The 55,429-nt window shown below is 44.9% G+C and carries 61 protein-coding genes (2 of these 61 only partly in view); 23 read left to right on the top strand and 38 right to left on the bottom strand.

Annotated elements, in window-relative coordinates:
* From R7M72_RS13175 to ompV, 4 genes are all read left to right on the top strand, one after another.
* Positions 1–349, top strand: partial view of an ABC transporter permease gene (locus R7M72_RS13175; protein ID WP_005373926.1) — the 3' portion only. The gene continues 551 nt to the left of window position 1, outside the view; 349 of the gene's 900 nt are visible here — the last part of the coding sequence; its start codon lies beyond the left edge, outside the window; the stop codon is at positions 347–349.
* Complete coding sequence (locus tag R7M72_RS13170) at positions 342–1,571, top strand: glycine betaine/L-proline ABC transporter ATP-binding protein (protein WP_005373928.1); 1,230 nt, start codon at positions 342–344, stop codon at positions 1,569–1,571. Before R7M72_RS13175 ends, R7M72_RS13170 begins: the two co-directional genes overlap by 8 nt.
* 261 nt (positions 1,572–1,832) lie before the next feature.
* Complete coding sequence (locus tag R7M72_RS13165; protein ID WP_005373930.1) at positions 1,833–2,366, top strand: copper resistance protein NlpE; 534 nt, start codon at positions 1,833–1,835, stop codon at positions 2,364–2,366.
* Between the two features lie 222 nt (positions 2,367–2,588).
* Positions 2,589–3,365, top strand: coding sequence for an outer membrane protein OmpV (gene ompV / locus R7M72_RS13160; protein ID WP_017635134.1), 777 nt, complete (start codon positions 2,589–2,591; stop codon positions 3,363–3,365).
* A 75-nt stretch (positions 3,366–3,440) separates the two neighbouring features.
* Here ompV and R7M72_RS13155 read toward each other — a convergent pair whose 3' ends face one another.
* The 3 genes from R7M72_RS13155 to R7M72_RS13145 form a co-directional block, all read right to left on the bottom strand.
* Positions 3,441–5,108: an ABC transporter substrate-binding protein gene (locus tag R7M72_RS13155; RefSeq protein ID WP_005387219.1), complete on the bottom strand. Its 1,668-nt coding sequence runs from the start codon at positions 5,106–5,108 to the stop codon at positions 3,441–3,443.
* Between the two features lie 161 nt (positions 5,109–5,269).
* Positions 5,270–5,884, bottom strand: a complete 615-nt coding sequence (locus R7M72_RS13150; protein ID WP_005373936.1) for an outer membrane beta-barrel protein — start codon at positions 5,882–5,884, stop codon at positions 5,270–5,272.
* 180 nt (positions 5,885–6,064) lie between these two features.
* Entirely contained in the window at positions 6,065–6,949 is an 885-nt protein-coding gene (locus tag R7M72_RS13145) for a LysR family transcriptional regulator (protein ID WP_005387224.1), read from the bottom strand.
* A gap of 93 nt (positions 6,950–7,042) precedes the next feature.
* Here R7M72_RS13145 and R7M72_RS13140 point away from each other — a divergent pair, with 93 nt between their 5' ends.
* Entirely contained in the window at positions 7,043–7,924 is an 882-nt protein-coding gene (locus R7M72_RS13140; protein ID WP_005373940.1) for a DMT family transporter, read from the top strand.
* 62 nt (positions 7,925–7,986) lie between these two features.
* On the opposite strand, the gene R7M72_RS13135 is transcribed toward R7M72_RS13140, so the two are convergent.
* The 4 genes from R7M72_RS13135 to pncB form a co-directional block, all read right to left on the bottom strand.
* A complete protein-coding gene (locus tag R7M72_RS13135; protein ID WP_017819786.1) occupies positions 7,987–8,766 on the bottom strand; it encodes a methyltransferase domain-containing protein in 780 nt (259 codons plus the stop codon).
* Between the two features lie 170 nt (positions 8,767–8,936).
* Positions 8,937–9,455: a glycine zipper 2TM domain-containing protein gene (locus R7M72_RS13130; protein WP_054576165.1), complete on the bottom strand. Its 519-nt coding sequence runs from the start codon at positions 9,453–9,455 to the stop codon at positions 8,937–8,939.
* Between the two features lie 214 nt (positions 9,456–9,669).
* Positions 9,670–10,029, bottom strand: a complete 360-nt coding sequence (locus R7M72_RS13125; RefSeq protein ID WP_005373947.1) for a hypothetical protein — start codon at positions 10,027–10,029, stop codon at positions 9,670–9,672.
* Between the two features lie 320 nt (positions 10,030–10,349).
* A complete protein-coding gene (gene pncB, locus R7M72_RS13120) occupies positions 10,350–11,660 on the bottom strand; it encodes a nicotinate phosphoribosyltransferase (RefSeq protein WP_042523435.1) in 1,311 nt (436 codons plus the stop codon).
* A 298-nt stretch (positions 11,661–11,958) separates the two neighbouring features.
* Here pncB and R7M72_RS13115 point away from each other — a divergent pair, with 298 nt between their 5' ends.
* The 4 genes from R7M72_RS13115 (at position 11,959) to R7M72_RS13100 (ending at position 14,804) form a co-directional block, all read left to right on the top strand.
* Positions 11,959–12,684 carry an NUDIX domain-containing protein gene (locus R7M72_RS13115; protein WP_005373953.1) on the top strand — a complete coding sequence of 242 codons (726 nt, stop codon included), beginning with the start codon at positions 11,959–11,961 and terminating at the stop codon, positions 12,682–12,684.
* Positions 12,685–12,716: 32 nt separating this feature from the next.
* On the top strand, positions 12,717–13,370 hold the full coding sequence (locus tag R7M72_RS13110) for an isochorismatase family protein (RefSeq protein WP_053307171.1): 654 nt from the start codon (positions 12,717–12,719) through the stop codon (positions 13,368–13,370).
* Between the two features lie 29 nt (positions 13,371–13,399).
* Complete coding sequence (locus R7M72_RS13105; protein WP_042523322.1) at positions 13,400–13,756, top strand: VOC family protein; 357 nt, start codon at positions 13,400–13,402, stop codon at positions 13,754–13,756.
* A 154-nt stretch (positions 13,757–13,910) separates the two neighbouring features.
* Positions 13,911–14,804, top strand: coding sequence for a DMT family transporter (locus R7M72_RS13100; protein WP_064354514.1), 894 nt, complete (start codon positions 13,911–13,913; stop codon positions 14,802–14,804).
* On the opposite strand, the gene R7M72_RS13095 is transcribed toward R7M72_RS13100, so the two are convergent.
* Positions 14,805–15,545, bottom strand: a complete 741-nt coding sequence (locus R7M72_RS13095) for a DNA-binding transcriptional regulator YciT (RefSeq protein ID WP_054865466.1) — start codon at positions 15,543–15,545, stop codon at positions 14,805–14,807.
* A gap of 217 nt (positions 15,546–15,762) precedes the next feature.
* Between R7M72_RS13095 and R7M72_RS13090 the strand changes: the two genes are divergently transcribed.
* A complete protein-coding gene (locus R7M72_RS13090) occupies positions 15,763–16,242 on the top strand; it encodes a peptide-methionine (S)-S-oxide reductase (protein WP_017635126.1) in 480 nt (159 codons plus the stop codon).
* A gap of 38 nt (positions 16,243–16,280) precedes the next feature.
* Here the strand turns inward: R7M72_RS13090 and R7M72_RS13085 are convergent, their stop codons facing one another.
* The 4 genes from R7M72_RS13085 to R7M72_RS13070 all read right to left on the bottom strand — a co-directional run bounded on the left by R7M72_RS13085 (position 16,281) and on the right by R7M72_RS13070 (position 21,228).
* A complete protein-coding gene (locus R7M72_RS13085) occupies positions 16,281–17,336 on the bottom strand; it encodes an NAD(P)H-dependent flavin oxidoreductase (RefSeq protein WP_170893082.1) in 1,056 nt (351 codons plus the stop codon).
* Between the two features lie 187 nt (positions 17,337–17,523).
* On the bottom strand, positions 17,524–18,927 hold the full coding sequence (gene eat / locus R7M72_RS13080) for an ethanolamine permease (RefSeq protein ID WP_005373969.1): 1,404 nt from the start codon (positions 18,925–18,927) through the stop codon (positions 17,524–17,526).
* An 11-nt stretch (positions 18,928–18,938) separates the two neighbouring features.
* Positions 18,939–19,823 (bottom strand): ethanolamine ammonia-lyase subunit EutC, encoded by an 885-nt coding sequence (gene eutC, locus R7M72_RS13075; protein ID WP_170893081.1) that lies wholly within the window; start codon positions 19,821–19,823, stop codon positions 18,939–18,941.
* Positions 19,816–21,228, bottom strand: coding sequence for an ethanolamine ammonia-lyase subunit EutB (locus R7M72_RS13070; RefSeq protein WP_005388715.1), 1,413 nt, complete (start codon positions 21,226–21,228; stop codon positions 19,816–19,818). Before R7M72_RS13070 ends, eutC begins: the two co-directional genes overlap by 8 nt.
* A 184-nt stretch (positions 21,229–21,412) precedes the next feature.
* Here R7M72_RS13070 and R7M72_RS13065 point away from each other — a divergent pair, with 184 nt between their 5' ends.
* Complete coding sequence (locus R7M72_RS13065) at positions 21,413–22,363, top strand: helix-turn-helix domain-containing protein (protein ID WP_033906296.1); 951 nt, start codon at positions 21,413–21,415, stop codon at positions 22,361–22,363.
* Positions 22,364–22,407: 44 nt separating this feature from the next.
* Here the strand turns inward: R7M72_RS13065 and R7M72_RS13060 are convergent, their stop codons facing one another.
* Complete coding sequence (locus R7M72_RS13060; protein WP_033906295.1) at positions 22,408–22,935, bottom strand: TetR/AcrR family transcriptional regulator; 528 nt, start codon at positions 22,933–22,935, stop codon at positions 22,408–22,410.
* 122 nt (positions 22,936–23,057) lie between these two features.
* Here R7M72_RS13060 and R7M72_RS13055 point away from each other — a divergent pair, with 122 nt between their 5' ends.
* Positions 23,058–23,279 (top strand): hypothetical protein, encoded by a 222-nt coding sequence (locus R7M72_RS13055; RefSeq protein ID WP_017635120.1) that lies wholly within the window; start codon positions 23,058–23,060, stop codon positions 23,277–23,279.
* A 98-nt stretch (positions 23,280–23,377) separates the two neighbouring features.
* Here R7M72_RS13055 and R7M72_RS13050 read toward each other — a convergent pair whose 3' ends face one another.
* Together R7M72_RS13050 and R7M72_RS13045 are read right to left on the bottom strand one after the other, a co-directional pair.
* Positions 23,378–23,749: a VOC family protein gene (locus R7M72_RS13050; protein WP_005373979.1), complete on the bottom strand. Its 372-nt coding sequence runs from the start codon at positions 23,747–23,749 to the stop codon at positions 23,378–23,380.
* A gap of 59 nt (positions 23,750–23,808) precedes the next feature.
* Complete coding sequence (locus R7M72_RS13045; protein ID WP_318056214.1) at positions 23,809–24,693, bottom strand: LysR family transcriptional regulator; 885 nt, start codon at positions 24,691–24,693, stop codon at positions 23,809–23,811.
* Between the two features lie 109 nt (positions 24,694–24,802).
* Here R7M72_RS13045 and R7M72_RS13040 point away from each other — a divergent pair, with 109 nt between their 5' ends.
* Positions 24,803–25,414: a LysE family translocator gene (locus R7M72_RS13040; RefSeq protein ID WP_017635118.1), complete on the top strand. Its 612-nt coding sequence runs from the start codon at positions 24,803–24,805 to the stop codon at positions 25,412–25,414.
* Positions 25,415–25,543: 129 nt separating this feature from the next.
* Here the strand turns inward: R7M72_RS13040 and R7M72_RS13035 are convergent, their stop codons facing one another.
* From R7M72_RS13035 to R7M72_RS13025, 3 genes are all read right to left on the bottom strand, one after another.
* On the bottom strand, positions 25,544–25,753 hold the full coding sequence (locus R7M72_RS13035) for a hypothetical protein (RefSeq protein WP_005373984.1): 210 nt from the start codon (positions 25,751–25,753) through the stop codon (positions 25,544–25,546).
* Positions 25,754–25,858: 105 nt separating this feature from the next.
* Positions 25,859–27,457, bottom strand: coding sequence for a chaperonin GroEL (gene groL, locus R7M72_RS13030; protein ID WP_213891554.1), 1,599 nt, complete (start codon positions 27,455–27,457; stop codon positions 25,859–25,861).
* 33 nt (positions 27,458–27,490) lie between these two features.
* Complete coding sequence (locus R7M72_RS13025) at positions 27,491–27,781, bottom strand: co-chaperone GroES (protein WP_005373989.1); 291 nt, start codon at positions 27,779–27,781, stop codon at positions 27,491–27,493.
* A gap of 267 nt (positions 27,782–28,048) precedes the next feature.
* Between R7M72_RS13025 and R7M72_RS13020 the strand changes: the two genes are divergently transcribed.
* Entirely contained in the window at positions 28,049–28,399 is a 351-nt protein-coding gene (locus tag R7M72_RS13020; protein WP_025768015.1) for a rhodanese-like domain-containing protein, read from the top strand.
* Positions 28,400–28,495: 96 nt separating this feature from the next.
* On the opposite strand, the gene R7M72_RS13015 is transcribed toward R7M72_RS13020, so the two are convergent.
* From R7M72_RS13015 to R7M72_RS13000, 4 genes are all read right to left on the bottom strand, one after another.
* Complete coding sequence (locus R7M72_RS13015) at positions 28,496–28,894, bottom strand: GFA family protein (RefSeq protein WP_005373991.1); 399 nt, start codon at positions 28,892–28,894, stop codon at positions 28,496–28,498.
* A gap of 251 nt (positions 28,895–29,145) precedes the next feature.
* Positions 29,146–29,409: a DUF3012 domain-containing protein gene (locus R7M72_RS13010; protein ID WP_005373992.1), complete on the bottom strand. Its 264-nt coding sequence runs from the start codon at positions 29,407–29,409 to the stop codon at positions 29,146–29,148.
* A 194-nt stretch (positions 29,410–29,603) separates the two neighbouring features.
* Positions 29,604–30,623, bottom strand: a complete 1,020-nt coding sequence (gene fni, locus R7M72_RS13005) for a type 2 isopentenyl-diphosphate Delta-isomerase (RefSeq protein ID WP_005373993.1) — start codon at positions 30,621–30,623, stop codon at positions 29,604–29,606.
* 238 nt (positions 30,624–30,861) lie between these two features.
* On the bottom strand, positions 30,862–32,661 hold the full coding sequence (locus R7M72_RS13000) for a cation:proton antiporter (protein WP_005373994.1): 1,800 nt from the start codon (positions 32,659–32,661) through the stop codon (positions 30,862–30,864).
* Positions 32,662–33,101: 440 nt separating this feature from the next.
* On the opposite strand from R7M72_RS13000, the gene R7M72_RS12995 reads away from it, so the two are divergent.
* Positions 33,102–35,765, top strand: a complete 2,664-nt coding sequence (locus R7M72_RS12995; RefSeq protein WP_373921431.1) for a DUF2339 domain-containing protein — start codon at positions 33,102–33,104, stop codon at positions 35,763–35,765.
* Positions 35,766–35,853: 88 nt separating this feature from the next.
* Here the strand turns inward: R7M72_RS12995 and R7M72_RS12990 are convergent, their stop codons facing one another.
* From R7M72_RS12990 to flgB, 12 genes are read right to left on the bottom strand one after another with little or no spacing between them, the layout of a single operon-like run.
* On the bottom strand, positions 35,854–36,894 hold the full coding sequence (locus tag R7M72_RS12990; RefSeq protein ID WP_005373996.1) for a flagellin: 1,041 nt from the start codon (positions 36,892–36,894) through the stop codon (positions 35,854–35,856).
* A gap of 18 nt (positions 36,895–36,912) precedes the next feature.
* Positions 36,913–37,812, bottom strand: coding sequence for a flagellar hook-associated protein FlgL (gene flgL / locus R7M72_RS12985; RefSeq protein ID WP_005373998.1), 900 nt, complete (start codon positions 37,810–37,812; stop codon positions 36,913–36,915).
* 13 nt (positions 37,813–37,825) lie between these two features.
* The gene (gene flgK / locus R7M72_RS12980) at positions 37,826–39,199 is read right to left on the bottom strand and encodes a flagellar hook-associated protein FlgK (RefSeq protein WP_005374000.1); all 1,374 of its coding nucleotides are present in this window, start codon (positions 39,197–39,199) and stop codon (positions 37,826–37,828) included.
* Positions 39,200–39,748: a rod-binding protein gene (locus tag R7M72_RS12975; protein ID WP_005374002.1), complete on the bottom strand. Its 549-nt coding sequence runs from the start codon at positions 39,746–39,748 to the stop codon at positions 39,200–39,202.
* A gap of 10 nt (positions 39,749–39,758) precedes the next feature.
* Entirely contained in the window at positions 39,759–40,895 is a 1,137-nt protein-coding gene (locus R7M72_RS12970; RefSeq protein WP_086026720.1) for a flagellar basal body P-ring protein FlgI, read from the bottom strand.
* Positions 40,880–41,551 carry a flagellar basal body L-ring protein FlgH gene (flgH, locus tag R7M72_RS12965; protein WP_017635111.1) on the bottom strand — a complete coding sequence of 224 codons (672 nt, stop codon included), beginning with the start codon at positions 41,549–41,551 and terminating at the stop codon, positions 40,880–40,882. Before flgH ends, R7M72_RS12970 begins: the two co-directional genes overlap by 16 nt.
* A gap of 32 nt (positions 41,552–41,583) precedes the next feature.
* Positions 41,584–42,369 (bottom strand): flagellar basal-body rod protein FlgG, encoded by a 786-nt coding sequence (flgG, locus tag R7M72_RS12960; RefSeq protein ID WP_005374008.1) that lies wholly within the window; start codon positions 42,367–42,369, stop codon positions 41,584–41,586.
* A 24-nt stretch (positions 42,370–42,393) separates the two neighbouring features.
* Positions 42,394–43,125, bottom strand: coding sequence for a flagellar basal-body rod protein FlgF (gene flgF / locus R7M72_RS12955; protein ID WP_005374009.1), 732 nt, complete (start codon positions 43,123–43,125; stop codon positions 42,394–42,396).
* Between the two features lie 12 nt (positions 43,126–43,137).
* Positions 43,138–44,334 carry a flagellar hook protein FlgE gene (flgE, locus tag R7M72_RS12950; protein ID WP_017635110.1) on the bottom strand — a complete coding sequence of 399 codons (1,197 nt, stop codon included), beginning with the start codon at positions 44,332–44,334 and terminating at the stop codon, positions 43,138–43,140.
* Between the two features lie 27 nt (positions 44,335–44,361).
* Positions 44,362–45,045, bottom strand: a complete 684-nt coding sequence (gene flgD, locus R7M72_RS12945) for a flagellar hook assembly protein FlgD (protein WP_005384410.1) — start codon at positions 45,043–45,045, stop codon at positions 44,362–44,364.
* Positions 45,045–45,479 carry a flagellar basal body rod protein FlgC gene (flgC, locus tag R7M72_RS12940; protein ID WP_005374012.1) on the bottom strand — a complete coding sequence of 145 codons (435 nt, stop codon included), beginning with the start codon at positions 45,477–45,479 and terminating at the stop codon, positions 45,045–45,047. Before flgC ends, flgD begins: the two co-directional genes overlap by 1 nt.
* Before the next feature lie 2 nt (positions 45,480–45,481).
* Positions 45,482–45,844: a flagellar basal body rod protein FlgB gene (gene flgB, locus R7M72_RS12935; protein ID WP_005374013.1), complete on the bottom strand. Its 363-nt coding sequence runs from the start codon at positions 45,842–45,844 to the stop codon at positions 45,482–45,484.
* Between the two features lie 77 nt (positions 45,845–45,921).
* On the opposite strand from flgB, the gene flgA reads away from it, so the two are divergent.
* The 4 genes from flgA (at position 45,922) to R7M72_RS12915 (ending at position 48,322) form a co-directional block, all read left to right on the top strand.
* Positions 45,922–46,719, top strand: coding sequence for a flagellar basal body P-ring formation chaperone FlgA (gene flgA / locus R7M72_RS12930; protein WP_005384406.1), 798 nt, complete (start codon positions 45,922–45,924; stop codon positions 46,717–46,719).
* Positions 46,720–46,855: 136 nt separating this feature from the next.
* Positions 46,856–47,137, top strand: coding sequence for a flagellar biosynthesis anti-sigma factor FlgM (gene flgM, locus R7M72_RS12925; RefSeq protein ID WP_017635108.1), 282 nt, complete (start codon positions 46,856–46,858; stop codon positions 47,135–47,137).
* A gap of 20 nt (positions 47,138–47,157) precedes the next feature.
* Positions 47,158–47,595 carry a flagellar export chaperone FlgN gene (gene flgN / locus R7M72_RS12920; protein ID WP_005374018.1) on the top strand — a complete coding sequence of 146 codons (438 nt, stop codon included), beginning with the start codon at positions 47,158–47,160 and terminating at the stop codon, positions 47,593–47,595.
* On the top strand, positions 47,576–48,322 hold the full coding sequence (locus R7M72_RS12915; protein WP_025768021.1) for a lytic transglycosylase domain-containing protein: 747 nt from the start codon (positions 47,576–47,578) through the stop codon (positions 48,320–48,322). The genes flgN and R7M72_RS12915 overlap by 20 nt, the downstream gene beginning before the upstream one ends.
* 435 nt (positions 48,323–48,757) lie before the next feature.
* Here the strand turns inward: R7M72_RS12915 and R7M72_RS12910 are convergent, their stop codons facing one another.
* Positions 48,758–49,276 carry an NUDIX hydrolase gene (locus R7M72_RS12910; RefSeq protein ID WP_017635106.1) on the bottom strand — a complete coding sequence of 173 codons (519 nt, stop codon included), beginning with the start codon at positions 49,274–49,276 and terminating at the stop codon, positions 48,758–48,760.
* A 277-nt stretch (positions 49,277–49,553) separates the two neighbouring features.
* On the opposite strand from R7M72_RS12910, the gene R7M72_RS12905 reads away from it, so the two are divergent.
* Together R7M72_RS12905 and R7M72_RS12900 are read left to right on the top strand one after the other, a co-directional pair.
* Positions 49,554–49,820, top strand: a complete 267-nt coding sequence (locus tag R7M72_RS12905; RefSeq protein ID WP_005374023.1) for a DUF333 domain-containing protein — start codon at positions 49,554–49,556, stop codon at positions 49,818–49,820.
* Between the two features lie 249 nt (positions 49,821–50,069).
* Positions 50,070–50,726, top strand: a complete 657-nt coding sequence (locus R7M72_RS12900; RefSeq protein WP_005374025.1) for a hypothetical protein — start codon at positions 50,070–50,072, stop codon at positions 50,724–50,726.
* Here the strand turns inward: R7M72_RS12900 and R7M72_RS12895 are convergent.
* Positions 50,716–51,558, bottom strand: a complete 843-nt coding sequence (locus R7M72_RS12895; RefSeq protein ID WP_017635105.1) for a YdcF family protein — start codon at positions 51,556–51,558, stop codon at positions 50,716–50,718. The two genes, R7M72_RS12900 and R7M72_RS12895, sit on opposite strands and share 11 nt — an antisense overlap.
* Positions 51,559–51,689: 131 nt before the next feature.
* Between R7M72_RS12895 and R7M72_RS12890 the strand changes: the two genes are divergently transcribed.
* Complete coding sequence (locus tag R7M72_RS12890; protein WP_005374028.1) at positions 51,690–53,060, top strand: L-serine ammonia-lyase; 1,371 nt, start codon at positions 51,690–51,692, stop codon at positions 53,058–53,060.
* A 121-nt stretch (positions 53,061–53,181) separates the two neighbouring features.
* Here R7M72_RS12890 and R7M72_RS12885 read toward each other — a convergent pair whose 3' ends face one another.
* Positions 53,182–53,418 (bottom strand): hypothetical protein, encoded by a 237-nt coding sequence (locus R7M72_RS12885; RefSeq protein WP_005374030.1) that lies wholly within the window; start codon positions 53,416–53,418, stop codon positions 53,182–53,184.
* Between the two features lie 248 nt (positions 53,419–53,666).
* Between R7M72_RS12885 and R7M72_RS12880 the strand changes: the two genes are divergently transcribed.
* Positions 53,667–54,542 carry a LysR family transcriptional regulator gene (locus R7M72_RS12880; protein ID WP_025998654.1) on the top strand — a complete coding sequence of 292 codons (876 nt, stop codon included), beginning with the start codon at positions 53,667–53,669 and terminating at the stop codon, positions 54,540–54,542.
* 68 nt (positions 54,543–54,610) lie between these two features.
* Here R7M72_RS12880 and R7M72_RS12875 read toward each other — a convergent pair whose 3' ends face one another.
* Positions 54,611–55,429 carry the 3' portion of a LysR substrate-binding domain-containing protein gene (locus tag R7M72_RS12875; protein ID WP_054576175.1) on the bottom strand. It continues 51 nt past the right edge of the window, so the window shows 819 of its 870 coding nt (coding positions 52–870); the start codon falls outside the window, past its right edge; it ends in the stop codon at positions 54,611–54,613.

Below are 55,429 nucleotides of genomic sequence, written 5' to 3'. Positions count from 1 at the left end.
CAATTTGGGCATTCGTCTAGTTGATAAAGAAGTATTGGAAGCCGCAACCGCATTTGGTGCCAGCACTCGGCAACGGCTTTTTGGGGTTCAGCTTCCGCTTGCAATGCCAACCATCATGGCGGGAATTAACCAAACGATCATGATGGCACTGTCAATGGTGGTCATCGCATCAATGATTGGGGTAAAAGGTTTAGGTCAGCCTGTTCTAAAGTCTATTACCAATCAATATTTCACTCTTGGTCTTCTCAATGGTTTAGCAATTGTCGCCCTAGCAATCCTTTTTGATCGTGCTTCACAAGCGTATGCGAAACGCACTCAAGCTCATTTAGGAGACTCAAAACATGACTAGTCCACTTATCGAAATCAGCGGTCTGTATAAAATCTTCGGCCCCAAGCCCAATAGCGTGATTGAGCGCGTTAAGTTGGGACATAGTAAAGAGCAGGTTTTAACGGAAACGGGCCACACGGTCGGACTAAAAGACATCAACCTGCAAATTCAAAAGGGTGAAATTTTTGTCATTATGGGATTATCCGGTTCTGGAAAATCCACCATGATTCGCCACTTCAACCGATTAATCGATCCAACCATGGGGCAGATTTTGGTAGAAGGGGTGGATGTCATGCAACTTTCGAACAAAGAGCTTGAACAGTTTCGCCGTCACAAGATGTCTATGGTGTTCCAGCGCTTTGGTTTGCTGCCTCATCGCACTGTTATCGACAACATCGCATATGGTTTGGAAGTTCAGGGAATGAATAAAGAGGCGCGCTTAGAAAAAGCAAATGAATGGTTAGAAACCGTTGGACTGACGGGTTATAAGCACCAGTATCCTGCTCAACTATCGGGTGGACAGCAACAGCGTGTGGGCCTTGCACGGGCACTGGCTACCGACGCCGAAATACTGTTGATGGACGAGGCTTTTTCAGCATTGGACCCTCTGATTCGGAGCGAAATGCAAGATCAGCTGGTAGAGCTGCAACAGAAGCTGCACAAAACCATTATTTTCATTACTCATGATTTAGATGAAGCGCTTCGACTTGGCGATCGCATCGCGATTCTTAAAGACGGTGAACTTGTCCAACAAGGTTCACCAGACGAAATTTTACTGCATCCTGCCGATGAGTACGTTGAAGCCTTTGTAAAAGACGTCAATAGAGCGCGAGCACTGACAGTCGAAACGCTGATGCAGCCACCTTCGTACTGTGTTCGCGCTGAAACCATTGAAGATGCACTAAGTGAAATGAAACGTGTTAAACGTGATTATGCCTACCATGAGACCAATGCAGGCTATCAAGGCGTGATAACACAGCAAGGATTGCTAAACGCAGCGAAGTTAACTCATATATCAGATTGGCGTGATGATATCTATGAAGAGGTGCCTATCATCTCTCCACATTTAGCCATTGAGCAAGTGCTGACTGAAGTCATGTCGTGTGAACATTCACTGCCCGTCATCGATGAGCACGGCCATTTGAAAGGCGAATTAAATCGTCAGGTTATTGCGGAGCTGTTTTCTGATCAACGAAGCACAAAACGAGGCACTTCACGCTCAAGCTTCAATAACGTTTCTTAGATGATGTTGATAATACAGCTCACAACAATGTGGGCTGTTATCAATTAACTCACTCCCACTCCCCTTTTTAGATATTTATCTGTGGGCTCAAGCTTGATACCCCAAGCAACATTTACATTGTTCTGATTTTCCTGACAATTTCATGCTCATATCCGGTTTTATTGACATAGTTAGATCATTCTATTGCTTTTTGATGACGCAAATCCTCGATAAATGTCTACTATTACTCTCATACAAAATCTTGATTTAAAGAGGGATAAAATGAAAAAGACAATGTTGGCACTAACAGGCGCGGTAATCATTCTTGCAGGCTGTCAAGATGAGAAACCTGCCGAAACAAGCGCAGTTGAAGTACCTCAGGCAACGGAAACTGAAGTCACCACCAGTGCAGACGTTACGACTGAGACAATTGACACGTTACCAGTAGAAGAAGAACAGGTAATTACTGAAGAGACATTTGTAGACTCTGAACACAACGCACAAAGTGCTCTGGACTGGAACGGCACCTACAAAGGAACACTACCTTGCGCGGATTGTGCTGGTATCGATATGACCATCACACTAAATCAAGATGGCACTTACGTACTTGAAGAAAGCTACCAAGACAAAGAAGACGGTCAATCAAAATCTGAAGGTCAATTCACTTGGGACGCAAATGGCAGCATCGTAACGTTGACAAATGAAGATGCACCAAACCAATACTTTGTTGGTGAAAACGTACTTATGAAGCTAGACATGAATGGCGAAAAAGTAACGGGTGACCTAGCACCACTATACAACTTAACGAAACAGTAAGAAGTTAGTATCAATACCTGATAAATACCCCAAATCCGAGCCACCCCAGCTCGGATTTTTTCGCTGTTTTAACGAAAGCTATTCCAGCAACCTTTCTATTCTGAAGCAACATTCTGCTTCTTACCCTGATTGTTCATTACATTTCCATACGCTTTGCCGATAGATGCTTACAACGTCATTTTGTACAGTGTTCAAAACAAAACAGAACAACTCGGAAAAATGATGAAAAAAACATTAATTGCACTACTTACTCTGACAGCTGCTGGCTCAGCTTTCGCTGGCGATACTTACATTCGTAACGGTAACATCTACAACAACGAAGGCGGTTGGAACGTAGAAGCTGGTGTGGCTCAAGGCAGCGATCTTTTCAAAGATCAAAAGCATAATACAGCACCAATTCTCAACGGTGGTTACCATGGTGACGACTTTAATGCCGACCTAAGTGGCATTAACTACCGCTTCTTCGGTAACACCAATGAGTTAATCAACATGAGTGCCTACCTTGTAGGTAGTGGTGTAATGCGCGACGGTGATACAGCGAAAAGCCTGAAAGGCACAGATAAACGCCGTTTCGCCGTCGATCTAGGTTTAAACGCAGACTTTACACTGGATCAAAACAACGTCATTTCTACATACCTTCAGCACGATATCAGCGGTGCTTACAAAGGTTACTTGGCGGGCGCGACTTACTTCCACATCATGAAATTCGGTAGTGTTGATTTTGTTCCTTTTGCTAACCTAACTTATCAAAGTGAAGACTACGTAGATTACTACTTTGGTGTGAAACAACGCGAAGCAAACGCAAACCGCAAAGCATACAAAGGTGATTCAACGGTAAGCTATGGTGTGGGCTACAAACTTGTTATGCCAATCAACGACAACTGGCAAGTAAGCCAAATGACACAATACACGCGCCTAGGCAGCGGTATCAGCGACTCTTCTATCGTTGATAGCGCAAACCAATGGGTTGTTGGCGCAAGTGTGTCGTACAACTTCTAATCCGATACGCCCTTATAAAGCCATCATTTCGATGGCTTTATGCGTTGGACATTTGCATAATCTTGAACACCGACTCTAGTGTGAATGAGCAATCCATAACCTATGTAAATCGCTATAGCCTGTATTCTTCACCTGCACACCTCGCACTTGCTGTGTTTTTGTCACTTCTTCGTAGCCAACAAACAAAGGCAAATATAGGTACTGATCGCGCAGCGCTTTCTCTAGGTTTAATAAAGACTGTAGCGAGTGATCATCTGCCATCGCCCTGCGAACCTTTTCTCTATGGCTTAACATCTGGCTTTGATCAAAACTAAAACGCAGTCCAGTTGCTATCGACAGCCATTCGAAGATGCCATATTCAAATGGTGCTTCCATGACTTCCTCAATGAAGAGCAAATCTGCTTGGTGAGACACTACCTCAGGAAAACTAATGTCATCAATAACAATGATCTCTAACTCTAATCCCGTTGCACGAATCACACTGTGCAACCATTCGGAATGACGAATTAAACTCGGAATCGTCCAGACAGGTTCAGCTAATACCACTTTACCTTTCAGTTTAGGTATCACAACACCATCTGTTATTGATAAATCTTGCTCGTGAGTCTCTAACTGAATGCTGTCAACGGCACTTGGCGCATCATAAATTCGCTTTTGCACATGGATGTAATCAGCGAGTTGATACCAAGTCTCTTTTGTGAGTTGGGATTCCACGCGTTCGCGGTAGGTCAAATATGAAAATGCGCTAATTTTTTCCACTTCAACGTGATCGGAGCTTTGGTTAAAGCTCAACATATTTAAGGTTTTAACATCACCATGAGACAGCGTTATTTGATCTAACAATGCGCGTGCTGAAAAATACTCTTTGTGCGCTTCAAGAGTCATACTCTCCTGGTTCCAGCCGCTGATTTTAAATGGCCCAGTCCCTATGTGGTAGGAATAACTAGAACCGAAAGAGACGACATCTCGACACAGAATAGACGCATGAGGAGTTGCTAGCATGTATGGAAACAACTTGTTCGGATGCTTCAATATGATTTTTAAGCAGTTAGATGTTTCTGCAACCACGCTATCAATGCATTGCCAGAGCTCGTGAACTGGTCCTTTTATCTCCCTAAGTCTTTCTATACTCCAAACCACATCCTGTATGTTAAGGGGTTCGCCATCATGGCGATATATGCCTGGCCGCAACCATAACGTCATTACCTTGCCTTCCATTTTCCATTCGTGTGCTAACGATGGCTCGATACCACCATTGGAATTTTGGGTCAGCAATACGTCATAAACGCTTTTCGCGACGTGTAATTCAGTGTGACGGTAAGTATTCGCAGGGTCGATTTTGGATACCCAAGGGTAAGAAGAAATCAAAATAGCGTTATTTGATTCATTCAATCGATTCACTTTTTCAGATGCGATAGTTAGTGCTCTAACCGCGGTTTGACCGAACCAATCAATAAGTTTCGTTATTGAGTTCATTCTTCCTCTGCCAAGCTCCTCAACCAAAAACTCGGTCATCGCTTGTTGGAGGGAAATATTAATACTGAGACGGCTAGCGTTACTTCGGCCAATCGCAGGTTGCCAATCGACCCAATCGTAAGTGGCAAGCTTTTTCATCACAATAGAAACATTGCGCCTCGACGTGCAAATCACCGCTTCTAGCTCAGAAAGCGTAACAAGGTGATACTGGTGAGGTTCAAAGTGCTTTAACAGTAGATCCAGATACCTAAGATTGACATCGTTCACAAAGATTCCTAAGAGTTATTCCAAAGCAAAAAAAATAGCACAGGACGCTTAGCAACTAAACTTCCTGTGCTATATCTAAACAAATTCAAAGCTTGGACTCAGCTCGACCAACAGAAGTCAAAAACGTTTACTAAGCCAAGAGGTAACTTGAATAAGTATTCTTAGAAACGGTAGCTCATACCTACAGAGAACACATTGATGTCTGCATCAACCGTTACTTTTTCATTGCCAAATTTCGCAATGTCTAGCTCAGGCATCATGTATTCCCATTCAACTTGTAGAGCAAAGTTTTCAGTAATAGCGAACTCTGCGCCTAAACCGTACATGCCTGTTACAGTGCTGTCAGAAATGGTGGTATGGCCTGCGCTACCGTCAATCACAGAGTTGCTAATTTTGAATTCAGCATTGAAGTAAGAAAGACCAGCTTTAGCAAAAAGGTTGAAACGATCGCCAATCGGTAGAGTCGCTTTTGGCTGAATCGATAGATACTTCATGTCACCAACAGTAACAACTTTGCCGTCTAAAGCATCGTAGCCACCAATGGCTGCTTCTAGAGAAATGTATTCGTTGAATTTGTAACCACCGAATACTTTGCCTGAAAGGCTTGAGTCATCTTCAAGTTTAAGTTTAGTGCTAGCGTTAGTACCACCACCATTGATAGAGCCATTAACATCACCAAACGATGCTTGACCTACAGATGCACCAACGTAAGGAGCTGCGTTTGCAACAGAACATGTTGCTAGAAGGGCTGTCATTAGCCATGTTTTTTTAAACATTGTATTTCACTGCCTGTTAATTATTGAGGTTGTGTTTTGCCCATCCTTAAGCATGCCATGCTGTCCATTTCACTTGGTTTCAAAACCAAGTGGATGTTAATGAATAAAAACTCAATAAAACATGAAATATTTAGACACAACTTTGCCACTTTCTTTCTTAATTTTGACAATTTAGTCATTTCACAAGCATTGCTGCTTCAACCAGTTAGTGAGCTTGATGATTTCCGCTTGCTTGGCTCGACTCTTTTTATGAATAAAATAAAAGCTGTCTCCGGTTTCCAATCCATGAGAAGGGATGTACACCAAATCGTGCGCTTTATCTCTTTCATTGAGCATAAAATCATTCGCAAATGCGATGCCTTGGTCATAACGCGCCGCCTCTATTGCCAACAACATATGACTAAAATGTTGAACATCGACATCTTTCGGCAAGGTGTAACCGCCCGCTCTGCACCACTCAGCCCAGTCTTTTCCTCTCTCACGATAAATTGAGTCTGTCGACAAAATAGGGTATCGCCAAAGCGCTTCTGGAATCGGTTGATCTTGCAACTCTTTCCAAATTTTATGGCTGCAGACCGGATACAGCGTCTCCGCGTATAACTTTACCGACATGTAGTTTCGCTTTGGCTTTTCTACCGTGATGAAACAATCGCCAACGCTGTCTGTCTGTTCAGGATCACCAACGACCATATTGAGTGTCAGATCGATTTCTGGATGTAAGCGCTTAAAATCAGACAAACGCGGAATAAGCCACTTTACGGCAAGCGAGCTATAAATCGCCAACCGTATGCTGCCTTTGTCCCCTTCTCGCACCTTTTGGCTGGCCATCGCAATTGAGCTAATTGCTGGGCTAATATCCTCTAAATAGCGGGTGCCCGTATCGGACAAAGAGAGCTTTCTGCCTTGACGGATAAATAATGATTCACCCAAATAATCTTCTAATAATCGTATCTGGTGGCTAACGGCACTTTGCGTCACATTGAGTTCTTCAGCAGCAAGCGAAAAGCTAGAGTTTCTGGCAACAGATTCAAAACAGTGAACAGCTCTGAGTGGTGGCAATTTCATTATCTAAAAATCTCATACTTAAACTAATAAATATCACTTCACTTCATCCTATGACATCACCTACTCTTTGGCAAAGAAAGAGGAGAGGAAAAAGTGAAAGTTACATCGGTCGGAGCAGCGATGCTGCTATTAATTGTTGGAAATCTCATTGCGGTGCTTTCGGACTCTTTAATTAAAAGTGTCGGAAATGAAGTGCCTATTTTTCAATTTGTCTTTTTCCGACAAATATCAGCGGTGCTTTTCCTGCTGCCAGTCTACCTGCTAACAAAAAATGCGCCTTTTCTTGAAGGGTTTAAGTGGCATGCTGTTCGCGCTCACGTATGGTTACTTGGTGCAATATTCATGGTTTTGGCGATCTCATCTTTACCGCTCGCAACTGCGAACGCGATCTTTTACGCCGCGCCATTGATCATGTTGCCACTTGCAGCAATCTTTTTTGGAGAACAGTTGTCTAAGCAATCGGTCGCTGCAGCGATAATGGGCTTTGCCGGTGTATTGGTCATCATTCGTCCAGACCAAATCGATTGGGCAGCCATTTCAGCTTTAGTTGTTGCAATTACTTTAGCAATCAATAACTTGCTCATTCGAAAACTGCCAAAAAATCAGTCTGTGATGCAAACGTTATTGATGACAAACTTGGCAGGTATTCCAGTAGCCTTCTTGCTTGTTCTGATCGAAGCAGAACCTTGGGACTGGAGTGCTTTCCCTGTTGCTGCTGGCTCAAGTTTGTTCATCATGATTTATGCAGCAACATGTGTCATCGCTTACCGCTCGATCGATAGCAACAAAATTGCTAGCGCTGAATACAGTGGCTTAATTGGTGCCGTGTTTGTGGGATTGATTTGGTTTGGAGAAGTGCCAGATATATTTATGGCAATAGGAACCATTATGATTGTTGTGCCTCTGGTTTGGCTTTCTAAACGAGAGCGTCGCAAGAAAAAGTTGCAAGAGCAACAAGAAGCGCACGTTACTTAAAGTTGTGCTCTAGCCCAAAGACTAAAAAACCGAGCCGTAAGTGCTCGGTTTTTTATGTGGCTCTAATCGTTTTTTACGTAAGCGACTACGTGAGATAAAAACTGCCTTGCAAAGCGATCATTAAACCGGATGCGATATTCATGCTCGGCTTCCGACACTAGACGCCAGCCTTCAGCAAAGTATTCTTTGATATCATCAACCGCCTCTTCTTTATTTTTGATGTGTTTCGCGTTCCACTGATAAGTGCAAGAGACAACGATCAGCCCACCCACCTTGGTGGTTTTTTTTAGAGCATTGATCACGCTAAGTGGCGACTCACATTGATCAATCACATTTAAACATACGACTAAATCAAAGCGAGATTGGAGAGTATCAAGCTCAAAAGGCTGGTTAATTAGCGTCAAATCAACATGAGCACATTTCTGTACGATATCTCTATTCTCTACCTCTAAAGTGTTTAAGGTGTTCACATCGTGAAGGTAAGTAAGCTCGACGCGTTGTTCTTCTATTAATAGTTGCTTCAAGCCATCCATTAACCTATTTGAAGGCTCCACAAGCGTCGCTTCTCTAAGGTTAGGTAAGCGTTGCACTAACTCATAATAATTTCTTCCCAGCGCCGCCCCAACCTCAAGTAGGGAATACGGCTGAACGCTGCTTTCGATTACCGCCTGCGCAATAAAATCAGCAACTTGGGAGCAGTGAGGTGATGACAAAAAAGAAAGTGGGACTTGTTTTGAGCGACTGGTTATCATCTCAATCTGTTGATCCTCAATGAACTTGTCGAACCATTGCGCTTCGAAATAACCAGCCAAACCGTGCTCGGTCAGGTAAAAATCTTCCATGTTTTTTCCGTTCATACTTTTAGAAAAGTGATTGTATCGAACACGGAAATTAACGGGTATTTCTGGCCGCACATTCCAATAGGAAAACAGATGAAAACGCCGCTTGTGTGAAAAAGCCCTTTCATCTCAAAGATAAAAGGGCTTGTTAATCGCTTCGGTTAAGTCGCTAACTATTGTGGTAGAACAACGTTACCATCTTGAATTGGGAACGTTTTTGTCGCTGGCTTGCTCGCCAAACGAACCGTCTTTGGTGCACCTGAAACTTCGTAAGTGACGTCGTAACCCACTACTTTATCAGATGTCGTATATTCTGTATGACACTGTTTTTTCGTCGTTGTTACTACATCACCTTTTTGCACATTCTCCTGGATCTTACGACCTGTCAGTGCACCAGCAATCGTACCAGCTGCAGTTGCAATCACTTTACCTGAGCCACCACCGATTTGGTTGCCCAGCGCTGCTCCAGCTGCTGCGCCACCAACCGTACCAATAATTTTATTGTCATCCGCAGGGGCAACTTGCTCGGTTACTACCACGTCTTTACATACTTGGTGCGGCTTTTTCACCGTTTCAGTCACCGCTTCAACCAAAGTAATGTTTGCTTGAGTTGGAGCTGGTGGCGTTTTGTCTTTACAGCCTGCTAGTACAGCAACAACTGCCGTTGCAATTGCGATAGATTTCATATTCATGATTTACATCCCAGTATGGTTTGCTTTGATGAGCGTTATGGTAAATCGCAAAAGGGAAATCACATCAGACGAAAACAAACCCTCTGTTATTAACAAGTAAAGAAACACTGTTTTATAAGAGGTACGTCAAGAAACACTCAGCAGAATGTCAACAGAGCTAAAACTGTATCACTACTGATTATGATTGGGCTGGACTAGTCTATGAGATTTATTTTTAAGCCAAGCTCAAAAATAGTTCGTCATCCGTTAAATACTTATGACGGTGGCTTAGATTACGCACGTGCATAAACATAAAATCAGGGAAACCAGGCGCTATAATGTTATTTGGTTCCCAGCATACACCGCCAACAAACACATATCGCCCCTGCTTGTCATCTTCGTGAAGGGGGTTATTAAGAGGAGAAGAAAACTCTGCTCGGCAACCTTCAACCACACAAACAATTTGTCCTTTAAAAAGGCCAATCACGCGCTTTACAAGATTTGCCTTGATACCACACTTCCATGCTTGGCGAGTGGCCATCTCATAGCCATATTTTCGGATCGCTTTCTTTTGCAAATGTACTACTAGGTTCATTTTGACTCCTGATTCAAGCAACTACGTGAAGCCCAAAGTCATAAAAGCAGATAGACGTCTATACCCGAGTGAGCTCATGGTACGTGGGAATAAACTACGTGATTAGACTGAGTTTAGTGTCGGATGAGATACACCGTCCACGATGCTGTAACGTATCGATTTACACCAATCAAAGGCAGATAACACATCAACTTTTGAGTGCTTTCCTGCGCTGTATCTGGTTACTTCTGTATATTACTATAACGAAATCACCCTCCACGTTTACCTATATAAATTTGTCGTAACGATAGAGGGTGCTTATCATGGAGAGAGGATAACGCCTACGCGTCGATGAGATAATTTTGACCTTCAGTTTCTAAACGATCGATCATTTTACGACACTCATTTAAATCAAGAGGTTGTTCAAAGCGGCGCTTGAGATTCATCAAAAAGAAGATATCTTCACACATGGCTTTCTCAGGTTCGTCACTGATTTTGGCGACCGGTGAACCATTGCACGTGACCATTTTTATCACGATAGAAAGTGGCTGGTAGGCTTCACCATCTTTATTGACATAATCACCCATATCATTGGCAAGAAAAGTACCGATACCAAAACTCACCTGAATACGTCCTTGGAAATACTCGCAAATATCTAACGCTTGTTCGAAGTTAAGTCCGTCGGTAAACACCAGTGTTTTTGTTAATGGGTCTATATTCAGCGACTGGTAGTGTGCAATCATTTTTTCACCCCAGCTATAAGGGCAACCACTATCGTGACGTACACCGAAGTACGCGTTACTTAGTTCTTCATCAAAGTCTTTAAGGAAAGCATCGATACCAATCGTATCGGTTAACGCAATACCTAGTGCACCATTAAACATTTTTTGCCAACGTTGCAACGCCACTTTTTGCGAATCTCGCACATTCACCAGAGCTTGGTGTCCCATAAACCATTCATGAGCAACCGTGCCGATAGGCGTCAAGTTTAGCTCTTTTGCTAAGTGATAGTTGCTTGTTCCTGTCAAACATTCCGGCACTTCCTGGCACAAATATTCCAGCATAGTGCGCTGAGCTTGAAAGGAAAAACGTCGACGCGTCGACATGTCAGAAAATTTAAAGTTAGTAATGTTACGACGTTTTAGTTCCGACTTTAGGTGTCGAACTTTCTCTTCTAAAACAGTGGTAAATTGCGCAACAGGGATATCTGACCAACGCTGACGGCTACGAACTTCAGACACGATACTCATGATGATCGTTTCGTACAAGATGGTATCTCGCCACAAACCGTTAATGGTAATTCTTAACTGGCTTGAGCCATCAGCCATGGCTTTATTATGGAAAGAGACATCACTTTGTGGGTTGAAACGGAAATGGCGCAGTGCATCAACAAAGTCAGGATTCAGGTAAGGCGCGACACGCTTAATATATTCAATTTCTTCTTGCGTAAATTGAATATCTTGCAGTTTAAGGACTTCGGCTTTTACCTCAGGCAAAAGCTCAGAGAGGTCTTCCTCACTGCGCACGATAAACTTATATGACACCATCGCATCAGGGTAAAGCGCTGTTACAGCGCTCATCATATTGACTTTGTAGACATCGAAATCCAAAGCGCTTTGAATGATGCGGGAAGAAAATAGTTTGGTGGTCATTAGGTGCCCTTCTACATGCCCTTCCTGGGTATATAACTTTTTGTTACTAACTAATTTGCGTAAACAATAAACACCCATCTATAGTTTGTCAACTTTTGTTACTAACCACTCATTTTTATAAGGTTTTTTTGTCTAGAATTCGAGCAAGCATTGTGAATAAGTCAGAGTCATCCGTAAATTTATGCTCAAACCGTATTACGAACACTACCAAAAACGTTTCTAACAACTCGTTACTTACCCATTGATTGACCACTTGTTATGCGCTAGATTATTTACAAATCAATATTAGGACCCAACCATGATCGTATCTGTCGACATTATTCCATTCAGGCTATCTGGCTGTGCCGATAAGGGATTGGAAGTGTTGTTGATTAAACGTTCAAATCCAAATCGGCCATACCATGGAGTCTGGGCACTACCGGGCGGATTTGTCTTTGATAAAGACTTAACCAGTGAAGGCGGACGCCCGGCCGATGAAAACTTTGAAGCGGCGCGTCGCCGAATTTGCCGTGAGAAAATCCATACCTACCCTCGCCATTTTAGCGAAGCGTTTATCGACGGTGATCCAAAACGCGATCCAGAAGACTGGAGCTTAAACATTACGCACTACGCCTTAGTTGATCGTAACAATGTAGAGCAAATAAATAATGCAGGTGTACCGGAATGCCAACTTAAATGGTTTTCGCTACAGGCTATTCTCAATGGAGAAGAGACTCTCGCATTTGATCATCAAAAAACCATTGAAAAAGCGTGGCAAAAGCTTCGTGCATCCATTGAATACACATCGGTTCTTTTGTTTGCATTAGACAAAGAGTTTTTGGTTGCGGACATCATTTCTGCTTATCAAGAGTTTGGTATTGATATCAGCCGAATGACGATTAAGCGCCGCTTGATAGATTCAGGCGTACTAAAACCCACTAATAAAGTCGCTTCAACCAACAAAGGCAAAGGTGGAAAACCCGCAATGGTATATACGCTGACTAGCGACGAAGTAACCTTTTTTCAAAACTGTTTGCGTGGATAAACGCAGACAATCAGACAGACAAGGAGTCTGCCATGACTGTTCGAGTAAACTATCAAACTACAGCAGTGATCGACGTTGATCCAGAGAAAGGCTTTAGTGAGTTATGTCCAGATGAACTGCCCGTTGCAGGTGCGTTGGAAATCGTACCGGAACTTTTGAACAATCATGCCAAAGGCCGATTAAAACTGGTCAGTCGTGACTTACACCCACCAAAAGCAAAGTGGGATGCAGAATCGCCATCCAATATGCTTGAGCCCGTTGGTTTACCGAATGTGGATATAAAGTGGAACCGTCACTGTGTGCTTGGCACAACAGGTTCTGAGCTGCTAGATGGCTTACCACCCGTGTTGGACTATGATTTTCAAGTTAATAAAGGTATGGATCCTGACGCACACCCTTACGGTATTTTTTTCCATGATATTGCCGACACCAAAACGACAGGCGCGCATGAATTTCTAAAGTTCAACGGGATTGATACCTTAGTTATCGGTGGCCTTGCCTTAGACTTTTGCGTGAAAAAATCCGTCATGCAAGCGCTGGAACTTGGCTACAATGTGGTAGTTAATCTTGCTTCAACTCGTGCGGTGCTGCCTGATAATGTAGAGAATGTGCTGACAGAGCTCAGAGATAATGGCGCATTATTTGTCGAAAAAGCGGACGACATCATCGTAGAAAAGTTCGCTTAGAAACGATAGTAACCGAGAAGGATTTCACCATGCATCAACATGAAAAATTGAATTACGTTGAATTTGGTTCCACTAATGTCAGTGCGACCAAACAATTTTTTGAGCGTGCTTTTGACTGGAGCTTTACCGATTATGGTCCAGAATATTCTGCATTTTCAGGACAAGGGTTGGATGGCGGATTCTTCAAATCTGAGTTTATAAACCAAACCGCAAATGGTGGCGCACTTTTAGTATTTTATAGCTCAGACATTCAGGCCACTCAGACAAAAGTAGAGCAGCATGGTGGAAAAATTATCCGCCCTATTTTCGAATTCCCCGGCGGCTGTCGATTCCACTTCACTGAACCGAGTGGAAATGAATTCGCAGTATGGTCAGAGAGCCATTAAGTGATCACAAATCAACAACACACCATCAACGTGAGCCCAAGCTAGCCAGATCCGGAACTGGCATTACATTTCTGGTTGACCTCATCCTTGGTTTAATTCACTGTTAGCGCAACAATTAATCGATGAGGCGCTAGACCTCGACCAAGGATGTCAAATGACTGCCGTCAGTTTTTTTCGCTTACTCTGCCTTGCTGCTATTTGGGGTGGCTCGTTTCTGTTTATGCGAGTCGCCGCCAACACATTCGGGCCGGCTTACTTAATCGAATTTCGAGTTACATTTGCCGCCGTCGCTTTGTTATTGATCGCCGTATATTTGAAGAAGAAACTCACGTTAACTGCGCATACTAAACACTTCTTTATTATTGGCTTATTCAATAGCGCAGTTCCATTTTTACTCTTTGCGTACGCAGCCCAGACACTGAATGCATCAACTTTAGCAATATTGAACTCAACCGCCCCAATATGGGGAGCACTAGTTGGCTTTGTTTGGTACCGCAGCCCACTCACAGCGAAATCTGTTCTCGGTATGCTAATAGGCATTGGAGGCGTTGCAGTCTTGGTCGGCTTAGATACTTCAACCATAGGTGAAGAAGCCATGCTCCCTATTGCCGCCAGTTTGATGGCTTCTTTCAGCTATGGCATTGCTACCAACTACACTAAAAATGCGCCACAAGTACCAGCTTTTGACAATGCTCACGGCAGCATGTGGGCGGCGGTTATTTGGGTACTGCCGCTGCTACCATTCTTACCAATGCGTGCAGAACCAAGTCATTTCGAATGGAGCTCTGTTGTCACGCTCGGCGTTGTATGCACAGGGTTCGCTTATTTGCTCTATTTCCGCTTAGTTTCTGATATCGGCCCAGCGTCAGCACTGACTGTCACTTTTCTTGTTCCTGTTTTTGGTATCTTGTGGGGCTACTTGGTGCTAGATGAGCCCGTCGGCTCTAACACCATCATAGGAACAATTCTAGTGCTTAGCGGCACTATGCTAGTCACCGGTTTCTCCCCAACAGCAATGCTCGCGAAGCGAAAACAAAGCGTTGCTTAATCAGCCTAATATAACTTCCACACCTCGCTTTTTGATTTGTTCAAGGTCGCTTTTCGGAGCGGCTTTGTCAGTCAGCAGCACTGATATTTCGTCAGTCTTACCAATTGATGAGGGATAAATTTGCCCAAATTTACTAGAATCCGTTAGAACAATATTGCGCCTTTTTTTCGCAATGATGGTTTCTGCGATCTCAGCACGCATCATGTCGCGGCTAGTAAAGCCAGTGTCTTGATGGAAGCCGTCAATACCCAAGAAGGCTGTGCTGAAATGAATGTTCTCAATACACAACTTAGTCAGCGGTCCGACCAAGCTCTCGCCTTGGTGCTGATACACGCCACCAAGCAAGATAATGTTGGCAGAAGTGTTACGGATGAGATGGGCGATATACGCCGATGGCGTAATGATGGTCACATCGCCGCGCTCAGCCAAAGTCCGAGCCAACAACGCATTGGCACTGCCCCCTTCAATCAGCACTGTCTCATTCGATGCGACCAAATCCGCAGCTTGGTTTGCGAGCGATTGTTTAATATCGAAACGAACTTCCAGGCGGGCATCAATGTCATCACTTTGCAACGCGGTAGCTGCGCCGTGAACGCGCTTTAGGTAGCCCTGTTGCTCCAGAAAGTTCAAATCCTGTCTGATGGTCACGCCCGACACGCCAATGATGTCAGAAAGCTCCGTGACTTGAACGCGTTTACGGTCGTTCACTAATTGCAGAATTTCATTTTGTCTTGGGTTCACAGATTCGCTCCTTATTGATGAGCTTACAGTATACTCACCTGATGTTTCATATGAAAAGAACTTGAAAGTAAAAAGGAAAAAGCACGTGGTCTGATTAGCCAAGCTGCACCTTGCGAATATCGCTCCCATCAACAGATAATAGGGCAACGAAAATGGGATGGAAGAAGAGGGGTTAGCTCCCTACATCCCAACAACGGTAAAGACTAGGATAAAAGTGATGGAAGAAATTTACTTCGCTGGCGGCTGCCTTTGGGGCGTGCAAGAATTTATGCGCCACCTTCCGGGCGTAATCAACACAGAAGCAGGGCGAGCAAATGGCACAACGGATAACACTCAATCCGAATACGATGGCTACGCAGAGTGCGTGAAAACCCAGTTCGACCCTGAGCAAGTTTCGGTTGAAACTTTAATGGGGTATTTGTTTGAGATAATCGACCCTTACAGCGTTAACAAGCAAGGTGAAGACGTAGGTAAGAAGTACCGTACTGGTGTTTATAGCCAAAACGAACAGCATCTCACCATCGCGAAAGCGTTTATCGCAGCGCGACCGGACGCCGACAAGATCGCCGTAGAAGTACTGCCACTTACAAATTATGTGCCAAGTGATGATGAGCACCAAGACAGACTCACAAACTTTCCGAATGATTACTGCCACATCCCATTAGATTTACTACATAAATACAGGGATAACTCGTAACCATTCAGTCAGCATCGCTTTAAAAGGCAAGATGCATATCAGTTTAAATCGATGCCTTCCACTAATGACAATGTCATTTCTGCCGCCGATATTTCCTTACAACCCGACGAGTTTTGTCCGCACCACAACGGTGTGAATTCATCTCGGTTTTGCTTTTCCATAAGCGCTCTTAGTTGAGCCATTTCAATGGAGGCGTATGGGAATTTCGGCGCAAACTCACTGATGTAGCCTAGCTCCGACATCGCGCGATTCACAATGCCTCTCGCTGGTCGGCCCGAGAAAACATTGGTCACAGCGGTATGTTGCGCGCGTTCACTGGCAATGGCATATCGATGTAAAGACGATGTTTTCGCCTCATCACACAACAAATAGGCGCTGCCAACTTGAACGGCACTCGCTCCTAATCTCAACGCGGCTTCCACCCCACTTCTATCAGCGATTCCGCCTGCAGCAATAACAGGCAAATTCACCCGTTTGGCGATTTGTGGTAATAACGCCATCAAACTTAATTGAGTAGTTAAATCATCCGATAAAAACATACCTCGGTGTCCACCAGCCTCCAAGCCTTGGGCGATAATACCGTCAACGCCTTTTGCTTCTAGCCAAAGTGCTTCGTCCACCGTAGTCGCTGACGAAAGGATCTTCCCTCCCCACCCTCTAATTCGAGCTAACAGATCATCGTCTGGCAAACCAAAGTGGAAACTGATCACTGGCGGTGCAAATGGTTCAATCGCATCAGCAATATCATAATTGAAAGGCATCCTTGTCGGAGCGTTTGGCTGAGCCTGAACGGTTGCATCAACCTCGGAAAAATACGGTTGCAGCGTTTTTTGCCACTCTTCGTGCTTGTTGGCGTCATACTCCGGCATTTCATGGCAAAAGAAATTGAGGTTAAACGGTCGGTTAGTTGCCTGCTTGATAAGTTGAAGTTCTTTTACGATGGCGTCTTTGTTCAGCATTCCACAAGGTAACGAGCCAAGCCCGCCAACATTACTGACGGCTATGGTCATTTGGCTGTCTTGCACACCGGCCATTGGCGCTTGAATAATCGGTAACTCTGTTCCCAAAAGTGTATTAAATACCTTGTTTATCATGCTCTTTCCTTGAAAACTTAACCTTTACCTGTGATGGATCTGCGCCATCGTTATCCAGACTAGACTTTCACATGATTAACCGCTTATAAAGTTAAAGTGATGCATTTGTGCGCTATGCACTTTTGATAGAAATGACAAAGGGAGCCTATGGCTCCCTTAATATGCTGAATAACAAGAATCAAAGTGACTATCGTACGACATCTGATTCAAGCTCTAGCTCTGCTACAGACAGCATGGCAAACTCTTCCTCGGCGGTTGCTGCCACCAGTTTGTTGCGGCTGTATAACCCATAATAAACACCACCGATAAGAAACAATCCCATTGTCATGAAAAAGGCTGAGGGATCAAAAGCATAAACACCTGTCATTGCGATCAAAGAAAGCACCAGAGAAATACTCGACGTAATTATCCCACCAGGCGTTTTATATGGACGAGTTAATTCCGGCTGTTTAATTCGCAATAAAATATGGCTCAAGGACATTAATGCGTACGATACAGTCGCACCGACAACAGCCATCGCCAAGATTAAGTCCCCCTCACCCGTAAGTGAAACCAAGAACCCAAAAACGCCCGGAACCAAAAGCGCACGAGAAGGCACTTTTTTGTCACTGGTTAATGACAAAGTTTGCGGTAAATAACCCGCGCGGGAAAGCGCAAACACCAAGCGACTGTAACCATAAATGATTGAAAAGAAAGAAGCGATAAGGCCAGCCAATCCAAGTAAGTTCACGGCCATTGCTACCGTTGAATTGCCCGTAAGCTTTAGGGCGTCAACTAATGGCACCGCGCTATCGCCTATGACCTTTGAGCCAACCGCACCAGCCAAAAGGACGACTACGAGAGTTGCGGTTAGCAATAAAAACAGCATCGCACCAATGATGCCTTTGGGAACATCTTTTGCCGGATTTTTTGCCTCCTCTGCCGCTAAAGGCACACCTTCAACCGCAAGAAACAACCACATTGCAAATGGCAACGCAGCCCATACGCCATACCACCCAAACGGCAAGATTTCTGTTGCCTGAGCCGTCGCCGGAGCAATATCGAATAAGTTATTAACGTCAAAGTGACCAATAAGCACAGCAGCAGTAATGAGAATAGCTAGCACAGCCAAACCGCTGATGACCATCATTACTTTGAGAGCTTCGCCAACCCCTGCCATATGAATAGCGATAAAGACGGCGTAGAAAAGTGCGTAAACAACAGGGCCATCGATACCAACCAATTCATTCACTGCTGAGCCAATAAAAATCACTATCGCAGCAGGCGCGAGCGCATATTCAATCAAAACTGATAAGCCAGTGAAAAAGCCACCTGTCGGCCCCATCGCCTGTCTTGCGAAGCTGTAACCACCACCCGCAGCAGGAATAGCCGCAGACATTTCAGCTAAAGACAATACTAGCGTGAAATACATTACTGCCATCGCGATAGCAGCAATAAGAAAGCCTCCCCATCCTGCTTGAGCGATACCAAAGTTCCAACCGGCGAAGTCACCAGATATAACATACGAGACACCTAAGCCAGCAAGTAAGATCCAACCTGCGGTGCCTCTTTTTAGCTGCCTTTTGGCCAAGTACTCCTGATGTTTAGACATAGTAAATCCTTCTACTTTGATGAAATTAAAAAGTTGTCGCTGTGTTTATCTTCAACACTTGCGCCACTTGGCTCATTGATATCGGAGCGATCTTTCAGATTCACTCCTGACAGTTGGAATTTTCGAGCCTCCTTGAGCAAGTAAAATGCGCGTTCACAGGCATCGTCATAGTTGAGCCCCTGAGGGCGCACATTGGAAATGCAGTTTCTTTGGGAATCTTTAGAGCCTCGTTTAGCCCCCCAAGTGAGATACATACCCATGCTATCCGGAGAAGTTAGACCGGGTCTCTCTCCAATTAAAACCAGCACGGCCTTGGCGTTAAAACATTCACCAACATCATCCCCTACCGCTACTCTTCCTTGCTTTACGATTGTGATAGGTGCGAATTTCCATTGATGTTCATCATCAGCGCTTAAAAGAGAAATCAATCGAGTAACAACAGGCACGGCATGGTTTTGAATTGCGACGGAAGAAAGTCCATCAGCAATAACAATCGCAAGATCAATGTCAGTGTTATGCTCATTTGCTATCAAGTTGAGCGTTTGCCAAGAAGATTCATCGAGTTGCCTTCCTAAATCGGGCCTTTGCAGGTACATAAGCCGATCACTTACTCGGCTGCTCACTACCACTGGAGGCTCTAAGGTATTTTCAAGAATCGAGTAAGAGTCCGACAAACCAGCAACGAGAGACTCAATATTCAAACTGCAATGCACAGCATCCATAGCTTGGGCATGATCCAGCTGAAATGAGAGTAACTCGTTGGTTGGTACACTGTTCCCGCTACGACCCAGAGCGATCCGAGCAGAGGTGAAGTCACGTAACTTGCCCCACGGGTTGTATGTGACAACTTCAGACTCATCTTGTGGGGACTGAGCAATGGTGATTACTTTACCCATGAGAATACCCCTTATTCAGTTGGTTAATTGCTCCCGAAAACGAGCGAGAGATTTGCTCACTTAACCGAACGTCTTGCACGCTCTCGAAAATCTGCATCTCCATTAACCATTGTTCGAACTCTGGTGCTGGCTTCAAACCGAGTACTTTTCTTGCGTAAAGGGCATCGTGAAATGAGGTAGTTTGATAATTGAGCATGATGTCATCAGACCCTGGAATACCCATGATGAACGAGCACTCGGCCACACCTAATAGTGTCAGCAAGTTATCCATGTCATTCTGATCGGCATAGGCATGATTGGTGTAACAGATATCGCAACCCATAGGTAAACCAAGCAACTTCCCACAGAAATGATCTTCAAGCCCAGCACGAATAATTTGCTTGCCATCAAACAGATACTCAGGGCCAATAAACCCAACGACAGTATTAACCAACAAAGGATCGAACTGTTTCGCGACAGCATAAGCGCGGGCTTCACAAGTCTGTTGATCGACCCCATGAAATGCATTCGCAGACAGCGCTGTACCTTGTCCGGTCTCAAAATACATCACATTGTTTCCTACACTGCCTCGATTCAAAGACAACGCGGCTTCATGGGCCTCTTTCAAAATCGACAAGTCGATTCCGAAGGTATCATTCGTCCCTTGCGTGCCGCCTATCGACTGAAAAACGAGATCGACTGGTGCACCCATTTCAATGGCTTCGATCGTGTTCGTGACATGAGTTAACACACAAGACTGAGTCGGTATTTGATAGTGTTGAATCACCTCATCCATTAAGTTCATTAACTTAATAGCTTGAGGTACATTATCTGTTGCCGGATTGATACCGATAACCGCATCGCCATTTCCGTACATCAGACCATCAAAAATGGTCGCTGCGATACCGTTGAGAGAATCAGTGGGATGATTCGGCTGTAAGCGAGTAGACAGGCGACTCGGCAAACCAATCGTATTCCGAAAAGCCGTGACAACTTGGCATTTTTTAGCAACGAGAATCAAATCCTGGTTGCGCATAATCTTACTGACTGCGGCCACCATTTCTGGTGTTAAACCTTGACGAATTTTAGCCAACGTTTCACCATCGGCTTCTTCACTCAGCAGCCAATTTCGAAAATCTCCGACCGTCAAGTGCTCAATCGGCTTAAAGGCTTCAAGGTCATGCGTATCGATAATTAGGCGAGTGATATCGTCGCTTTCGTATGGAATAACCGCCTCGTTAAGAAACGTTTTAAGTGGTAACTCAGACAGCGCCATTTGTGCGACTACACGTTCTGCCGCTGACTGAGCACAAACCCCGGCTAACGCATCGCCTGAGCGCTCCGGTGTCGCTTTCGCCATCAAGTCAGCTAATGACTTAAAGGTATAGACTTTACTTCCTTGTTGCCGACGATAAGTTGCCGTCATTGCTCTTCCTCTTCACTATTTGGTTCGCTTTTTGCTGAACTATCAATAAGCTTTAAGAAAGTATTGCCAAATGTGTTCCGTAGCGTTATCAAAAACTGGCAACATTTATAAACCAATAATAAACAATGAGTTATGTAAATACTGCTCCAACATGACTCACAAAAAAGGAATGAGCATCACAAGGATGAGTAACCAAATACCCCAAACTGCACCAATGCTGTGCATCCATCACACTAAGGATGCAAACCAACAAGCTGCGAGTCTGATAAACTGGCAACAGGAATATGACCAACTCAGCGATGGTCGATTTTTAGGTCAAATTCGAGAACGACGATTTCCCAATTTCCATGTGTTTCGTGAAGACAGTAACCGCTCGCTAAGACAGCAATGCAGGGTTGAAGAGGGAGGTATTTGGTTGGGTTTGAGTGCGGAAAATAAGCCGCTACACCTAAATCACAGTCAGTTTAATTCAAGCCAACTTTTGCTTAGGCAAGGTGGCGCTGATTTTGAGTTAATGACACCGGAGCAGTTTTCTATCTATGGAATAGTGCTCGACAAAAACTTCGTTCACATCATAGAAAATCAACTTGAGCTTGGGAGTATCCAAAACAACACATTACACTTAACGGGTTTGACGGAAAAACACATTCAACAACTTAAATACTACTTAGGCACGTTACTTGGTTCCGCCGAGCCAAGATGGTCTGAAACCACACATCAAGCAATCTTAAAAGATATTGTGCTGGAGTTGTTCTCACTCAGTTCACTGCACACGAGCCATCCGATATCAAGCTCTCATCGTCAACACGTGATGCACCGTATAAAACAACAGCTACAGGATCTAGACTACCGTACACCGATAACCGTCAGTGAACTGTGTGACGCAGTACACGTCAGTCGTCGCACACTACAGTACACCTTTGAACATTGCTGTAATACTTCCCCAAAGCAGTTCATACATCGAATGCGCCTGAATCAAGTACGTAGAGTGCTACAAAGCCCTGAAGATAATCGAACAATTGCAGAAATTGCTTTTGACTTTGGTTTTTTCCATCTCGGGCAGTTCAGTCAAAGCTACAAGCGGCTATTTGGTGAGACGCCAACTGAAACGAGAAAATGGGAGTCCAGCAAATAAAATGACAGGCAGTATATTCTTTCAGATCCTGCGTTGGGGCCATGTTATGCAGTCGCAATGATTTGCTGAAACTTAGCATGAAACTCTTCAAGTGCCGCTTCAACATCCGGTTCTGCACGGCTCAAGTGCGAGATTAACGTCATAAAATAGCAGTCAAAAATCAGCGGTATTTTTCCCTCAAGGACGGAGCTTCCGTTTACAGATTGAAACAAAGCTTGGTTAAACGACTGATAATAATCCAAATCCCAAATCACTTCTTTCAACAAAGCTCGGCTCAGCTCAACGTTCGCAAAATAGTAGCGATAGTATTTCTCCGTCAGCGCCAAACCAATGTCGATATCGGTTTTACCTTCCACACTGACTAGCGTTTCTTGGCTGATCTGTTGCAGTTGCGCCAGCATCCCTTCGCGCAAAATCGACAGTTTAGTCGGGAAATGGCTAAACACTGTACCATCGGCTACTCCTGCTTCTCTCGCTATCTGCCTTGTGGTCGTCATGTCATAGCCATTTTGAGCAAAAGATGCCCATGCGGCTTTTAGAATTTTATCTCTGGTTTGTTGTCGCTTCGTCATTGATGTGTCTGCTTAATGAGCCTGAAAGGATCATACCTTGCGTGGTTGAGATTGACAAATTGAGCGCGCTCATTTATAAAATTGAGCATGCTCATTTTATATAAAAACAAAAGGAATCGCTCATGTACGTATTAAACAAACTAGGCCAAGGATTGATTTTCTTCCCGACCATCTTCTGCTTTTCGTATATTTTAAGACCGATATTAATGGTCATCCTTATTCCAGGAGGACTCGCACTTTTGGCGTTAATCGGTGGCGCAGAAGTCAGAGCGGAACTCAAAGCCATGCTGCTTGAGGAGTTTTTTGGCGTTAGCCCATCGCACACCACCTCGAAAAAGGCGTGAGTGCGCTACAAACGTTGGCAAGGCTAAGTAAAAAAGAAAACGCGCAGATATCGAGATCTCAATACCTGCGCGTAGATGCGGTGAAAATAAGACTGGCTTTAGTCAGTATTCATGTTCTGGCCAATTCGCCATAAAACGCCACTAGGGTCAAACAAACAACATTCGCGCATGCCCCAAGGTTGCTCGACTAGCTCTGTCAAACGCGAACCAAATTCCTCATGACCCACTTTGGATAAGTGCTGATGCCAACTTTCTGCGTCTTCTACGAGCAAGTGCATCATGAAGTTATTGCCGTGTTCTGGCTCATAAAAATTCTGTAAAAGAAACGCGCAGCTACCTTGAGAGAAGTATGCTACATCACCGAAGTCCGACGCCATTTCAAAGCCAATCGCCTCATAAAAGCGTTTTGATAGCGCGTAATCTTTCGCCGGAACAAATGATTTGATTTCAACAATATTGAGGTTTTCCATTTCCAATTTCCTAAGCCTTTTTCCATAAAACTGACTGACGTAATCTCGCTCTATGCCTTCTATTCGCCTTGCGTGATCTGCTGTGATGACAGTGGCACACACTCTGCCATTTGCGTTTGTAACCACGTGATAAATTTATGTTCGAGTTCTGTACGCTTTTTATCTTGACTCAATAAAACGTAATTGCAACTTGATGGAGAAAACCCAAATGGTGCGACCAAATTACCACGCTTAATATCGTCCATGACAAAAGGATCCATTGCGACGCCTAAGCCATCCACTGCGGCTTGTATGCAAAAATAAAAATGCGCGAATGATTGCTGAGTGTTGCCGTTGAAAGTTTCACAACGTGTTGATTGCTGCCAATCCGCCCAAGCATTCGGTCTGGTTTGGCTATTCAACAATCGAGCTGCTTTCAAATTGTCTTTAATGGATTGCCAATACTCAGGAGAAAATACCGGCCCCACCCACTCTTCCACAAGAATGGTTTTGTCGTAATCGTGATGCTGCGCAAAATCGTCTCGACGAATCGCCATCGAAAGCCCAGTTGATCCTAATGTTACCGGGCCACCAGCCGTCGACAAACGAACATCAGCACGGTGTTCATCATTAAACGCGGCCAACCTTGGCATCAACCAGCGCATGGTTAATGTCGGTTCACAAGACACTTCAAGATGCTGATGCTTCTCTTGAATAAGCGTATTCACGCCTGTTTCTAGCGTTTGGAATGCCGTTTCTGTGTATGTCTTGAGTAATTCGCCTTCTGCCGTCAACACGACTTTCCTGCCCTCTTTGAAGAACAAAGGTTGAGACAGATATTGCTCAAGTTGCTTGATCTGCTTACTCACGGCTCCGTGGGTAATGTTCAGTTTGTCAGCCGCTTCAGTGTAGCTTGAAGAACTCGCCGCAACGTGGAAGACATAAAAAGATTTCAGGTGACGCATCTGTGAGTTTTTCTCACCAATATGGGAATGTTTTTCGATTATAGTCAGTAATAAAGACGCCTACAATTCCGCTACATCCCAGACTTCATCATTCAAACAGGAAATCGATATGGAATTTGTAACTCTTGCGTTATTAGGTGTGCTTATTGTCATTAGCCCTGGCGCAGACTTTGTTTTGGTATTAAGAAATAGCTTAAATCAAGGACGAAAAGCAGGCGTATACAGTGCGATTGGTATCAGCATGGCGATCAGCATCCACATCGCTTACTCCATGCTGGGGATCAGTTACTTAATTTCACAAAATGAATGGTTGTTTAATCTCGTGCGCTATCTTGGGGCCGCTTATCTTGTCTACCTTGGGATTAAAGGAATATTCTCCTCGCAGCCTGCGTCAAACTCAGAAACCATTCAACAGAGCGAGTATTCAATGTGGCGATTTTTCATGCAGGGATTTCTGTGTAATTTACTCAATCCCAAGACGATGCTGTTTTTTCTGAGTATTTTTAGCCAAGTGATTTCTCCCGACTCTAGTCAGCAACACATCGCCTTGTTTTACGGGATTTATATGATTGCGCTGCATGGTATTTGGTTTTCTATCGTTGCTGTTTTATTCACGTCATCCCAGCTACAAGCTTTCTTGTTGAAGATTAAGCATCGACTCAATCAAGCATGTGGGGCGGGATTAATCATTTTCGGCGCAATGCTGGGCTTAAAGGTGTAGTGCGCTTGCGGTCCGATCCCCAGTTCAAATTGATCATTGAACAAGTGGCAGTAATCAAATAAAAATCTACATTATCAATACTTTAAATTAGAAAAAAACAGCCAACGTGCGCTGGCTGTTTCGATACAGTTAATGGATGACCCGAGCGTCCCCTTTAAATAACTGAGACAGATCGATAGTGAATATCGTCACTGTCGGACGTTTAGGCAGAGCATTTTCGATCGAAAACTCTGGCCCAGCTGGAACGAGGGGGAAGTGAATAGCAGTCGGCCACGTTGACGAAGCTTCATTACCGCCCGGCTCAGATATTGAGAAAGAAAACGCAGGTAAACGGGTCATAACACTTACCTCAAATGACTGATTAGCGGGCTCAAGCGAGCCCGCTTAGGTTTTGCAATGTTATTGTTATTTTAACGCTTACTTAATCACTAACGGTTGATGACGTTAGATATCAAGTTCTTTGTCTTCAACGTGGTTGGTGATCATCGCTTCAGTGGTGATCATCAAGCCAGCAACAGACGCTGCGAATTGAAGCGCTGAACGTGTTACTTTCGCAGGGTCCAAGATGCCCATTTCGATCATGTTGCCGTATTCACCTGTTGCAGCGTTGTAACCGTAATCGGCATCACCCGCTTTAACAGCGTTCGCCACAACAGAAGCTTCGTCACCTGCGTTAGTTGCGATTTGACGAAGAGGCTCTTCCATTGCACGTAGCGCAACTCGGATACCCACGTTTTGGTCATCATTGTCGCCTTTTAGATCCGCCAATTCTTTCGCGATCTTAGTTAGGGCAACACCACCACCAGCAACAATACCTTCTTCAACCGCTGCGCGAGTAGCGTGTAGCGCATCGTCCACGCGGTCTTTCTTCTCTTTCATCTCAACTTCGGTTGCAGCGCCGATCTTGATCACCGCTACGCCGCCAGAAAGCTTCGCAACACGTTGTTGAAGCTTGTCTTTATCGTATTGAGAGGTGGTTGTTTCGATTTGTTTTTCAATCGAAGCCACACGATCAGCAATCGCGCTTGCTTCTGCTGCGCCACCCACAATGGTTGTTGTGTCTTTGGTGATGGTCACTTTCTTCGCACTACCTAGTTGCTCTAACGTTGCTTTTTCGAGCTCTAGGCCGATTTCTTCAGAGATGACCGTACCAGCAGTTAGTACCGCAATGTCTTCCATCATCGCTTTACGGTTGTCACCAAAGCCAGGCGCTTTCACCGCGGTCGCACGCACGATGCCGCGCATGTTGTTCACAACCAATGTCGCTAGCGCTTCACCTTCGATGTCTTCAGCAATGATCAATAGCGAGCGAGAAGATTTCGCCACTTCTTCTAGTACAGGCAATAGCTCGCGGATGCTGCTGACTTTTTTGTCCACCAATAGGATGTAAGGGTTGTCTAGCTCGACGCTGCCATTTTCTTGGTTAGTGATGAAGTATGGCGACAAGTAACCGCGGTCAAATTGCATACCTTCAACCACAGACAATTCGTTGTCTAGACCTTGGCCTTCTTCCACCGTAATCACGCCATTGCGACCCACTTTTTCCATCGCTTCTGCAATGATTTCACCGATCGCGCGATCGCTGTTTGCAGAAATGCTACCCACTTGGATGATGGATTCTTTGTCGCTGCATGGCTTAGACATTTCACGTAGTTTCTCAACCGCCGCTTCAGTGGCTTTGTCGATACCACGTTTTAGGTCCATTGGGTTCATGCCAGAGGCTACCGCTTTAAGACCTTCATTGATGAAAGATTGCGCCAGTACGGTAGCCGTCGTTGTACCGTCCCCCGCTTCATCATTCGCTTTGGACGCCACTTGTTTCACCATTTGTGCGCCCATGTTTTCGAACTTATCTTTCAGTTCGATTTCTTTCGCTACAGACACGCCATCTTTGGTGATGGTTGGCGCGCCGTAAGATTTATCAAGCACAACGTTGCGGCCTTTCGGGCCTAGTGTCACTTTTACTGCGTCCGCCAGTAAGTTCACACCTTTCAGCATTTTTTGACGTGCGTCATTAGCAAATAATACGTCTTTTGCAGCCATGGTTATCTCCTCAAAAAACTACTACAAAAATAATTACTCAACGATTGCTAACACATCAGATTCGGACAGAATTAAGTATTCTGCGCCGTCAATTTTCTCGGTTTTCACGCCGTAACCGTCATTGAAAATGATTTGGTCGCCCACTTTGACTTCCATCGCAGCGCGTTCGCCATTTTCAAGACGTTTACCTAAACCAACAGCAATGACTTTCCCGCGGTTTGATTTTTTCACCGACTGAGAAGTTAAAACGATTCCCCCTTCAGATTTATTTTCCACCTCTTGTCTTTCAACAATTAGCTTGTCATTTAAAGGACGAATTTTCATTTTTAAGTGCCTCCTACTTGGAACCAAAAATAAAAGACAAAATAAACATCAAGATGGATTTGCGAGTCGACAGCTCGCTTTCGATGAAAATAATAAGGTCGAAAAATGAGAGTTCAAGAGGTGAATTTGATAAAAATTTTTTATTAAATTAAATAAAATTTTCTATCGAATTATCGCATTCACAACCACTTAGCATCTCTTTATGATGGAAAATGTGCTCAATCAAATCTAGAGTGGTTACGTACTCTTAAAAAGGATAATCAAACAATGAAAAAGGCCGTATCTCTATTTCTTGCAACGTTATGCGTTGGCTTCCTCTCACCCAACGTGTCAGCTTCTGAACGCGCTGAACAAGGTTGGCAATTGATTGACGAGGGCGCGATGATTGTCGATGTGCGCACGCCGCAAGAGTTTTCTGAAGGGCATTTGGATAATGCCGTCAACTTCCCTTTATCTGAACTTGATAAACATTTTCAAGACGTCGATAAAGATCAAGCTATCGTGTTGTACTGTCGCAGTGGTAACCGCTCTGGCAAAGCGTATCAATACTTACAATCGCAAGGCTTTACGAATCTGCACAATGCAGGTGGCTTTGAAGAACTACAAGACGCCAAATAGTCGTCTCCGTTCTAATATACAAAGTAAAAGCACAGAGCGCGTCGCAAGCGTATTGTAACGCGCTCTGTTTCTAAATACTTATCTACAACAACTCTACTATCTGGGCCCTGCATCAAATTGAGTCAGGTTATCCGATATCTCGATCCATGGCGCTTTCGATGCGACAAAAATATGGAAATCAGGCTTGTGAGAAGGTGTGTCATCCAAGATACCAAGGCGAATATTGACGATCCCATTGTTCTTTTTCGAATACAGGCTCGATCCGCAGTGGCGACAAAAGCATAGCATGGTATTTTCGCTTTTCTGATAAGTTTGAATATCTTCTTTCCCTTGGATAATAAGCAGTTTATCCAACGCAATACCACCGGCAGATGAATAGTCAGAACCTGTGAACTTGCGGCATTCAGAGCAATGGCAATTTCCCATGTACTTAAATTCATCTGCCACTTCCAACTTTACCTTGCCGCACAGACATGAGCCTTTTAGTACTTCCATTTGAATTCCTTTTTGTTATGAATCTAATTGAATTAGATGGCTATCTCGACACCATGCCATTGCAATACGAAAAATTAAAGACAGGCAATACAGGTTTTCAAAAATGAAACGAAAATGTAAAACTTTCCATTCAGAGGGAAGTGCGCTGACACGTGAAAAATAGAGCTATTTTAGATACAAAAACACCAAGCAATAACGCTTGGTGTTTACCTCACAGAATGTCGCCTCAGAAAAGGCGCTTTCCGCTGTGCTTAAAAAATGCAGTGTTTAGTAAAGCTGGTCGCTTCGTTTGCAGTCCAGTCACCTTTCGGCTTATCTTTCAGGTTTTCACACCATTGCTCGCTGCCGACACCATCTTGCAGAACACAATGCTTTGCAAAGTCTACCGCGTTGTCTGCTGTCCATTCTGTTTTTGGCTTATCGCGCATGTCGTTACACCAGCCTTCAGTGCCCACTTCATCACTACAAGCGGTCAAAGCAGAAGCCGCCAACATCAGCATGACTAGTTTTTTCATAAATTTAAGGTTCCAGTTGCAAACAATAGTAAAATTAAACTCAATCTCTTCAACACGTGCCCATTCAAGTGTCTGAATAAAGGCGTCACTAGCTGAAGTGACTTTTGTATCAACTATAACGAAATTATCAGTCTACGTGTTAAGACACCGAAAAATTATTGAGCGACTCTGTGTAAAGCGCGCCATTCTAAAAGCTATAGGCAGCGCGCTTTTGTTAGCTCACCAACCTTAAAAGAGCCAGTACCAAAGCACGTTAAACGCAGCTCTAATGCCATTTGTTCAAAGTGATCGACGACAGACTGCGTGCTGATCGTCGCAGCTTTTAATACCGCACCAGCTTGCCCAATGAGATTAGCCCCCAAATGAATGGCTTTCGCCGCTTCAAGTCCGTTATGAACACCTCCCGAGGCGATCAAGGGTAATGTAGGATGCAGTGCGCGGATTTGAGCCAAACATGTTGCTGTAGGGACACCCCAATCGCGGAAAAGCTCGGCTGCACGCTGCATTTTCGGATTATCTTGGCAATACCCTTCAACCGCACTCCAGCTTGTGCCACCCGCGCCCGCAACGTCAATTGCATCCACACCAGCATCAATTAATCGCTGCGCAACGTGTCCGCTAATACCAAAACCGACTTCTTTGATAATGATAGGAACCTTCACGCGAGATTTAAGCATCTCAATTGCCTGGAAAACACCAACCCAATTGTGGTCGCCATTTTTCTGAAACGCTTCCTGCATTGGATTAACGTGCACAAACAAGGCATCGGCTTGAATCGCCTCAACCGCACGTTGCGCATTATCGAGTTTACCTTTATCGAGCAATTGAGCGGCTCCAAGATTGGAATACAACGGTACTTCTTTCGCCAACTCACGAATGGTTTTACCCAAGCCCGAATGCTGACTTTCTTCTAAGCTAATCCGTTGCGAGCCCACACCCATGGCAATACCTAATTCACTTGCTGCTTCAGCTAAACGACAATTGATCGTTTCTGCGTCTTTTGCTCCGCCAGTCATCGAGCTAATCAAAAACGGTAGCGCTAATTGATGACCAAGAAACTCTGTCGATAAATCGATCGCGTGAAAGTCACATTCTGGCAGCGCACAGTGTTCAAACTCGACAGACTCAAAACCCGCCGTTTTATGCTTCATGCTCATATCATGATGTAAAACAGCATCTAGGTGTAAATCTTTTCGGTTAGTTTGCGGAGCCATAATGTCACCCTAAAGTAAAACAGTCGCGCAGTATTGCGATCCTTATCAGTAACGTCAATGCGAATTTTGTGAATTTGCCGGATTACTTTTCCGAAACGAGTAATGAATCTCGACTGCCCCTGACATTATAAGAAAAGAAACTCGCTTTCCGTTTTAAACAAGCCGGCAAGTTTCTCTTCAAATTGAGATAATCAGCGTACGATACCCATGATGAAAATGGATCACATTGCTCTGTAGTTTACTTTACGCTGTCCGACAGAATTAGCGACACAACAGTGCTTGTCGTCGTTGGTTCAAACTGTTCGGGATCATCACAGAATTGAATTTTTCCTTTTTCTTCTACATGGAACAGCGGTACAACTGAACTACCTTTGTGATGCGCTAAATAATCTTGATACGTGAAGTTATCGCTCAATTTCGTGTGTTTAACCTCTGCACCACGACTTAACATACTGGCTAGCTGGGTATAGCTTACATTGCCGCCCATCAGCAATTTACCATGGTACTCCTGAGCCACGGAGTGCTTCTCGCTGCCATTGCCGTTGGTTTTCACTTTTTGTAAGCAGTGAACTTTATCTTCCCCAAACTCGTCGACGAATTGCATGCAAGCCATAATGTTGAAATGCTGATCGGGCGTTAATGCAACCACTTGTCCAACTCCTATCAAGTTCAAGTTGTCGTCCGCGTGACTAGAAATAGGGTTGCCGTAATAGTAATCCAACCCCAACATACGAACCTGACTGATGTACTCCCAGTTTGAGTCAGTCATTAATACGCGGCGGTCATAACGCGCCAGCGCCTGCCCTATTTCTCTTGCTACTCGGTTAGCACCAATCAACAAGAAGCCGCGTGGTGCTGGCTCTGCAACGCCCAACGTCAGCGCTACAGGACGTGCCGTCGCACTTTGTAACACGACCGTTCCTATAATCACCATGAAGGTCATAGGGACCAGTAAAATCGCTTCATCAATGCCGTATTCGGTCAATTTGATCGCGAAAAGAGACGAAATCGAAGCAGCAACAATACCGCGCGGTGCAACCCAAGACAAAAACAGCTTATCTTTAAGACGCAAGTTGCTGCGGAAGGTTGAAAGAAAAATCGATAACGGACGCGACACTAACTGCATAAATACAAACAACAATAACGCACCGCTACCTAGCGCAGCAAAATCATCCAGACTGATTCGAGCCGCAAGGAAGATGAACAATCCGGTGATCAGTAAAATGGTTAAATGCTCTTTAAAGTGCAGAATTTGCTGAATATTGATGTCTTTAGCGTTTGCGAGCCACATACCCATTACGGTGACGGTTAGTAACCCAGCTTCAGACTCAATGTGGTTAGAGACCGAAAATACACCTAGAACCACCATCAAAACCGCAAATGGCTGCAAATATTCCGGTAGCCAAGAGCGACGCATGATCGTCGCAACTGCATAGCCTGAGGCCGCACCTAGCATGACACCGACAGCAATGATCGTCCCAAACACTTCGACGCTATTTATCGCGCTGTGAGATACGATAAACTCGTAAACCATCACAACAAAAAGCGCACCGAGCGGGTCAATCAAAATCCCTTCCCATCGCAAAATGTTAGCAAGCGTACTGTTAGGTCTTACGGTTCGTAGAAGTGGCACGATGACCGTCGGCCCTGTTACTACGGTTAAGCTGCCGAACAACATGGCAAGCTCCCAAGTAAAGCCGAGGAAATAGTGTGTTGCGATACTGGTCGCCGCCCACGAAATGATCGCCCCGATGGAAACAATGCTCCATACCGAACCACTCACGCCACGAATTTCTTTAAAATTTAAGGTCAAACTGCCTTCAAATAAAATCACTGCCACCGCCAAAGAGACCAACGGAAAGAGCAAATTACCTAATATCTCATCAGGATTTAACCACTGCATAAATGGCCCGACGATCAGCCCTGCCAACAACAAAAATAAAATCGCTGGCAAACGCAATCGCCAAGCTAACCATTGGCAACCTAAACCAATAACCCCAACCGCTGACAGCACCAGCGCTTCATTACCCACTTGCATCAATAATTACCTGTTTTTGTCTTTTTTCGCGTGAATGCGCTATACCCGAATACATTCAGCCTTACGGTCAAATAGAAACAACCGAACGTGCAAATCAAACGACTGACCTTCGATGACATCGCTACGAAACGCACATGTTTGAAGTCCTTTGGCGATCGCATCAGAACTATGAATATAGTTGACCCCCAATGACTTAACGACTCATTTTTGTTCATCAGGTCTTAAAGTGGCACACAAGTGTGCGACTTTGTCGAATTCATCATTACGCATTGAGTTTCATTATGTAGAATGATTTCTGAAGAAAGCGCGGAACCTAGCACTATATGAGGCTAAGGCATAGAGCATGAACTAAGCTTTAGCGTAAGTGCTCAAAGTTAAGAATCGTGGGTCACGCGACGTACGCAAGGAGAAATGGATTGTACGTAATACTAGCACTGTTCATGGCGTGTCTCGCCATCCTCATCGGAGTGAAAGCCGCCAACCGAGCTGCACTTTTAGAAAAAGAACTAACCAAACTTCGTGAGGAAGTCACATCACTACGAGCCAGTGTCCATGGGGGCTCAAACCCACAAGCGCACCAACAATCCAGCATCGAAAAAGACACACCATCTGTAGCGACGTCACCTCACATAGAATCACCACAGAAAAATGTCTCATCCTCTGGGGAACATGATCCAGCTGCCAACCTAGACTTGGACCAGAGCGCTGCGAATCAAGGGTACGCCCAGACAAGAGAAGTGCAACTGGATGTTTTTATTCAAGAAAATGAGTCATTCCTTCAGAGTAAAGTTCAGAGCCTGCTTAGCAACATTCAAGAAAATTGGTTGGTTTGGGTAGGCGCATTGGCCATGCTGATCGGTGGAGGTTATCTCGTACAGGTGATTGGTAGTCACATCCAGTTTTCGCCATTTATGCGAGTGTCCTTTGCCTTTGTGATCTCATTACTTATGGTGCTTGTTGGCGAGTGGTTTCACCGTAAAGAACAACAGAATCCGCAACGGGCAGCACGAGCCCAAGGCTTTACGTATGTTCCTGCTGCTGTTACCGGTACGGGATTAACGGGCATTTACTGCACCGTCATTTTTGCCTTTGTGGTTTATCAAATGCTAACGCCGAGTATCTCGTTGATCATCTTGGCTTCAGCGGCATTTTTCAGTTTAGCATTATCATTGCGACAAGGGCCGTTAATGGCCGTGCTTGGCTTAATTGGTGGCTACACAGCACCACTGTGGATTGGGGGTAATGAACCCAACTACTTTTTGTTAGCCGGATACATCTGCGCAATTTCGTTCGCGGCGACCTTATTGATGCAAAAAGTGCGTAGGTCATGGATTACGCCAAGTATCGCGATTCCACATGTCATTTGGATGTTGCTGTTGATTGAGAGTACACCAACAGAACTGTTGTTCTCGTGGCTCGCGATTTATCTCTCCATCACTTTGTATCTCATTTTCGCGGTTCCGAGAATGGGTTGGATGCTCAATCCTCGCTTTCGTCACTATCAAAGCAAGTGGACAAACTCGCCGACCGCTACCGCTCTCGCAACTGCTTTATTGACCTTTTCTGCCGTCACCAGAATGCCGGAGCTGAACACTCTACAAATGGCGTACTGTTATACGCTGCTTGTTGCGAGCATCTGGCTACCAGCACTTCGTACAGGCTGGTCATTACGTGTATTTTTGCCATCCATACTCGTCTCGGCAACCGCGCTGATAGTTCTTACCATCGCTTTTGATGCGCTGTATATGGTAGAGCGAGAAGCTAGCATCCTATTCGCATTGGCGGTGAGTATTGCGCTGATCTGCTATCGAACATATTGCCAATCACTTAGTGACCGTTCGCAACTCAGTGGGCTGCTTCTGCTGGTACTGGCTCCCACGATGAGCTTAATTACGTTGTTTTATATTGACGAATTTATGCAAGGCTACCTGTGGTATTGGACTGCATTCTGCGCATTGATGGCCACTTACTACGTTGTGCTTGGTCAGCGTGCACGTTCGTTGGCATTAGAATGCTCTGCCGTTATGCATGCTTTAATCGTAGGTATCGCTTTTGTTTGGTTGAGCGATACTTGGTTAACAACAGCAATCTCAATACAAGTTGCGATAATGGCCTTACAGGCTCAAGTCGGGTTATTTCGACCTGCGAGTTGGGCGATTAAAGTGGCAATGGGAATACTGGTTATCCGACTCACGCTGCTACCTTTCATCCCCGAATGGCAACCGGTAGAAGCTGGGCATTGGGCTTGGGTTCTTGTGAGTTATATGCCTTCTCTCTTCATCTTGTCTTATGCTCGTTCAACACTAAAACAAGTGGACCGAGAACTGACCAACTGGTTTGAAGGGGCGTTTTTACATGTATTCTTAATGGCATTGTTCACCCAAACTAACTACTGGTTAACGGGGCAATATGGTTACTTGGGGCACATCGACTTCACAAGTGCGGCAGTCTTTGCCAATCAAGCATTAGTTATGGGTTTGGTATACAGCTACCGCAGCCAATTTGCGCAACGCTTAAGCCGTATCTACGAAATCTATAGTTACTTGCTTTGGTGCGCGTTCGCTATATTGATTATTTTGCTTAATACGGCAGAATCGCCGTTGGTGACTGATAACGTCTCGGCACAAGCACTTCCCATCTTTAACATGCTGAGTATCGGCTGGCTGTTACCAGCTTGCATCCTGCTTATCGCAACGTTTAAGCGCTGGAATACGTTGCAAGTTCATCGATTTGCGATTGCTAGTCTAGGCTTTTTACTTGCAGCCATTTGGTTGGGGATGTCTATCCGTCAATTCTGGCAAACCACATCGATGATGCTGTATCAGCCAACCAGCATGGCAGAGTTGTTCAGTTATTCAGTGGCTGGCTTGCTCGTAGGTGGGTTGCTGACTTGGCGCGGCATGACCCAACAGGGGCTGATGATGCAGCGTGTCGGTCTAGTGGTCCTTGCCTGTGTCGCACTGAAAGTATTCTTATGGGATGTGAGCTCTCTGGATGGGTTCTGGCGAGCAATAAGCTTCTTAGGCTTAGGTGCGTCTTTGATAGCACTTGGATGGCTATTCCAGAAATTGAATCGTTCGGTGGCAAAAGCACTCGAGCCCTAGACGAGTCAAAGAGAGATTCCCGACAGTGCGCTGTTTTCGTTATTGGGGGACGATAACAGTGTAAAGCCGGGAATCATTGGAGTGTTCGTTACTTCAGTAAAGCGACCACGGTATGACGACGCACGTTTGCTTGCGCATTCAATGCCTGAAAAGTTGAAGTAAACTCGCCAGACTTTTGCATGAATCCATCCAGTTTTGCATTCACTTCATTGACTGAAAGCTGTGCGGTTTTGGTTTGGATAGAACGCATTTGAGTATTCAGTTCACCATGAAAAGCTTTCGCTTCCTGCAAGCTCGTTTGAACTTGTTTCAGATGCTGATTTACTTTGGCAATCGTCTGCTTGATGCCGTCGCGTGAGCCTAGATCAAACCCGAGCTCCGCAATACCATCTGGCTCAGACTTTAAGTTCAAAACGTTAGGCTGTCCCGCAGGGAATCGGTGCCCTTCCCCCGTTACCATCACCTTTTGCTGCATTTGTTGATAAGCGTTGTCTCTGGCTTCAAACAAAATGCTGCCATCATCGGCTAATGAGGCTCGCATTCCTAACGCAATCAAGCTGCGATCCAGCATTTTGACCGTTCGCTCACCGTCTGATTGTCCATCAAACTGAATCATCACCGCTTGACCTTGAGGAAAATCCAAACGGATTTGCTCGGCCTTGTCGCTTAAGCGATGAACATTCAAACCTGGAATAGAAAAGCGACGAATGTCCGCTTTATCCAGTTTTAAGTGCAGTTCGTTATTTAGGACTTTCTGGCCATCGAAACGTGCTTGCTCAACGACTTTTTGGATGGTGGCTTTAGAACGAACCAATGTATCCTGCAAACCAGGAACATTTTGTACGCCTTGATTAATAGCTTGCGTCAAACCACGTTTAATTTGCGTGAGCTCTTTGCCAATCACCTGCAGCGATTTGGACGCGATCTGAACCGCCGTGGCTTGCTGCTGACCCTGCGTAAGCTGAATACCAGATACAGAGTAGGCTGACGCAGTGTCAGCCTGAATTTGCGCCGGGCGCGGTTTAATTGCCGTACTTGAGTCTGCAGAACGGGTCGGCATGATAGAGGCTTGTTCTTGTCCACCTAAGCGTATGCTATGGGGTCTAACCTCTACTGTACTCATTACCATAAAAAGAACTTCCTAACCTTATAAACGGTCAAACAGCGACAAACCATCGATCTTCACATAGCTTGCTTGCGTTGCTTGCAAAGCGGCCATGTAATTACTCAATCGTACCGACGCTTCACCATAGTCCAGAGCAGAGAGGTCTCCAGATACTTTGTCAACGAACAGCTTGTTTTCACTGTGCGCGCCACCAACAAGATCTAAGTTGTTGTGTCGACCACCAATCTCAGTCATGGTCCCTAGTACGTTTGAAAAAGTATCGTCGATAGCGCTGATACTCGCCTCAACTTCAGCTCTGAAGTTGGCGGTAGGGCTCTCAAACTCTTTGATCAGCGCATCAATTTGGTTAAGCACGTTATGGCCTCCCCCAAGGTCCAATATTTCTTTTGCAGTCATATTGGAATCCATCGTGACACCTTTAGCAATTGTTACTACGCGCTTGTCACTATTACCTTCAATTACGTAGCTGCCGCTCGCTTTACTTACAGCCGCAGTATCCGTTTTAGTACCAGAGAAAAGGTAGTGCCCTTCTTCATCCTGCGCGTTAAAAGACGACTCAATAGAGTCACGGTAACTCTTAAGCTCTGTAATCATACCGCCACGACTTTCGTCAGTAAGAGAGCCGTTCGCACCCCAAAGCGCGATGTCTCGCATGCTTTTTAAGCTTTCTTTGATCGAATCTAAATGGGTTTCTTGACTCGATAGCGTCGTTTTTACGTTTTCAATGTTGTTTTTGTACTGAGCAATCGCACTGGTTTCTCGGTCTAAGTTAAGCAACTTGATCGAAGCCATTGGATCGTCAGACAGCTTGGTCAAGCGCTTGCCAGTAGACATCTGTTGCAGAGCTTCGCCTAATCCCGCGCTATTGCTCTGCAAGCTGTGCAACATCATTTGACTAAATTGATTGTCACTAATTCGCATCTAAACTTTCCTCTTAGAATAACTGCAGAATAGAATCGAGCAGTTGATTTGCTGTGCTGATCACTTTCATGTTGGCATTGTGCGCATTAGCAAACATCATTAGGTTAGCCGCTTCTTCATCGCTGTTTACGGAACTAACATTATCGCGAGCTGCGTGCGCTTGCTTGTTCATGGCTAACTTCGCTTGATAATCAGCATTAGCTTGGCGTGCTTTAATTGCGGTTTGACCCACCATTGAACTAAAGGCATCGTTCAAGCTTACTGAGCCGTAACCTGATACCGCCACTGGCTTGTTGCTTAACTCGATCAATGATTGCAACGCATCTGCGTTACCAGGTGTTCCATCACTTGAGAACGCAAGCTCATCTGGAGTTAGCTTGGTAATATCCAAACTGGCTGCAGGGTTTGCTGGGTCATAGCTGAACAAAGGTTTACCTGGGTTGCCATTTAAGTCTTTGCCAGTCGCAAGCACGGCGTTGTATTCATCCGCGAGAGCTTTCGCCATGTCATTCAGAGCCAGTTGGTTTGGTTTCAACACTTCGGTTTGATAGTCATTAATCGCACCTAATTTGCCACCAAGCGAGTCACCAATCGCAAAGCTTTGATTCGAGAACGTGACGTGTAAGTCCGCCAAGTAAGGATCACTCGGGTCAGGAATGGCTTCCAGTTTGCCATGGTCCGTACCCATCACAAGCGGTTGACCAGAGGTTAGTGTGACCTGAACACTGCCGTCATGCTGCTGTGTTGTTTTGATTTCAATGGTTTGAGATAACTCACCGATTAACCTATCTCGTTCATCCATTAACTGTGATGGGTTACCACCTGTACCTTGCATCTCTACCAGTTGCTTGTTCACCTTCGCGATATTTTCCATAAGGCTATTCGCGTGGTTAAGCGCTGCATTACGTTGGTCGCTCATGTCTTTATGTTGATTGTATAAAGACTCGGTAAGCGTATTAAAACGGCGGGCCAAAGCTTCAGATTCGTTAATGATCTGCTGGCGGTAGGGTATGGATTCTGGCTTAACAGTCGCATCGTTAAGCGCGGCGTTTAGTGAGTCCAAGCCAGCCGATATACTGAAACCATCGGCACCAAGCGTATTCTCCAGCTGACTCATGTTACTGGTGTATCCAGATGCGTATGCCGCCATACTGTTAGTCGACCACGTTTGCTTAATCAGAAATTGATCAGTAACGCGGCGAATGCTAGTGACTTCTACCCCTAAACCTGGACTTAAGCGATTGGCTTTACCATCATCGACAGACGCCATCAACGCTTGTTGACGACTGTAACCCACGGTATTCACGTTTGCCACGTTTTGCGCGGTTACGTCTAGGGCCACACGGTTCGCGCCTAAACCTGAAAGGGCAATATTAACTAGGTTCATTTACAGCTCCATTTTTCTGATCAACGGCTGAGAAAACGCGGTAGTCATACCGGCCTCACCGAATACCTGTTTAACAGAGGCGACGGCTTGAGAAGCGGTATTAAATAGGCTTGAATTCTTCTCCACCTCTTTAGAATCTACTTGTGAGATAGATTCAGAATTCGAAGCTTTACCATCGTTAGCGGATGAGATGTTGCGCGCAGCATCGAAAGCAACCTCACGCATAGACGGGCTCAGCTGCTGGATGAGCATATTGGCAATGCCTGAGCTCTGTTTCTTTGCTAGTTCCATCGCCAGCTGACCGTCATACATATCACGGAATACCCCTTGTTGCTGACTGGCGAACGGGCTGTCTTTATCAGCAAGAGCATCACTACTGCTGCGCATTTGGCGTAACACCATTTGTAGGAACATTGCCTCAAATTGACCTGCGACGACTTCAAGTGCGCCTTCTTGATCACGACTATGCTTGATGTTAGCCAATGCACTATTGTCGTGATAAAGCATCGAATTTAACTGAGTTTGTTCATTGGTACTGTCTAGCTTCATCCTTAACTCCTTATATCACGACCAATTCAGCGTTCAATGCACCTGCTTCACTCAAAGCTTGCAGGATAGACATCAAGTCTGTAGGCGTGGCACCTAAACTATTTACCGCATTAACTATGGTGTTAAGTTCCGTGCCTGGAGGCCAAATCACCATCTGAGCGAGATCTTCATTCACATCAAGGTCCGTTTGGTTAACGACTTTCGTATCGCCATTTGCAAACGCATTAGGCTGACTAACTTGTTGTGATTCAGAAATTCGCACGGTCAAGTTACCGTGACTTACTGCTGCTTCACTCACTTTGACACTCTTACCGATCACTACGGTGCCAGTGCGAGAGTTAAAGACAATACGAGCAGGTTTACGGCCTTCAACGACGCTCATTTCTTCAAGCATCGACATCATGACGACACGCTGCTGTGTATCTTTTGGTGCACGCATATCAATGCGCGCTTTATTGATCGCAACTGCAACGTTAGGCCCAAAAGTGTTGTTAATTTCACGCGCAATATTTTTTGCTGTAGTGAAGCTAGGCTTGCGCAGGTTTAGGGTGATTTCATCACGTTGGTTGAAATCGGTTTTGATTTCTCTCTCTAAAGTCGCACCATTCGGAACGCGACCCGCCGTTGGTGTGTTTACTTCTACTTTGGAGCCACTTCGCCCCTCTGCAGATAAGCCGCCCACAACCACGTTACCTTGCGCAATCGCGTACACTTCGCCATCAATACCACGTAAAGGCGTTAGCAATAACGTACCACCGCGAAGGCTCTTTGCATCACCGATTGAAGACACAACCACATCCAACGTTTGTCCTGGGCCTGCCATTGGGTCAACGGACGCTGTCACACTCACAGAAGCCACATTTCGTAGCTTAGGGTTCATACTGTCATCAATTTGAACCCCAAACTGACGTAGCATGTTGGTAATAGATTGAGAGGTAAATTTCACTTGGTTTCGGTCACCTTGGCCGGCTAAGCCAACTACCAAACCATAACCAACCAGTTGGTTTTCTCGAATGCCGCGAACATCGACCAAGTCCATGATCGGAATTTCCGCTTCAGCACGTGAAGTGCCTGGTAGTCCCAAGGTCAACACCAATAGGAGAGACATAAAGAAAGATTGCATTGTCTTCATTAGAAAGGTACCCATGGGCTGTTGAAGAACTGAGTTAGCCACCCGGCTGCGTTGCTGTCAGCTAGCGCTCCGCGACCTGCGTAGGTAATTCTTGCATCAGCAATTCGTTGAGAAGAAACTTGGTTACTGCGGTTAATATCATCCACACGGACGATACCGGTTAGACGAATAAACTCGTCGCCTTGATTCAGACGAAGCCATTTTTCACCGCTGATACGCAATACGCCATTAGGTAATACTTCGTGTACCGTTACCGTAATGGCACCTTGAAGCTTGTTGCCTTGTGAACTTGATGCACTGCCATCGAAGTTACGTTTGCCATCCACGCTAACCCCTAACTCATCGATAGTTTTCGTGCCTATGGTCGGAGCCACAAAGTTAATTGCTGAACTTTTACCGAACTTAGTACCCGCATTTTTACTCGATGAGGTTTCTTCTGATAATTGAACCGTTAATACATCGCCAACTCGGTAAGCACGACGATCCTGAAACAGGGTCATCGTGTATTGGTGACGATAAAGGCTACCAGATTGGGTTTCCGGCAGCGTGTAATCGAGCGTTGGTGGTGCATATTCCTCAGCATTCGGCTCAGGCGGAATAAATTCCTGACGGCCAGCACATCCCACCAGCAACACGGCGGCTACTGCCCAACTCTTAGAAAGCCATTTCATTGCTTTTTCCTTCATCATCACCAATTTCATACTTACATTGATTGCGAAACAAACTTCAGCATGTCATCTGCAGCAGAGACCACTTTCGCATTCATCTCATACGCACGTTGAGTGGTGATCATGTCGACCATCTCTTCTACTACTTGTACGTTTGACCCTTCCAGTGCACCTTGCTTGATAATGCCGGCGCCATCAGCTCCTGCAATCAGCTCATCAGCTGGACCGCTGGCTTCCGTTTCACGGAATAAGTTGCCACCCATGGCCTCTAAGCCGGCTGGATTGATGAATTTTGCAAGTGTAATTTGACCAAGCTGCTGAGGTGTTGGATCATCTGCTGTTGTTGTAGTCACTGTGCCATCAACACCCACAGAGAAAGAGACCGCATTGTCTGGGATCTGGATTTGAGGCTCTAAAGGCAGGCCCTGACTGTTCACCATTAAGCCTTCTGAGTTTCGATGGAACTGACCATTACGTGTATACATGATCTGTCCGTCCGAGTTTTCTATTTGGAAGAAACCCTGACCCATTACAGCAAGATCCAACTCTTGCGTTGTGTTTTGGGTATTACCTTGCGTGAACACTTTTTGTGTGCCAACAACGCGAACACCGCTACCTAGCTGAATACCACTTGGTAGTTCGTTAACTTGGTCTACTTGTGCGCCTGGTTGACGCTGAATGCTGTAGAAAAGATCTTCAAATACGACTCGGTCACGCTTAAAGCCAACCGTGTTTACGTTTGCTAGGTTGTTAGAAATGGCAGTCATCTTCGTGTCTTGCGCTGCCATGCCTGTCTTACTTACCCATAATGCTGAATGCATTTTTTACTCCTTGCGGGGCGAGACTTAACTCGCCGCCATTAATTTGTTACCAGCTTTTGCTAGAGTTTCCGCCGTTTTCATCATGCGAACTTGCATTTCAAAGTTGCGCGTCAGCGACATCACACTAACCAATTCATCAATAGCAGATACGTTACTGCCCTCAATGTGCTCAGGAGAGAGTTGCACGGTTTCATCTGCCGCGAATGGCACGCCATCTACGCTGTGCAGCAAGCTATCGCTCTCTTTTTGCAGTTGATTAATTTCCGGTTTAACCAACTTCAAAGTGCCTGCCACAATTTCTGCGCCGCCACCTGGTGGGATCACTGAGACTTGACCACGTTCGCTGATTTCAATCTTTTGATAGTCCGGCACAACCAAAGGACCATTGTCACCGAGGACAGGGAACCCATTGATTGTTAGAGCGCCAAAAGTATCGACCTGAATATTGCCTGCACGGGTGTAAGCTTCGTTACCCGCTGGGGTTTCTACAGAGAGATACCCCTCACCCATAACCGCAACGTCCAACGGACGTCCTGTTTTCACAATATCGCCAGCGTCGAAACGTGTTGAGGCAGAGTTGGTCACAACCATAGTGCGACCATCAAAACCTGGGCCTTGCATCTCTACACTACGCACACGCTCCATATCCGCTCGAAAACCCGCAGTATCAGCATTTGATAAGTTGTTTGAACGAACGTGCTGCGCTTTAAGAACTCGGCTGGCACCCGACGTTGCCGTAAATAACAAACTATCCATGCAAAACTCCCATTACACCGCGTTAAACAAAGCTTGAGTAAGCTTGTCGCTGGTAGAAATTGTCTTTGCGTTTGCTTGGTAGTTGCGTTGTGCAGTCATTAGAGCAACAAGCTCGCTGGTTAAGTCAACGTTAGAACCTTCTAATGCACCCGGAGTTAGATCACCCATCGTACCTGACCCCGGAACACCCATAATTGGAGCACCTGAGCTAAAGCTTTGAGTCCATGATGTTCCACTCACTTTCGCTAAGCCTTGTGTGTTTGCAAAATCAGCAAGAACAACCTGACCTTGTAGCTGTGATTGGCCGTTAGTGTAAGTCGCGTAAACCATGCCGTTACCTTCAACGCGTACACCTGCAAGTTCACCTGATGTGTAACCGTTAGGGCTATTAGTACTTACGCCAAAAGCTGCACCAAATTGCGTGCTGCCTTTCAGGTTAATGTCTACACTCATCGCGTTCGCACCTGCTGCAGGGAATGAAACATTAAACGGCGCAGTTGGTGTTGAAAGCGAGCCGTCTTTACCAAACGTTACAGGCACAGTTGCTACTGGCGTCGTACCGCCATCTACTTGAACGTTCACTTCCCACGAGTTAGAAGCAGTCTTAGTAAAGTACTGAGTTACCGTGTGCGAGTTACCCAATGAGTCGTAGACTTTTGTTGTGTAAGACGAGTTAAATGAGCTTGGATCTTTTGGATTGAATGGCGTTACGGCTTTATCAATAACAGACGCGCTTGCGTCGAAGTTCGCAACAAAATCTAAGCTGTCTGTTGCTTTAGCATTCAGTGAGGAAGTCGATACCTGAATATTACCCACAGAACCTGTCATTAGGTTGTTGTTGCTATCGACACTGTAACCTTGAAGCTTTGCACCGCTGTTAGCCGTAACAAAGTTGTTCTTATCCGTTGAGAACACACCTGAACGTGTATACAACATTTGGCCCATATTATCTTTAGTAACAAAAAAGCCACCGCCATTAATAGCTAGGTCCATCGCACGGCCAGTTCCTGTGATACTGCCGTCTTTGTCGAAGTTCTGTGAAATTGACGCGACTTCCACACCACCAGGTTGCATGCCGTTATATACAGCGGAGAATTCTGTGCGGCCACCTTTAAAACCATACGTTGATGCGTTGGCAATGTTGTGGCTGATTGTGTTTAGCTCTGTGTTGGTCGCGTCCAGACCACTTAGTGCGATGTTAAAACTCATAAATAGACCTCTGATTTCCGTATTTGGTTAAGCACCAAACTGAGTGATTTGATAGAAAGGAACGTTGCCAACGCCATGGACATTGACTAATGCTGCGCCACCGGTATTAGGAATGCGCACTTGCTCAACAGTGCCTGCCATCAGCACATTTGGACTTGCTTGCCCTTCTTGCACTTCTACGGCCACTGAGTATTTGCCTGGTTTAAGACCAAGTTCTTCAGGATTAATTGAAAAGTCGACGTCACCTTTGCCGTGAGCACCTAGTGGCACTTTAGTTGATTGACCAAATTCATCTTTAACAACTAACGTGACTTGGTTTGAGCTATGAGCGAGTTCGATTTTTCCGTTTTGTACGTCTTCACCAAGCTGAAATTCATCCGCATTGACGTAAACCGTTTGCCCAACAAGGCCCGCTGTTGACAGCACTTGCATGTTGTCCAGTAACACCATGCTCTGTTGCATTGTCTTAGACATATTCTCGGTACTTTGTACCTGCGAGAACTGAGCCAATTGACCAACGTATTCCGTACCATCAAGGGGATTAAGTGGGTCTTGGTTTTGAATTTGAGCCACCATCAAAGAAATAAACTCATTCTCCAATGAAGAAGCACTGTTCATGTCTTTAGGGTTTGGTGAGATACCGTTGCTGTCTTTTGCTTTTGTATTTACTGGAGCGTCAGACGATAAAGGGGTGTATTGTGCAATACTCATTAGCTACCCTGCCCTAATCTAAGCAGACCTTGCTGCATACTTTTTACATTGGCTAATACTTCAACATTCGTTTCGAAGCTGCGTGTTGCGGACATCATGTCTGCCATTTCAGCAACTACATCAATATCTGGGTAAAACACATAGCCTTCATCATTAGCCAGTGGGTTGTTCGGCTCAAAACGCTTCTCTGCATCTCCAGCATTTTTAACAACGTCAACAATGCGAACTTCTGCATTGGGATAAGCTCCATTTTCTGTTGTCATTTGCGTTTTTTGGTACACAGTCGCAAATACTGGCTTAAGCGCTTTATAAGCATCTTCTGGATTTGCAGATACTGCATCTGCGTTTGCTAAGTTACTGGCTACCGTATTCAGACGCACAGTTTGTGCTGTCATCGCGGAACCAGTGATCGAGTAAATATCAGTGAATGACATAATTAACGTCCCTCAATCGCTTTCGCTAAGCCATTAAATTTCATGTTGAGAAACGTCAGGCTAGTTTGAAAGTCCATGTTGTTTTGCGTGAATTTTGCTTGTTCAACACCAAGCTCTACGGTGTTGCCATTTTTGCTATTCTGGTAAGGCACCGAGTATTGGGCCTGAACCTGGAACTTTGGCACCGGTTTGTTCACACCACCTGCCGTTACTTGGTTCATTACGGTGGTGAAACTTAGGTCTTTCGCCAAATACCCAGGGGTGTCAACATTTGCTAGGTTACTGGCGAGGACTTTGGTACGCTGAACGCGAAAATTAAGTGCCTCTGGATGTACTCCTAAAGCATTTTCAAATGTGATCGCCATGCATCTTCCTTACAGTTGGCTCGAATACGCCAACATACAAACAAGATACGTGCCATAAAAAATAGCCATATATATCAATGATTTACAAACAAGGATGGAAGCCAAACTTCCGGTTCTCGGAAAGCATTAAAAACAAGAGGAAAGTGTCTACTTCCTCAACAATAATGCTGACGTTACTCGCTTTGACATCAGAACAAGCATTCGCCAACACCAATGACAAAACCCTCAGCGTTGAAGAGATAAGGTCCGTTGTAGCAACGGATTTCGAACAAGAGGTGGATCGCGTAGCGCTCTCCAATCAGTGGGGGAAGTACAAACTGGACTTCGACATGTGGGTGCCCGGTTCGGCCAATCACTTGCCAGAATGTGAATCGCCTTTAGTTATCACAGGTCGTGACAACAACACGTTGCCAGTCGGTAACCTCAAGCGCTCAGTCAGCTGCGACAATATCGCATCACCATGGCGAATTAACGTTACGATAAAGTCTTCGCTGACTCTGCCTGTTTTGGTCGCGACAACCACGGTTGGCCGAAATGAAGTCGTAACGGCTAAACACATAAAGCTTGAAACCCGAACCATCTCTCGCCAAGACGATTTTTATACTCGCCCCGAGCAAGCAGTAGGCTTAGAAACCTCTCGTCGTTTGAGGGCTGGACAAGTGGTTAATCCATCCAATTTGTCGGCCCCACCTCTAATCGAGAAAGGCAATGAAGTCATAGTCATTGCGAGCAAAAATGGATTTAGTGCCAGCACAAAAGGAGTCGCCTTAGAAGATGGAGCGAAAGGGCAACAAATTGACGTGGAAAACCCAAGTTCGGGCAAGGTCATAAGAGCAGTCGTAACTGGATTAAACCAGGTTCATACTCAATTTTGATTTTTTGACTCGGGGTAACATTTTTTAATTTTGGCTCTCGTCAGTAACACTGAACTTCGAGTACAAAAAAAATATTTAATGTTTATCACATTCTAACCGCCTACTTAATTTAGAACATGATGATGAGGACCACAGCATGAAAATCGACAAAGTCGCGGGCGGTCATGTCCCACAAACAAAATTACAGCAAGCAAGCAAACAGCCTCTCGACGTCGTCGAACAGAGCAAAGTACACGAGCCTGCATTTCAAGCGAATACCGTAGCGATAGATCGCGCTCAAGCTGAAATGGCATCACTACCTGATGTTGATATGGAAAAAGTAGAACAAGTACGCAACGCATTAGCGCGTGGTGAACTTAGCCTAGATACAAAAGTGCTATCCAAGGCAATCATGCAGTTCCATACAGGTCACGAGTAATAAAACGCTAGGAAGACATCATGGCAAGCGCAGTATCGCAGCGAATTCAACAATTTGTTCGCTCTATATCTGAGGATATTAAGCTTTATCAACAACTGCTTCCTTTGCTTCAGCAGCAAAAGGTATTGTACTTAAAGTTTGATGGAGAGGCACTGAACGACAATGTTCAGAAACAAATGCCGATACTCAATAAACTCAGCCGCTCCGCCAATGACAGAAGCCAGTGTATGCGAGCGCTGGGGTTAGCGTGTAATGACGCCAGCGTAAAACGAATTTTCAATGCTTTGCCTGCCCAAATAGGTATGCAAGCTAGAAAACAATGGGCGCTATTGGAAACGTTGGTAAGTCAGTGCCAACAATACAATCAGAGCAATGGCCACAGCTCTGCGGCGTTCCATGAGTTGGTCAGTCAACTCAAACAACCTGTGCAACACACTTATGAAGATAAATCGTTCTAAACGATGTTCGTCTTGCCTACAGATTCAGTCGCCATCTCGGCTGAGTACTGTAGGCCTTTTTATTTTTATTGCCTTTCTGTCCTACCTTCCATTCACATGCCAGGCAAAACCAAATGCTGTCGATATTCAAACGCAGTATCAAGTATTAGCCCCATACAAGCCACAAATTGCCAAGCGTCTCGATTCATCCAAGCCGGTAATTAACCACATTTTCAAACAGCTTCAAAACCACTCATTACCAAATAGCCTAGCCTTAGTGCCAATGTTAGAATCTTCTTACAACCCCAAAGCCGTTTCTCACGCTAACGCCGCCGGACTTTGGCAGCTGATACCAGCCACAGCGAAACGATTCGGATTAACGATAAATACAAAACAAGACGATCGCTTTGACACAGAAGCCAGCACAACGGCCGCGCTCAAGTACCTGGCGTTTTTATACAACAAATTCGATCAAAATATGGCTCTCACTTTAGCTGCATACAATGCCGGAGAAGGACGTGTTGCACGTGCTATTCAGCGAGCAGGAAGTCGAGATTTCCAACAACTCACGCTGCCTAACGAGACTCGCCAATACGTCAGCCGCTTCTATGCATTGGAAAAGTTGATAGATATCGGTCAGTTACAATCCTCATCATTTCAACCTTTACTCTTGTTTGCTCCAGACACTCCTATGATTTCACAACCGCTGGTCGACTTTAGCCGACTGCCTCCGCTAGTTAATTTGTGATAAAAGCTACGACAGAGCTCAATGTCAGAGAAACGTAAAATCACAAGATCCTGTTCGGCGGATTTGAAAACTCGTGATCTCTATGCAAACGTGTGCAAAAAAGTTGAGGTAAGGTATCTCAAAGATAAGAAAGAGTAGTGGTTTACTAAAAAGCGCCCCAATTGCGCTTGGCAATTGGGTAGATATGCGTCACATTGCGTTTGCAAAAAAACATGAAAACCAATGGTCAGACCTAATAATTATTTACACACTAAATGTAAAACAGCTATTGTTTTCATAGTTCGAAACAAATCTAACATATCAAGATGACGCTTCGCTTGCGCGTCTGGAATAAGTCCGGGTTCCGGGGGGGAGTCCGGACTTTTTTATTGCTCTAAAATCTTTGCCCACAATAGAGCCAACAGAAGCTAAGTCGTAATGATGCAAACTAGCTGTTTATAGTAATTCTTTAGAAATCAACTGAAGTAAAAACGTTTCGCGCTCAATGCTCATGCCTTTTTTCGGGCTTTCTGCCATCGTTTTTTCATTGTGTGCAATTGCTTCGTGTACGTTCATCCATACCGGGCGCATTCCATTTTTAACTTCGTAATCTTCATACGCCGTTTCGCCTAGCTCACGTTCGATTTTACATGTATAACAATACGACACCATGTGCATCACGTCAGCGTCATCCTTGTACCACGGACGAAACTCCTCAAAGATTCCGAAAGGCTTAATACCATGTATATTTTGGGCGCCCGTTTCTTCCTCTAATTCACGGACTAATCCAGCAATGACATCTTCACCATCATCAATACCACCGCCTGGTAGCGTGTAGTCATGGTAACGTTCTGTATAGAGCAACAGCACATCTTCACCATCAAGTACAATGGCTCGCGCTGCATTGCGCTGAAAAACAATTTTGTCATCCAAATGCTCTATGTCTGGATGAACGGTCGATTTTAAATGTCTCATCGAAAATACCACGGTCAATGTTTTGTGCGCATATTACCGAATTTCACACTTTAAATCATTGTTGTAGGCCAGGTACGTTCGAGCGCTTGTCAGGAAGTGATTGATATGACCTTCACAACAATACGCCAAGAACAGAAGTGTGACGTGCTAATCAGCAATAAATGAGAATATCTAAATTCTTATACGTCCCTCTTACTTTTAACATCGATAAGACAATAATCTCTTAAAGTTGCCTATAATCAATACAATACTCGCCCACCCCATGCGGAGATAAAGAATGAAAAAGACAAATTTAATGATGGCTATGGCTGCAACATTGGTACTGGCTGGTTGTTCAACTTACGAGGGAGCGACCCGATCAACTGAGTATACCTCCGTTGCAAATCCCGCAGCCGTATACTGTGTTCAGCAAGGTGGTGAGCTGGATACCGTGTCGGAAAACGGCGAACGTGTCACTTACTGTGTGCTGTCGGACAATGAACGCGTCGAGCAATGGGAATACTATCGCGAGAATCACAAAGAAAATGAGGGTGACAACTACTAATTATTTTTATCGATACGTCACCTTCCCTCTATCACTTAGGAGCCTTTGGGCTCCTTTTTTATTTGATTTATCAAAGTGTTCTTACGTTGTTTTTACATACCTCTGACTTTACCGCACATCGACCCTATATCGAACAGTGTTCTATTCTTGACATTCCCCTGACATAACTTTCCACTTGGACAATAAAATTCCAAACACAGATCACACTAATTCACATTTCTTCCACATTTTCTGGGACAGGTGAGCAAGATGAAAACACAAATAGTAAAAGAAGCCGAGTCAGCCCCAAGCAACGTTGTTACTGAAAAATCAAAGCGCATTATTTATAAATCAAGCTTAAACGCCTTGATGATTGTCGCTATAAGTATTCTCGTTAACCTTAGTCTTCGTCTTGATTATGTCGTGTTGGGATCAAGCCTTGGCGAGCTTTCCGTTACAGAAACGCTCCAGCTTGTGATGCTTGCTATTGCATCATGGTCGTTTTTCAGCTTATCGAAACAACAGCCTCAGCTAAAGCATGCGGCTATTTTGATTGCAGGATTTTTTGCAGTACTGATTATTCGCGAAACGGACTATTGGACAGACATGATTCATCATGGCTCTTGGGTTTTCCCAGCACTTGCTGTCACCGCACTGGCTTGCGCCAAAGCTTACCAAGGTGGTAAAGGTACCATGAACGAAATGGCGACCATTTTAACGGTGCCACATATGAAGCTATTAGTTGGTGCTGTAATGCTATTATTAGTCTTCTCTCGTTTGTATGGTATGGGTAGTTTTTGGCAACAAGTGATGGACGAAAATTACATCCGTGATGTTAAAAATATCTCAGAAGAAGGTATAGAACTGCTTTGCTACTGTTTGATCGCATTAAGCGCCGTCCGCACAAAACGCGAGCTTAATGAATAGACTCTGGGTCAAAGCGACGGTTCAATGCCGTCAGTATCGGATGGAAGATACTTAATGCCTTTTCCGCAGCACCTACAGATTCATCCAAGGCCGTCATTTCGACGGCCTTTTTCATTTCTTTAATATGTTGCAAAGCCTCTTTATCGAGCGGTAAAGAGAGCAATTTATGAATAGTATCTCTTGCGATCATAAGTGGCTTTTTTCGGACAATTGATAAATCTCGGAAAAATACGCCATGCTTGACCCCTTCTAAATAAACTCGGTAGGTTGTGAGTTCATCGAGTAGCAAGAATGTCTCCGCCATAAGCCCTTTATGTGGGTATGGCACGCTAATATGTTTGCTGATATCCAGTGGAATATTGAGGGTCACCCCCATGGATTCGCAATCGGATTTAAGTACTCGTAATAAGCCTTGCTCATCCATCAAATTCTGGATATCAATGATTCGTTCGAGGTGGTAGTCATTAGACAGCAAGATAACCTCAACCGGATGCCCCAACCATAACTCGAACAACCCACTTTTGCACAAAACTTGGGAAACATAACGCATGTTTTGAAACGTGTTCAACGACTCCGTTTCTAAGAGTATATGACGTTCAGGGAACGGATTCACAGAGTCTGCGTTTAGGGTTCTAAAATACGCGTACATCGCCTCTGCTTCAGAAACACTTTGTCCTTGCGTTACTCCGCCACAAAAAACAATCACCGTTCGCTCTATCGGTAGTGATGCAGTCCTACAAGACAAAGCTTCGACTCTGGTTATGCCCTCAGAGGTCAACCTGTTATTGACGAGGCGTTTACCTAAAACGATGACGATGTTGTCTAACTTCATTTTAAAATCTCGCGCTTAGTTGGCAGTGTTACAAAAATCTTCTTTCACTCCCGACCCACAAGCTTTAACATCTAGTTAACAACACTGTTCTAGAGACCTTTATAAAGGTTCACTGCTAAAGGAAGTCAATTATGCTGTCGATTTTCGATATATTTAAAATTGGTGTCGGGCCATCCAGCTCCCACACTAATGGTCCTATGCTTGCCGGATTCCATTTCACTCAGCTAGTTAGCGACTCTATGGCGAAAGTGCATCGGGTGCAAGTGGACCTTTATGGCTCATTGTCACTGACAGGTCGAGGGCACCATACAGACCGAGCCACGGTCCTTGGTTTGATGGGAAATAAACCTGATACCATCAAAATGAGCAGTGCCAAAAGTGCGCTACAAAATACCATAGACAATAATACGCTCATGCTCGCCGGTACACACCAGATTGAGTTTAGCTACGACCATGACATCGTCTTTCATAGCGACAACCTTCCCCTGCATGAAAATGGTATGACGATTACGGCATTAGACGCAGCTGGAGATCAAGTAGCGTTTGAAATTTATTACTCCATTGGAGGCGGATTCATCGCCACCGCCGACGAACTAGAGAACGGCACGCAACAAAATGAGGTCGCAGTACCATTTCCGTTTACATCCGCAGATGAGATGCTGGAAAAAGCCGAGACGAACGGTTTCAGCTTGGGAGGCATGATCCTCCAAAACGAACTCGCATTTCGCTCAGACGAAGAAATTAACCAAAGAGCAGAGCAAATTTGGAAAGTGATGTCGCTCTGCATGCAACGTGGCTTCGATACGGAAGGGATTTTGGAAGGTGGTCTAAATGTCACTCGTCGAGCACCAAACCTTTTGAAAAAGCTCGAAGCCAACGCTGCAGTTGAAAACGATCCGATGGAGATCATGGATTGGATCAATCTCTTCGCCTTTGCGGTTAGTGAAGAAAATGCAGCAGGAGGGCAAGTCGTTACTTCTCCAACGAATGGCGCAGCAGGGGTGATTCCGGCGGTATTGATGTACTACCATCGCTTCATCAAAGAGCTCGATGTTAAACAGCTAAAAGACTTTCTCGCAGTCGCCGGCGCTATCGGCATCTTATATAAAACTAACGCGTCAATTTCTGGTGCAGAAGTGGGGTGTCAGGGAGAAGTTGGGGTTTCTTCATCCATGGCTGCCGCTGGCTTAACAGCGCTAAGAGGGGGCAGTAACGAGCAGATTTGTATTGCTGCGGAAATTGCGATGGAGCATTCATTGGGTATGACTTGTGACCCGATTGGCGGCTTGGTTCAAGTACCTTGTATTGAAAGAAATGCCATGGGAGCAATGAAAGCGATTAATGCATCGCGTATGGCATTAAAGCGCACAAGTAAATGCTTAATTTCGTTAGATAAAGTTATCGAAACCATGTATCAGACTGGTAAAGATATGAATAAAAAATACCGTGAAACTTCTTTGGGGGGCTTAGCTGTCATTCATATGGCACCGCCATGCGAATAATGGCAGGTGGTCATTGCGCTTAGCTTCTCACCATACGCTTATCTGGTAATTATGATCTGATGATATTACATATAGAAATGCCGCGAAGAACGCGGCATTTTCTTAACAAGAAACTATTCGATTAATCACGTCGACCACGAAGTTCAATTTTTTGAGTTGCAGCATCCGAATGGATTGTTACACCGCCATAGGCCATTTCATTGCGACCCTTCAGCGTCAATTGAGAATCTGCACGCTCTACGTCAACCTGATTTTTCGTTGCCATCGTCATATCAATCGTGCCCGTGTATGACCCATCGCCAGCAAATGCTACGTTTGTTGAGCAAACCATCAAAACAAGTGCGATTAGTTTTTTCATACATCACCTCTATTATCGTTCTTACTTTCTGTCGGTGGAAAAACTGTAACAACAGAAACGCGCTCATACGAGGAAAGCCATTATTTACCAAATGGAAATCCATGCTAATAAACTGATGTAACCAAGAATAACTTATCGTTACCTTCAATAAATCAGGGATAAGGCAGCAACTTAAATTGACCGAGCGTTGTCTTTTCTTAAGAAATTCAGCGATATGATTTGTCGACAAAAGCCAAGCGAGACAATGTATGAGCGTTAATCTGGATATTCAAAATATTTTGGTATTAAAACGGATGTATGAGTTACGTAACGTCCGGTTAGTCGCAGAATCACTCGGTAAAACGTCAGGAGCAATCAGCAAAAATCTGACAAAGATGAAAACTCAGCTCAATGATCCGCTATTCGTTCAGACCAAAAATGGCTTTGAACCAACACCTTTTGTGGAAGCGAACATTGCGCATTTTGAGCAAATAATCAACAGTATTGATTCCATCAAACCACAGCATTTTTCACCAGCTCATTTTGACGGTTCAATCACTATTTATGCCAACACATTGTTTTGGGAGTACTTTGGTGACAAGTTTTACTTGGAGTTACTAAAGCACGCTCCAGAAGCAAAATTCTCATGTTTGCGCTGGGGTAGCGAAGCAAAAAAACGATTAATTGACGGTGAAAACGCCATTGCGATTCATTACTTTGATGAAGATCTGCCACAGTCAATTGTTCAGACCGAACTAGGGCGAGGAAAAGCGGTATTTTTTGTTCGACAAGATCATCCCGCTCAAAACTCCCAAGAACTAGAAGAATACCCTTTTATACTTTTTAAAACGCCGGGATGGAACGACTACCGATACCCAGTGTTGGAAAGGCTCAAACATATAGGTTTTAGAACCACACCTAAAGTGGAAATTGAGCATCCAGCGATGATTCAAAAAGTGCTTCTGCAAACGAATCATTTTGGCATAACGATGAGTGGACATGTTCCTAAGGGTTGCCGGAGTATCGCGCTTCCTGCTGGGCTAGAGCTTGATGTTCGCTACGTGATGAGCTGTCGTCGCTCTCAACAGCAAGCTCCGGTAAATCAGTGGTTATTAGATGTCATTAAGCATGTCGCTCAGTCCTAGACTGATGACTTGCTACTGCTAATAATAGCCAAACCACACATGCGCTCTACTTACTCGCTGAACGAACATTAAAGACTCTGTATTAACCATTGAGCAAAGGTGTTTACGTGTGATTTTTCGGATGCTCGAACCATCATATAATGTGCACCAGAACTTGGCATATGCCAAGTTCCAACCTGGACTAATACGCCCTGTTGCAGCTCATCCTCAACAAGAAAGTCTCTTACCAACAACACGCCAAGTTGATTAATCGCAGCATGAATAGCAAGCAATGAATGCTCAAACTCGGCGACGACTTTGCTCACCTTCCCTTGATAACCTTGGTGCGCAAGCCACTCTTGCCAAGATTCATGATAACCGCTAGTGCAGATTTTAGGCACTTTAGCTAACTGCGAGAGGTCATTTATCGGGTTTAAATGCATAAAGCCCGGGCTTGCGACAACGATCCAGTTTTCTTGGGTTAATCGTATGGCTTCTTGCTCTTGCCAATCTCCATCTCCGTTAATAATTTCGATATCCGCAATCGCACTGGCGCTTGGAACTGTACTAGCAGTAGTCGAGATTTTAAAGGAGATGTCTGGGAATTGTCGCTGAAAATCAGCCAATCTTGGCATTAACCATTGAGAGCAAAAGCTGTGAGCGACATGTAAGTTAACTTGCGTATTCTTGGGACGAGTAAATAAATGCTGCGTCGTGGTCGATAATGTTTGAAGCACATGATTAACCACTGGCCAGTATTCTTGCGCGGAGCAGGTCAGCGTAAGGTGAGTGCCCTTACGCTCGAATAACGTCGCATTGAGCTGTGACTCTAGCGATTTCACCTGTTGGCTTACGGCCGCACGAGTCACATTTAGCTCCTCTGCGGCTTTTGTAAAACTCTGTAGTCG

Source organism: Vibrio sp. YT-18 (genome assembly GCF_033337345.1).
Lineage (GTDB): Bacteria > Pseudomonadota > Gammaproteobacteria > Enterobacterales > Vibrionaceae > Vibrio > Vibrio alginolyticus.
The sequence above is the reverse complement of the archived record's forward strand: the minus strand, read 5'-3'. Positions and strand labels throughout refer to the sequence as shown.

Excerpts from the sequence above, each read along its gene's own strand:
- R7M72_RS12995 (WP_373921431.1), top strand. The coding sequence starts at position 33,102 with ATGGCGTGTCTCGCCATCCTCATCGGAGTGAAAGCCGCCAACCGAGCT.
- R7M72_RS12975 (WP_005374002.1), bottom strand. The coding sequence starts at position 39,748 with ATGAAGCTAGACAGTACCAATGAACAAACTCAGTTAAATTCGATGCTT.
- flgL (WP_005373998.1), bottom strand. The coding sequence starts at position 37,812 with ATGCGAATTAGTGACAATCAATTTAGTCAAATGATGTTGCACAGCTTG.
- ompV (WP_017635134.1), top strand. The coding sequence starts at position 2,589 with ATGAAAAAAACATTAATTGCACTACTTACTCTGACAGCTGCTGGCTCA.
- R7M72_RS13130 (WP_054576165.1), bottom strand. The coding sequence starts at position 9,455 with ATGAATATGAAATCTATCGCAATTGCAACGGCAGTTGTTGCTGTACTA.
- R7M72_RS13025 (WP_005373989.1), bottom strand. The coding sequence starts at position 27,781 with ATGAAAATTCGTCCTTTAAATGACAAGCTAATTGTTGAAAGACAAGAG.
- R7M72_RS13125 (WP_005373947.1), bottom strand. The coding sequence starts at position 10,029 with ATGAACCTAGTAGTACATTTGCAAAAGAAAGCGATCCGAAAATATGGC.
- R7M72_RS13115 (WP_005373953.1), top strand. The coding sequence starts at position 11,959 with ATGATCGTATCTGTCGACATTATTCCATTCAGGCTATCTGGCTGTGCC.
- pncB (WP_042523435.1), bottom strand. The coding sequence starts at position 11,660 with ATGACCACCAAACTATTTTCTTCCCGCATCATTCAAAGCGCTTTGGAT.
- R7M72_RS13150 (WP_005373936.1), bottom strand. The coding sequence starts at position 5,884 with ATGTTTAAAAAAACATGGCTAATGACAGCCCTTCTAGCAACATGTTCT.
- R7M72_RS13040 (WP_017635118.1), top strand. The coding sequence starts at position 24,803 with ATGGAATTTGTAACTCTTGCGTTATTAGGTGTGCTTATTGTCATTAGC.
- R7M72_RS13110 (WP_053307171.1), top strand. The coding sequence starts at position 12,717 with ATGACTGTTCGAGTAAACTATCAAACTACAGCAGTGATCGACGTTGAT.
- R7M72_RS12905 (WP_005374023.1), top strand. The coding sequence starts at position 49,554 with ATGAAAAAGACAAATTTAATGATGGCTATGGCTGCAACATTGGTACTG.
- R7M72_RS13070 (WP_005388715.1), bottom strand. The coding sequence starts at position 21,228 with ATGACGGCAACTTATCGTCGGCAACAAGGAAGTAAAGTCTATACCTTT.
- flgG (WP_005374008.1), bottom strand. The coding sequence starts at position 42,369 with ATGCATTCAGCATTATGGGTAAGTAAGACAGGCATGGCAGCGCAAGAC.
- R7M72_RS13015 (WP_005373991.1), bottom strand. The coding sequence starts at position 28,894 with ATGGAAGTACTAAAAGGCTCATGTCTGTGCGGCAAGGTAAAGTTGGAA.
- R7M72_RS13100 (WP_064354514.1), top strand. The coding sequence starts at position 13,911 with ATGACTGCCGTCAGTTTTTTTCGCTTACTCTGCCTTGCTGCTATTTGG.
- flgH (WP_017635111.1), bottom strand. The coding sequence starts at position 41,551 with ATGAAATGGCTTTCTAAGAGTTGGGCAGTAGCCGCCGTGTTGCTGGTG.
- R7M72_RS13090 (WP_017635126.1), top strand. The coding sequence starts at position 15,763 with ATGGAAGAAATTTACTTCGCTGGCGGCTGCCTTTGGGGCGTGCAAGAA.
- R7M72_RS13000 (WP_005373994.1), bottom strand. The coding sequence starts at position 32,661 with ATGCAAGTGGGTAATGAAGCGCTGGTGCTGTCAGCGGTTGGGGTTATT.
- R7M72_RS13170 (WP_005373928.1), top strand. The coding sequence starts at position 342 with ATGACTAGTCCACTTATCGAAATCAGCGGTCTGTATAAAATCTTCGGC.
- flgM (WP_017635108.1), top strand. The coding sequence starts at position 46,856 with ATGAAAATCGACAAAGTCGCGGGCGGTCATGTCCCACAAACAAAATTA.
- R7M72_RS13035 (WP_005373984.1), bottom strand. The coding sequence starts at position 25,753 with ATGACCCGTTTACCTGCGTTTTCTTTCTCAATATCTGAGCCGGGCGGT.
- R7M72_RS12890 (WP_005374028.1), top strand. The coding sequence starts at position 51,690 with ATGCTGTCGATTTTCGATATATTTAAAATTGGTGTCGGGCCATCCAGC.
- flgA (WP_005384406.1), top strand. The coding sequence starts at position 45,922 with ATGATTTACAAACAAGGATGGAAGCCAAACTTCCGGTTCTCGGAAAGC.
- R7M72_RS13060 (WP_033906295.1), bottom strand. The coding sequence starts at position 22,935 with ATGACGAAGCGACAACAAACCAGAGATAAAATTCTAAAAGCCGCATGG.
- R7M72_RS13105 (WP_042523322.1), top strand. The coding sequence starts at position 13,400 with ATGCATCAACATGAAAAATTGAATTACGTTGAATTTGGTTCCACTAAT.
- R7M72_RS13045 (WP_318056214.1), bottom strand. The coding sequence starts at position 24,693 with ATGCGTCACCTGAAATCTTTTTATGTCTTCCACGTTGCGGCGAGTTCT.
- flgE (WP_017635110.1), bottom strand. The coding sequence starts at position 44,334 with ATGAGTTTTAACATCGCACTAAGTGGTCTGGACGCGACCAACACAGAG.
- flgC (WP_005374012.1), bottom strand. The coding sequence starts at position 45,479 with ATGTCATTCACTGATATTTACTCGATCACTGGTTCCGCGATGACAGCA.
- flgB (WP_005374013.1), bottom strand. The coding sequence starts at position 45,844 with ATGGCGATCACATTTGAAAATGCTTTAGGAGTACATCCAGAGGCACTT.
- R7M72_RS12900 (WP_005374025.1), top strand. The coding sequence starts at position 50,070 with ATGAAAACACAAATAGTAAAAGAAGCCGAGTCAGCCCCAAGCAACGTT.
- R7M72_RS13020 (WP_025768015.1), top strand. The coding sequence starts at position 28,049 with ATGAAAAAGGCCGTATCTCTATTTCTTGCAACGTTATGCGTTGGCTTC.
- R7M72_RS13010 (WP_005373992.1), bottom strand. The coding sequence starts at position 29,409 with ATGAAAAAACTAGTCATGCTGATGTTGGCGGCTTCTGCTTTGACCGCT.
- flgN (WP_005374018.1), top strand. The coding sequence starts at position 47,158 with ATGGCAAGCGCAGTATCGCAGCGAATTCAACAATTTGTTCGCTCTATA.
- R7M72_RS13165 (WP_005373930.1), top strand. The coding sequence starts at position 1,833 with ATGAAAAAGACAATGTTGGCACTAACAGGCGCGGTAATCATTCTTGCA.
- R7M72_RS13145 (WP_005387224.1), bottom strand. The coding sequence starts at position 6,949 with ATGAAATTGCCACCACTCAGAGCTGTTCACTGTTTTGAATCTGTTGCC.
- R7M72_RS12970 (WP_086026720.1), bottom strand. The coding sequence starts at position 40,895 with ATGGGTACCTTTCTAATGAAGACAATGCAATCTTTCTTTATGTCTCTC.
- R7M72_RS12910 (WP_017635106.1), bottom strand. The coding sequence starts at position 49,276 with ATGAGACATTTAAAATCGACCGTTCATCCAGACATAGAGCATTTGGAT.
- fni (WP_005373993.1), bottom strand. The coding sequence starts at position 30,623 with ATGGCTCCGCAAACTAACCGAAAAGATTTACACCTAGATGCTGTTTTA.
- eat (WP_005373969.1), bottom strand. The coding sequence starts at position 18,927 with ATGTCTAAACATCAGGAGTACTTGGCCAAAAGGCAGCTAAAAAGAGGC.
- groL (WP_213891554.1), bottom strand. The coding sequence starts at position 27,457 with ATGGCTGCAAAAGACGTATTATTTGCTAATGACGCACGTCAAAAAATG.
- R7M72_RS13055 (WP_017635120.1), top strand. The coding sequence starts at position 23,058 with ATGTACGTATTAAACAAACTAGGCCAAGGATTGATTTTCTTCCCGACC.
- R7M72_RS12915 (WP_025768021.1), top strand. The coding sequence starts at position 47,576 with ATGAAGATAAATCGTTCTAAACGATGTTCGTCTTGCCTACAGATTCAG.
- R7M72_RS12880 (WP_025998654.1), top strand. The coding sequence starts at position 53,667 with ATGAGCGTTAATCTGGATATTCAAAATATTTTGGTATTAAAACGGATG.
- flgD (WP_005384410.1), bottom strand. The coding sequence starts at position 45,045 with ATGAGTATTGCACAATACACCCCTTTATCGTCTGACGCTCCAGTAAAT.
- flgF (WP_005374009.1), bottom strand. The coding sequence starts at position 43,125 with ATGGATAGTTTGTTATTTACGGCAACGTCGGGTGCCAGCCGAGTTCTT.
- R7M72_RS13085 (WP_170893082.1), bottom strand. The coding sequence starts at position 17,336 with ATGATAAACAAGGTATTTAATACACTTTTGGGAACAGAGTTACCGATT.
- R7M72_RS12990 (WP_005373996.1), bottom strand. The coding sequence starts at position 36,894 with ATGGTAATGAGTACAGTAGAGGTTAGACCCCATAGCATACGCTTAGGT.
- eutC (WP_170893081.1), bottom strand. The coding sequence starts at position 19,823 with ATGGGTAAAGTAATCACCATTGCTCAGTCCCCACAAGATGAGTCTGAA.
- flgK (WP_005374000.1), bottom strand. The coding sequence starts at position 39,199 with ATGAACCTAGTTAATATTGCCCTTTCAGGTTTAGGCGCGAACCGTGTG.
- R7M72_RS12885 (WP_005374030.1), bottom strand. The coding sequence starts at position 53,418 with ATGAAAAAACTAATCGCACTTGTTTTGATGGTTTGCTCAACAAACGTA.
- R7M72_RS12895 (WP_017635105.1), bottom strand. The coding sequence starts at position 51,558 with ATGAAGTTAGACAACATCGTCATCGTTTTAGGTAAACGCCTCGTCAAT.
- R7M72_RS13065 (WP_033906296.1), top strand. The coding sequence starts at position 21,413 with ATGAGTAACCAAATACCCCAAACTGCACCAATGCTGTGCATCCATCAC.
- R7M72_RS13050 (WP_005373979.1), bottom strand. The coding sequence starts at position 23,749 with ATGGAAAACCTCAATATTGTTGAAATCAAATCATTTGTTCCGGCGAAA.
- R7M72_RS13135 (WP_017819786.1), bottom strand. The coding sequence starts at position 8,766 with ATGGAAGATTTTTACCTGACCGAGCACGGTTTGGCTGGTTATTTCGAA.